Source organism: Kitasatospora sp. NPDC086009 (genome assembly GCF_044540385.1).
Taxonomy (GTDB): Bacteria; Actinomycetota; Actinomycetes; order Streptomycetales; family Streptomycetaceae; genus Kitasatospora.
In genome coordinates this window covers 162,567-210,350 of the sequence record NZ_JBITSA010000013.1, presented here as the reverse complement: position 1 = coordinate 210,350, position 47,784 = coordinate 162,567, and the positions used below count along the sequence as shown (strand labels likewise).

General features: G+C 75.2%; 41 protein-coding genes and 1 pseudogene (1 of these 42 cut by a window edge). 21 read left to right on the top strand and 21 right to left on the bottom strand.

The window, feature by feature from the left end:
* Window positions 1-247: 247 nt before the first annotated feature.
* Window positions 248-547, bottom strand: coding sequence for a WhiB family transcriptional regulator (locus tag ACIF6L_RS27455; protein ID WP_329485741.1), 300 nt, complete (start codon window positions 545-547; stop codon window positions 248-250).
* A gap of 395 nt (window positions 548-942) precedes the next feature.
* A complete protein-coding gene (locus ACIF6L_RS27450; RefSeq protein ID WP_359807522.1) occupies window positions 943-1,752 on the bottom strand; it encodes an SDR family oxidoreductase in 810 nt (269 codons plus the stop codon).
* Between the two features lie 387 nt (window positions 1,753-2,139).
* Between ACIF6L_RS27450 and ACIF6L_RS27445 the strand changes: the two genes are divergently transcribed.
* From ACIF6L_RS27445 to ACIF6L_RS27430, 4 genes are all read left to right on the top strand, one after another.
* Entirely contained in the window at window positions 2,140-4,539 is a 2,400-nt protein-coding gene (locus ACIF6L_RS27445) for an ATP-binding cassette domain-containing protein (protein ID WP_396490133.1), read from the top strand.
* Between the two features lie 151 nt (window positions 4,540-4,690).
* Window positions 4,691-5,065: a helix-turn-helix transcriptional regulator gene (locus tag ACIF6L_RS27440; RefSeq protein WP_329491999.1), complete on the top strand. Its 375-nt coding sequence runs from the start codon at window positions 4,691-4,693 to the stop codon at window positions 5,063-5,065.
* Window positions 5,066-5,075: 10 nt separating this feature from the next.
* Window positions 5,076-5,492, top strand: coding sequence for a VOC family protein (locus ACIF6L_RS27435; RefSeq protein ID WP_329485738.1), 417 nt, complete (start codon window positions 5,076-5,078; stop codon window positions 5,490-5,492).
* Between the two features lie 114 nt (window positions 5,493-5,606).
* A complete protein-coding gene (locus ACIF6L_RS27430) occupies window positions 5,607-6,092 on the top strand; it encodes a hypothetical protein (RefSeq protein ID WP_396490135.1) in 486 nt (161 codons plus the stop codon).
* Window positions 6,093-6,165: 73 nt separating this feature from the next.
* Here ACIF6L_RS27430 and ACIF6L_RS27425 read toward each other — a convergent pair whose 3' ends face one another.
* The 7 genes from ACIF6L_RS27425 to ACIF6L_RS27395 form a co-directional block, all read right to left on the bottom strand.
* Window positions 6,166-7,707 carry a cytochrome P450 gene (locus ACIF6L_RS27425; RefSeq protein ID WP_396490137.1) on the bottom strand — a complete coding sequence of 514 codons (1,542 nt, stop codon included), beginning with the start codon at window positions 7,705-7,707 and terminating at the stop codon, window positions 6,166-6,168.
* Between the two features lie 126 nt (window positions 7,708-7,833).
* Window positions 7,834-8,442 carry an ATP/GTP-binding protein gene (locus ACIF6L_RS27420; protein WP_329485733.1) on the bottom strand — a complete coding sequence of 203 codons (609 nt, stop codon included), beginning with the start codon at window positions 8,440-8,442 and terminating at the stop codon, window positions 7,834-7,836.
* Window positions 8,423-8,782: a DUF742 domain-containing protein gene (locus ACIF6L_RS27415; RefSeq protein WP_359807533.1), complete on the bottom strand. Its 360-nt coding sequence runs from the start codon at window positions 8,780-8,782 to the stop codon at window positions 8,423-8,425. The genes ACIF6L_RS27420 and ACIF6L_RS27415 overlap by 20 nt, the downstream gene beginning before the upstream one ends.
* On the bottom strand, window positions 8,779-9,186 hold the full coding sequence (locus tag ACIF6L_RS27410) for a roadblock/LC7 domain-containing protein (RefSeq protein ID WP_329485730.1): 408 nt from the start codon (window positions 9,184-9,186) through the stop codon (window positions 8,779-8,781). The genes ACIF6L_RS27415 and ACIF6L_RS27410 overlap by 4 nt, the downstream gene beginning before the upstream one ends.
* Window positions 9,183-10,751 carry an ATP-binding protein gene (locus tag ACIF6L_RS27405; RefSeq protein ID WP_329485728.1) on the bottom strand — a complete coding sequence of 523 codons (1,569 nt, stop codon included), beginning with the start codon at window positions 10,749-10,751 and terminating at the stop codon, window positions 9,183-9,185. The genes ACIF6L_RS27410 and ACIF6L_RS27405 overlap by 4 nt, the downstream gene beginning before the upstream one ends.
* A gap of 674 nt (window positions 10,752-11,425) precedes the next feature.
* Window positions 11,426-12,751, bottom strand: coding sequence for a diacylglycerol/lipid kinase family protein (locus tag ACIF6L_RS27400; RefSeq protein ID WP_396490140.1), 1,326 nt, complete (start codon window positions 12,749-12,751; stop codon window positions 11,426-11,428).
* A gap of 173 nt (window positions 12,752-12,924) precedes the next feature.
* On the bottom strand, window positions 12,925-13,251 hold the full coding sequence (locus ACIF6L_RS27395; protein WP_396490142.1) for a carboxymuconolactone decarboxylase family protein: 327 nt from the start codon (window positions 13,249-13,251) through the stop codon (window positions 12,925-12,927).
* A 580-nt stretch (window positions 13,252-13,831) separates the two neighbouring features.
* On the opposite strand from ACIF6L_RS27395, the gene ACIF6L_RS27390 reads away from it, so the two are divergent.
* Complete coding sequence (locus ACIF6L_RS27390; protein WP_396490143.1) at window positions 13,832-14,938, top strand: hypothetical protein; 1,107 nt, start codon at window positions 13,832-13,834, stop codon at window positions 14,936-14,938.
* Between the two features lie 688 nt (window positions 14,939-15,626).
* Window positions 15,627-17,240 (top strand): MFS transporter, encoded by a 1,614-nt coding sequence (locus ACIF6L_RS27385; RefSeq protein WP_396490144.1) that lies wholly within the window; start codon window positions 15,627-15,629, stop codon window positions 17,238-17,240.
* Window positions 17,241-17,281: 41 nt separating this feature from the next.
* Here ACIF6L_RS27385 and ACIF6L_RS27380 read toward each other — a convergent pair whose 3' ends face one another.
* Window positions 17,282-17,557 (bottom strand): hypothetical protein, encoded by a 276-nt coding sequence (locus ACIF6L_RS27380; RefSeq protein WP_396490146.1) that lies wholly within the window; start codon window positions 17,555-17,557, stop codon window positions 17,282-17,284.
* A 532-nt stretch (window positions 17,558-18,089) separates the two neighbouring features.
* The gene (locus ACIF6L_RS27375) at window positions 18,090-19,079 is read right to left on the bottom strand and encodes a DUF5937 family protein (RefSeq protein WP_396490148.1); all 990 of its coding nucleotides are present in this window, start codon (window positions 19,077-19,079) and stop codon (window positions 18,090-18,092) included.
* Window positions 19,080-19,150: 71 nt separating this feature from the next.
* Here ACIF6L_RS27375 and ACIF6L_RS27370 point away from each other — a divergent pair, with 71 nt between their 5' ends.
* Window positions 19,151-20,023 carry an oxidoreductase gene (locus tag ACIF6L_RS27370; protein ID WP_396490150.1) on the top strand — a complete coding sequence of 291 codons (873 nt, stop codon included), beginning with the start codon at window positions 19,151-19,153 and terminating at the stop codon, window positions 20,021-20,023.
* Between the two features lie 24 nt (window positions 20,024-20,047).
* Here ACIF6L_RS27370 and ACIF6L_RS27365 read toward each other — a convergent pair whose 3' ends face one another.
* Complete coding sequence (locus ACIF6L_RS27365) at window positions 20,048-20,302, bottom strand: hypothetical protein (RefSeq protein WP_329485719.1); 255 nt, start codon at window positions 20,300-20,302, stop codon at window positions 20,048-20,050.
* A gap of 157 nt (window positions 20,303-20,459) precedes the next feature.
* Here ACIF6L_RS27365 and ACIF6L_RS27360 point away from each other — a divergent pair, with 157 nt between their 5' ends.
* Window positions 20,460-20,660 (top strand): hypothetical protein, encoded by a 201-nt coding sequence (locus tag ACIF6L_RS27360; RefSeq protein WP_329485718.1) that lies wholly within the window; start codon window positions 20,460-20,462, stop codon window positions 20,658-20,660.
* A gap of 105 nt (window positions 20,661-20,765) precedes the next feature.
* Here the strand turns inward: ACIF6L_RS27360 and ACIF6L_RS27355 are convergent, their stop codons facing one another.
* Entirely contained in the window at window positions 20,766-21,398 is a 633-nt protein-coding gene (locus tag ACIF6L_RS27355; protein WP_396490152.1) for a hypothetical protein, read from the bottom strand.
* A gap of 101 nt (window positions 21,399-21,499) precedes the next feature.
* Window positions 21,500-22,393 (bottom strand): helix-turn-helix domain-containing protein, encoded by an 894-nt coding sequence (locus ACIF6L_RS27350; protein ID WP_396490153.1) that lies wholly within the window; start codon window positions 22,391-22,393, stop codon window positions 21,500-21,502.
* Window positions 22,394-22,470: 77 nt separating this feature from the next.
* Here ACIF6L_RS27350 and ACIF6L_RS27345 point away from each other — a divergent pair, with 77 nt between their 5' ends.
* The 4 genes from ACIF6L_RS27345 to ACIF6L_RS27330 all read left to right on the top strand — a co-directional run bounded on the left by ACIF6L_RS27345 (window position 22,471) and on the right by ACIF6L_RS27330 (window position 25,123).
* On the top strand, window positions 22,471-22,899 hold the full coding sequence (locus ACIF6L_RS27345; RefSeq protein WP_359837849.1) for a VOC family protein: 429 nt from the start codon (window positions 22,471-22,473) through the stop codon (window positions 22,897-22,899).
* Window positions 22,900-23,051: 152 nt separating this feature from the next.
* Window positions 23,052-23,534 (top strand): GreA/GreB family elongation factor, encoded by a 483-nt coding sequence (locus ACIF6L_RS27340; RefSeq protein WP_329485714.1) that lies wholly within the window; start codon window positions 23,052-23,054, stop codon window positions 23,532-23,534.
* Window positions 23,535-23,628: 94 nt separating this feature from the next.
* On the top strand, window positions 23,629-24,570 hold the full coding sequence (locus ACIF6L_RS27335) for an NAD-dependent epimerase/dehydratase family protein (RefSeq protein ID WP_396490155.1): 942 nt from the start codon (window positions 23,629-23,631) through the stop codon (window positions 24,568-24,570).
* Between the two features lie 202 nt (window positions 24,571-24,772).
* Entirely contained in the window at window positions 24,773-25,123 is a 351-nt protein-coding gene (locus ACIF6L_RS27330; RefSeq protein WP_359807563.1) for a hypothetical protein, read from the top strand.
* A gap of 19 nt (window positions 25,124-25,142) precedes the next feature.
* On the opposite strand, the gene ACIF6L_RS27325 is transcribed toward ACIF6L_RS27330, so the two are convergent.
* From ACIF6L_RS27325 to ACIF6L_RS27315, 3 genes are read right to left on the bottom strand one after another with little or no spacing between them, the layout of a single operon-like run.
* On the bottom strand, window positions 25,143-26,141 hold the full coding sequence (locus ACIF6L_RS27325) for a hypothetical protein (protein ID WP_396490157.1): 999 nt from the start codon (window positions 26,139-26,141) through the stop codon (window positions 25,143-25,145).
* Window positions 26,141-28,270 (bottom strand): DUF6571 family protein, encoded by a 2,130-nt coding sequence (locus ACIF6L_RS27320; RefSeq protein WP_359807567.1) that lies wholly within the window; start codon window positions 28,268-28,270, stop codon window positions 26,141-26,143. The genes ACIF6L_RS27325 and ACIF6L_RS27320 overlap by 1 nt, the downstream gene beginning before the upstream one ends.
* Window positions 28,271-28,272: 2 nt before the next feature.
* Window positions 28,273-28,539, bottom strand: coding sequence for a hypothetical protein (locus tag ACIF6L_RS27315; RefSeq protein ID WP_329485709.1), 267 nt, complete (start codon window positions 28,537-28,539; stop codon window positions 28,273-28,275).
* Between the two features lie 579 nt (window positions 28,540-29,118).
* Between ACIF6L_RS27315 and ACIF6L_RS27310 the strand changes: the two genes are divergently transcribed.
* The gene (locus tag ACIF6L_RS27310; protein ID WP_396490159.1) at window positions 29,119-30,330 is read left to right on the top strand and encodes a serine hydrolase domain-containing protein; all 1,212 of its coding nucleotides are present in this window, start codon (window positions 29,119-29,121) and stop codon (window positions 30,328-30,330) included.
* Between the two features lie 162 nt (window positions 30,331-30,492).
* Here ACIF6L_RS27310 and ACIF6L_RS27305 read toward each other — a convergent pair whose 3' ends face one another.
* Window positions 30,493-30,909 (bottom strand): helix-turn-helix domain-containing protein, encoded by a 417-nt coding sequence (locus tag ACIF6L_RS27305; RefSeq protein ID WP_359807570.1) that lies wholly within the window; start codon window positions 30,907-30,909, stop codon window positions 30,493-30,495.
* Window positions 30,910-31,051: 142 nt separating this feature from the next.
* Here ACIF6L_RS27305 and ACIF6L_RS27300 point away from each other — a divergent pair, with 142 nt between their 5' ends.
* The 4 genes from ACIF6L_RS27300 (at window position 31,052) to ACIF6L_RS27285 (ending at window position 35,250) form a co-directional block, all read left to right on the top strand.
* Window positions 31,052-31,513 carry an STAS domain-containing protein gene (locus ACIF6L_RS27300; protein ID WP_396490161.1) on the top strand — a complete coding sequence of 154 codons (462 nt, stop codon included), beginning with the start codon at window positions 31,052-31,054 and terminating at the stop codon, window positions 31,511-31,513.
* Window positions 31,514-31,625: 112 nt separating this feature from the next.
* The gene (locus ACIF6L_RS27295) at window positions 31,626-32,177 is read left to right on the top strand and encodes a (2Fe-2S)-binding protein (protein ID WP_396490163.1); all 552 of its coding nucleotides are present in this window, start codon (window positions 31,626-31,628) and stop codon (window positions 32,175-32,177) included.
* Window positions 32,174-33,169 (top strand): FAD binding domain-containing protein, encoded by a 996-nt coding sequence (locus ACIF6L_RS27290; RefSeq protein ID WP_396490165.1) that lies wholly within the window; start codon window positions 32,174-32,176, stop codon window positions 33,167-33,169. The genes ACIF6L_RS27295 and ACIF6L_RS27290 overlap by 4 nt, the downstream gene beginning before the upstream one ends.
* Entirely contained in the window at window positions 33,166-35,250 is a 2,085-nt protein-coding gene (locus ACIF6L_RS27285; protein ID WP_396490167.1) for a xanthine dehydrogenase family protein molybdopterin-binding subunit, read from the top strand. Before ACIF6L_RS27290 ends, ACIF6L_RS27285 begins: the two co-directional genes overlap by 4 nt.
* 72 nt (window positions 35,251-35,322) lie before the next feature.
* Here the strand turns inward: ACIF6L_RS27285 and ACIF6L_RS27280 are convergent, their stop codons facing one another.
* The 3 genes from ACIF6L_RS27280 to ACIF6L_RS27270 all read right to left on the bottom strand — a co-directional run bounded on the left by ACIF6L_RS27280 (window position 35,323) and on the right by ACIF6L_RS27270 (window position 39,814).
* The gene (locus ACIF6L_RS27280) at window positions 35,323-36,825 is read right to left on the bottom strand and encodes a SulP family inorganic anion transporter (RefSeq protein WP_359807583.1); all 1,503 of its coding nucleotides are present in this window, start codon (window positions 36,823-36,825) and stop codon (window positions 35,323-35,325) included.
* A 409-nt stretch (window positions 36,826-37,234) separates the two neighbouring features.
* Window positions 37,235-37,537: a hypothetical protein gene (locus tag ACIF6L_RS27275; protein WP_352287878.1), complete on the bottom strand. Its 303-nt coding sequence runs from the start codon at window positions 37,535-37,537 to the stop codon at window positions 37,235-37,237.
* Window positions 37,538-37,570: 33 nt separating this feature from the next.
* Window positions 37,571-39,814: an FUSC family protein gene (locus tag ACIF6L_RS27270; protein WP_396490168.1), complete on the bottom strand. Its 2,244-nt coding sequence runs from the start codon at window positions 39,812-39,814 to the stop codon at window positions 37,571-37,573.
* Window positions 39,815-40,221: 407 nt separating this feature from the next.
* On the opposite strand from ACIF6L_RS27270, the gene ACIF6L_RS27265 reads away from it, so the two are divergent.
* From ACIF6L_RS27265 to pip, 4 genes and pseudogenes are all read left to right on the top strand, one after another.
* Window positions 40,222-44,472, top strand: coding sequence for a molybdopterin-dependent oxidoreductase (locus ACIF6L_RS27265; RefSeq protein WP_396490403.1), 4,251 nt, complete (start codon window positions 40,222-40,224; stop codon window positions 44,470-44,472).
* Between the two features lie 387 nt (window positions 44,473-44,859).
* Window positions 44,860-45,120 (top strand): annotated as a pseudogene (locus ACIF6L_RS27260) (hypothetical protein); the annotation flags it as partial.
* 168 nt (window positions 45,121-45,288) lie between these two features.
* Window positions 45,289-47,172 carry a phosphatase PAP2 family protein gene (locus ACIF6L_RS27255; protein WP_396490170.1) on the top strand — a complete coding sequence of 628 codons (1,884 nt, stop codon included), beginning with the start codon at window positions 45,289-45,291 and terminating at the stop codon, window positions 47,170-47,172.
* 114 nt (window positions 47,173-47,286) lie between these two features.
* Window positions 47,287-47,784, top strand: partial view of a prolyl aminopeptidase gene (gene pip / locus ACIF6L_RS27250; RefSeq protein WP_396490171.1) — the 5' portion only. 462 nt of this gene lie beyond the right edge of the window; 498 of the gene's 960 nt are visible here — the first part of the coding sequence; its start codon is at window positions 47,287-47,289; its stop codon lies off the right edge, out of view.

Genomic DNA, 47,784 nt, shown 5'->3' with positions numbered 1-47,784 from the left:
GGCGCGGCCCCCCCCCCCCCGGGCGCCCGGGGGGGCGGGGGGCCCCCGGGGCCGCGGGGGGGGGGGGGGGGCGGCCCCCCGCCCCCCCACCGCCGCCCGCGTGTGCGGGGCTGCCGGTGCCCGGCCGGCCGGGCTCGGGGATCGGTCCCGGCTCCAGGGCTGCGGAGCCGTCCGGCGGTGCGACCGACCCCGGGAGGTCAGGAAGCCCCGGACGTCAGGCGTCCGGGAACGTAGGAAGCCCGGGACGTCAGGCGGCCGGGCGGACGACAGTCCGGTCGTGGACGAAGAGGGCGTGGCGCTCCTCGGCGCCCAGCCCGCCCCAGACGCCGAACGGCTCACGCGCGGCGAGGGCGTGGCGGCGGCACTCGATCCGCACCGGGCAGTCACCGCAGAGGGCCTTGGCCGCTTCCTCGGCCTCGCCGTGGCCCGCGTCGGCGGCGCCCACGCGCTGGAAGAGGCGCCTGCCGTCGGTGCTCCGGCACGCGGCGTGCTGCGGCCGGTTCCAACGGTGCTCCGGTGTGCCGGGCAGGTGGGAGATGTCGCTCACGCTACGGCTCCTTGTCGACGACGAACGGGCGCGGTGCGTGCCTCGTCTGACCCGGATCGGTCGTTTCATGCCTGCCGTCCCGGGCCGGGTTCGCCGCCGGTGCCCCGTCGCGCCAGGAACCGGACCGGCCGGAGCGGCCCGGGCGGCCACCGCCGCCCGCACCGGACGGAGCAGGCCGCCGCCCGGCTGCGGCGCGGCGAGGTCGCCGAGCCCCGTCCGGATCGTGTCGTCCGGGTCCGGGGCCCCGGGAGGGCGAGCAGAGCGGGAGGGTGGCGTGCCGCAGCCGCAGCAGGGCGGGCAGCGGGCCCCGTGCCCGGACGGCGGGTTCGACAGGGCGTGCGGAGCGCCGACCAGCCGGCCGACCGGCTCGCGCGGCCGGACGAGCCCGGGCGGTGTCAGGCGCCGTGCCGCGGCTCCAGCCGGAAGTCGAAGGCCGTGGTGCCCGGGTCGAGGGCGGTGACCCCGCCGTCCACGGTGAGGACCGCGCCGTTGACGTAGCTCGCCGCCGGGGACAGCAGCCAGCCGATCGCCGCGGCCACCTCCTCGGGCTCGCCCGGCCGGCCGGTCGGCGTCAGCCGGGTCGCCTCCCGGTACGCCGCGTCGGTGTCGGCCAGCCCCTCCTCGTCCGCGAAGCGGGCCATCCGGCGGTCGGCCATCTCCGTGCGCACCCAGCTGGGGCAGACGGTGTTGGCCCGCAGCCCGCGGTGGCCGTAGTCGACGGCGAGCGAGCGGCAGAGCTGCAGCAGCGCGGCCTTCGAGGTGGCGTAGGCCGCGTTTCCCACCCCGTTGCGCAGGGCGGAGACCGAGGAGACCGCCACCACGGATCCCCGCGACCGCAGCAGGTGGGGCAGGGCGGCCCGCAGTACGAGGAAGGGACCGGTGAGGTTGGTGCGCATCACCAGCTCCCAGTCGTCCAGGGTGACGTCGCCGACCGAACCGCCCCGGCCGACACCGGCGTTGAGCACCACCCCGTCCAGCCGGCCGAAGGCGGAGACGGTCTCCTCCACCAAGGCGTGCACCTCGTCCGGGTCGGTGGTGTCCGACACCCGGGCGAGCGCGCCGGTCTCCCGGGCCACCCGCTCCAGCGGTTCGGACCGCCGCCCGGAGACCACCACCCGGCAGCCCTCGGCCCGCAGCAGCCGGGCGGTGGCCGCCCCGATGCCGGTACCGCCGCCGGTCACGATGACAACGCGCTGATCGGACATGGGTGGGCGCCTCCGCCGGGATCGATGCTCCGTGAACCATCGGATCCTATGCTCACGCCGTGTCAGCTCCCGTCGTGCCGGAGGCCCTGACCCAGGACCGCGATCGAAGGCCGCGACCGGCGACCGGGGACCGCGACCGGGACCGCGACCGGAGGCGACCGCGCGGCCGCCGGGCGGGCACCCGGACCGATCAGGATCCGAGAAGCCGCGACCGCCCGCTCGTGCCTAGCCTGGTTCCGCGACCCCGCGGGCGACACGGCCGGATCGGCGAGGTCCGCCGGCCCGGCCGGGGACACGAGAGTGTCGGTGGGACCTGGTTGGATCGAGCCGGTGCCGCCGAGACAGCCCGCGAGGGCGGCCCGCACGACGGATGGAGAGACGACAGGCATGGCCAAGAGGACAGACGCGCAGCCGACTGCGCCGCACGCTGCCGACAGCCACGACGTGATCCGCGTGCACGGCGCGCGGGTGAACAACCTCAAGGACGTCAGCGTCGAGATCCCGAAGCGCCGGCTGACGGTGCTCACCGGTGTCTCCGGCTCGGGCAAGAGCTCCCTGGTGTTCGGCACGATCGCGGCGGAGTCGCAGCGGCTGATCAACGAGACCTACAGCGCCTTCGTCCAGGGCTTCATGCCGACGCTGGCGCGGCCCGAGGTCGACGTCCTCGAAGGGCTGACCACCGCGATCATCGTCGACCAGCAGCGGATGGGCAGCGACCCCCGCTCCACGGTCGGCACCGCCACCGACGCCAACGCGATGCTGCGCATCCTCTTCAGCCGGCTGGGCCAGCCGCACATCGGCCCGCCGAGCGCCTACGCCTTCAACGTGCCCTCCGTCCGGGCCAGCGGGGCCATCACCGTCGAGCGCGGCGACAAGAAGACGGTGAAGGCGACCTTCCAGCGCACCGGCGGCATGTGCCCGCGCTGCGAGGGCCGGGGCAGCGTCTCCGACATCGACCTCACCCAGCTCTACGACGACTCCAAGTCGCTCGCCGAGGGCGCGTTCACCATCCCCGGGTGGAAGTCGGACAGCTTCTGGACGGTGCGGGTCTACGCCGAGTCCGGTTTCCTCGACCCGAACAAGCCGATCCGGAAGTTCACCAAGAAGGAGATGCAGGACTTCCTCTACCGGGAGCCGACCAAGGTGAAGGTCGAGGGGGTGAACCTCACCTACGAGGGCCTGATCCCCAAGATCCAGAAGTCCTTCCTGTCCAAGGACAAGGAATCGCTGCAGCCGCACATCCGGGCGTTCGTGGAGCGGGCGGTCACCTTCACCACCTGCCCCGAGTGCGAGGGCACCCGGCTCAGCGAGGGCGCCCGGTCGTCGAAGATCGGGCGGATCAGCATCGCCGAGGCCTGCGCGATGCAGATCAGCGACCTGGCCGTCTGGGTCGGCGGCCTCACGGAGCCGTCGGTGGCGCCCCTGCTCACCGCGCTGAAGCAGACCCTCGACTCGTTCGTGGAGATCGGTCTGGGTTACCTCGCGCTGGACCGGGCGTCCGGCACGCTGTCCGGCGGCGAGGCCCAGCGGGTCAAGATGATCCGTCACCTCGGCTCCTCGCTCACCGACACCACCTACGTCTTCGACGAGCCCACCGCGGGGCTGCACCCGCACGACATCCAGCGGATGAACGACCTGCTGCTGCGGCTGCGGGACAAGGGCAACACGGTGCTCGTGGTGGAGCACAAGCCGGAGACGATCGTGATCGCCGACCACATCGTCGACCTCGGCCCGGGCGCCGGCACGGCGGGCGGCACCGTCTGCTTCGAGGGCACCGTCGAGGGGCTGCGGGCCAGCGGCACCGTCACCGGCCGCCACTTCGACGACCGGGCCGCCGTCAAGGAGGAGGTGCGCAAGCCCACCGGCGTGCTGGAGGTCCGGGGCGCGACGGCCAACAACCTGCGCGACGTCGACGTCGACATCCCGCTCGGGGTGCTGGCCGTGGTCACCGGAGTCGCCGGCTCCGGCAAGAGCTCGCTCGTGCACGGCTCGCTGGTCAAGGGCCCGCTGGGCGCCGAGCAGGGCGTGGTCTCGGTCGACCAGAGCCCGATCCGCGGCTCGCGGCGCAGCAACCCCGCGACGTACACCGGGCTGCTCGACCCGATCCGCAAGGTGTTCGCCAAGGCCAACGCGGTGAAGCCGGCCCTGTTCAGCGCCAACTCCGAGGGTGCCTGCCCGACCTGCAACGGCGCCGGGGTCGTCTTCACCGACCTCGCGATGATGGCCGGCGTCGCCAGCACCTGCGAGGAGTGCGAGGGCAAGCGGTTCCAGGCGGCGGTGCTGGAGTACCGGCTCGGCGGCCGCGACATCAGCGAGGTGCTCGCGATGTCGGTGACGGAGGCGGAGGAGTTCTTCGGCGCCGGTGAGGCGCGCACCCCGGCGGCGCACGCCGTCCTCGGCCGGCTGGCCGACGTCGGGCTCGGCTACCTCAGCCTCGGCCAGCCGCTCACCACCCTCTCCGGCGGCGAGCGGCAGCGGCTCAAGCTGGCCACCCACATGGCCGACAAGGGCGGCGTCTACGTCCTCGACGAGCCGACCGCCGGTCTCCACCTCGCCGACGTCGAACAGCTGCTCGGCCTGCTCGACCGGCTCGTCGACGCCGGCAAGTCGGTCATCGTCGTCGAGCACCACCAGGCGGTCATGGCCCACGCCGACTGGATCATCGACCTCGGCCCCGGCGCCGGCCACAACGGCGGCCGGATCGTCTTCGAGGGCACCCCGGCCGAGCTGGTGGCCGCCCGCTCGACGCTGACCGGCGAGCACCTCGCCACCTACGTCGGAGCCTGACCCCCCGCCCCCGCCCGCACGGACCCTGGCGTCCGCGCGTGCGGGCGGTGGGGTCCGCGCCCGGCCCCGGTCCGGGGCGCTGTGGGAGACTGGCCGGGTGAAGCGGCAAGAGCTCGACGACCTCGTCCGGCTGCGGCGGGCCCGGGACCGGATGGACCGCGACTACGCCGAGCCATTGGACGTCGCCGCCCTGGCCCGGGATGCCCTGATGTCCTCGGGCCACTTCTCCCGCAGCTTCCGCGCCGCCTTCGGCGAGACGCCCTACAGCTACCTGATGACCCGCCGCATCGAGCGGGCCAAGGCGCTGCTGCGCCGCGGCGACCTCACGGTGACCGAGGTGTGCTTCGCGGTCGGCTGTACGTCGCTCGGCTCGTTCAGCACCCGCTTCACCGAGCTGGTCGGCGAGAACCCGAGCAGCTACCGGGCCCGGGACCACGAGGACGGCGCCGCCGTCCCGGCCTGCATCGCCAAGATCCACACGCGGCCGGTCAGGAACGGAGAAGCGGGCGCCGCCCCCCGGTCGTAGCCTGGGCGGCATGGACATCAGGCTCTCGCAGTGCTTCATCGCCGTCGACGACCACGACAAGGCGATCGCCTTCTACCGCGACGTGCTCGGCCTGGAGGTGCGCAACGACGTCGGGTTCGAGGGGATGCGCTGGGTGACCGTCGGCGCGCCCTCGCAGCCGGACGTGAACATCGTGCTCGAACCGCCGCTCGCCGACCCGAACGCCTCGTCGGCGGACCGGCAGGCCATGGCGGAGCTGATGGCCAAGGGGCTGCTGCGCGGTGTCATCTTCGCGACGGACGACTGCGACGCCGCCTTCGAGCGGGTCAGCGCGGCCGGCGGGGAGGTGTTGCAGGAGCCGATGGACCAGCCCTACGGCGTCCGCGACTGCGGGTTCCGCGATCCGGCCGGCAACCTGGTGCGGTTCACCCAGGCCCTCGCGAGGTGACTCCCGGCGGACGCGCCCGGTGGGCGCCGGCCCCGTCCCGGACGGGAGGTCACCGGCCGCACCCGGCCGGTCCGTTCGGCTCGGAGCGCCGCGTGCGGGCGGGCGGTGGGCCGGATGTCCGATGAGGCGGGCACGGGCCCGCAGCGGGCGCCGATGGTGTGGGCGCTGGCGATCCGCGAGACGGCCGACGGGCCGCCGCTCGCCGAGGTGATCGTGGAGGTCGGCGCCGCGCTGCACGGCGAACTCGTCGAGAACCTGGTGGACAGCGGGTTCACGCTGGCGGCGGGGGACCCGCCGGACACCACCGGGGTGCTGGAGGTGCGCGGCCCGCTGCTGGCCAGGCTGGTCCTGGTCGGCGGGCGGCAGGTGTGGGAGCCCGCCTCCCCGGTCGAGGTCTCGCCCGGCTGGGAGTCGGCGGCCGAGGAGCGCGGCCGGGCCGTCGTGCTCGTGGTGCCGCCGGGAACGTGGCCGCCCGGTCTGATGTCCCTGGAGCCGCGGGAGCGCATCGAGGTCTTCACCCGGAGCCTGGAGGAGGCACGGGTGGCCGGGCGGGTGCTGCACGGCACGGCCGCCGTCGACCTGGACGAGGCCGAGGCCTGAGCCGGACCGGGGAGCGGGGCCCGGCTCCGGGCTTCCGGCTCTGAGCCGGGACCCGCTCAGGGACCGGAGCGGCTCAGGGCCGGAACCACCGGGTCAGCGCGTCCCACCAGGAGCGCCGCGGCCGGGGCACGGTGACGGCGGCGGCGAGCGCGTCCTCGGCGACGGCCGGACCGGCCGGCTCGACCCCGACGGCCTGCGACGCGGTGGCCTGTGCCCCGACGGCCTGCGGCGTGGCGGGCGGCGGCGTGGAGGGAACGCTGCGCGGCGGCGGCAGCGTGCCGGTCGGGGCCCGCCGCTCGCCCTCGGGCGTCCTCGGAGTGAACTCGACGGGCAGGGCGGACAGGTGGCGCGAGATCCAGGCCGACGTCCAGCTCAGCTCCTCCTCCTCGACCGCGAGGCGGAGGTCCGGCAGGCGGGTGAGCAGGATGTCGATCCCCGTCTCGGCGATGGCCCGGCCGATGTCCTGGCCGGGGCACTCGTGCGGACCGGCGCCGAAGGCCAGGTGGGAGCGGTTCCCGTGGAGGGGCGTGGCCAGGTCGGGGCGGATGGCCGGGTCGGAGTTGCCGGCCGCGAGGCCGAGCAGGAGCATGTCGCCGGCCTTGATCTGCTGCCCGCCGAGTTCGGTGTCGCCGGTCGCCCAGCGGCCCGCGACCAGCGACATCGGCGCCGCGTCCCAGAGCACCTGGTCCAGGGCGTCGGCCAGGGTCATGTGGCCGCCGGACAGGTGGGTGCGGAACCGCTGGTCGGTGAGGACCATCTTGAGGGTGTCCGCGATCAGGTTGACGGTCGTCTCGTTCGCGGCGAGCAGGACGACCCGCAGGTGTTCGAGGACCTCGTCGTCGGTGAGCCCGGCCTCGTGCTGCATCAGCCGGGACACCAGGTCGGGGCCGGGGGAGACCCGCTTGCGCTCCATCATCCGGCGCAGCGTCGCGACGACGTAGTCGTTGCTCGCGATGGCCGTCTCGGTGCCCTTCATCAGGTCGCGGGCGGCGGAGACCAGGTGCGGGCCGTACTCCTCCGGCATGCCGACCAGTTGGGTCATCACGAGCATCGGCAGGTGCTCGGCGAACTGGGTGACCAGCTCGGCCCGGCCGGTGGGGCCGAACTCCTGGACGAGCTGGTCGGTGAAGCGGGTGACGTGTCGCCGCACCCCGCGCCGGTCGAAGCTGTTCAGCCCGTCGGTGACGGCGCCGCGCAGGCGCTTGTGCTCCTCGCCGTCGGCGAACACGCAGAGCGGCTGCCAGGCGATCACCGGCATCAGCGGTGAGTCCGGGGAGACCAGCCCGTCCTGGAAGGCCGACCAGCGGCGGGAGTCCCGGGAGAACCGGGAGGGCGTGCGCATCGCGATGAGGTTCGCGGAGTGGCCGACGATCAGCCAGGCCGGGAGGTCGCCGTGCAGCAGGACCGGCGCCACCTCACCGTGTTCGGCGCGCAGCTTCTCGTACAGGCCCGCCGGGTCGGCCTCGGCCTCGGGCCCGTAGAGCCGCCGGAGGCCGCCGGCGCCCAGGCCGCCGGCGCCCAGGCCGCCGGTACCGGAACCGCCGGTGGCGAGGCCGTGCGCGGGGCAGCCGGGCGGCGGGGTGGGCAGGGCGTCCTCAGGGAACGGGGGGGTCACGGTGTCTCCGGGGTCGGGGCGGGGCGGCCACTCGGAGGCGGCCGTCGCGGGCGGGGGGAGTGTGAAGGGCGGCAGGGGGCACGGCCCGGGCACCGGCCGGGGAGCGCGGTGGCCGGGCCGTGCCCCCTAGGGCGCCGGGCGGTCGTACAGGTAGCGCATCAGGGCGAGGAGCACGTCACGGCTGGACTCGCGGGTGCGGGCGTCGCAGTCCACGATTGGCACCTCGGGCGGCAGGTCGAGCGCCGCCCGCAGCTCCTCGACCGGGTAACTCGGCGACTCGGGGAAGGTGTTGGCCGCGACGACGAACGGCACGCCGCGGTCCTCCAGCCGTCCGATGACCTCGAAGCTGACTTCGAGCCGACGGGTGTCGACGAGCACGACCGCGCCGAGCGCACCCTCGAACAGGCCGTTCCAGAGGAACCAGAACCGCTCCTGCCCGGGGGTGCCGAACACGTACAGCACCAGTTCCTCGTTGATGCTGATCCGGCCGAAGTCCATCGCGACCGTGGTCGAGGTCTTGCGCTCGATCCCGGCCGTGTCGTCGACGTCGGCTCCGGCCTGCGTCATCGTCTCCTCGGTCGTCAGCGGACGGATCTCGCTCACGGAGCCGACCAGGGTCGTCTTGCCGACCCCGAAGCCCCCCACGATCACCACCTTGACCGCCGTGGTGGCCGAGGCCGGCAGGAGGTCCGCGCGCTGCGGGCCCAGGGCCGTCTCAGAGTCTCTGAAGTCCATGTATCACCGCCTCCAGCAGGGCGCGTTCGGGAAGGACGGCCTGGGGGACCCGCATCCGGGCCTCGATCAGCTCCTCGGCGAGGAGGTCCGCCAGGAGGACGGTGACCGCGCTCATCGGCAGTCGCAGATAGGCGGAGATCTCGGCCACCGACAGGGGCGAGCCGCAGATCCGCAGGATCGCCGCGTGCTCCGGCTGCATCGAGGGAGTCGGCTGCGCCCGGGAGACGATCAGGGTGACCAGGTCGAACGTGGTCTGCTCGGCCGGTCCGCCGCGGCCGCGCGTGATCACGTAGAGGCGTTCGGCTTCTCCGTCGTCCCAGTCCTGGTCGGTCGCACTCACGCGACCTGCCCGCCGTTGCGCGCCGGTGTGGTGAGGTGCTCGCCGATCCGGGCGACCAGGTCGCGCATCCGCTGGCCCATCAGCCCGGCGTCGACGCCCTCGTCGGCCAGCACGGCGAGGTAGGCGCGGGCGCCGGCCGCCATCAGGTAGAAGAAGCCGCCGCCCATCTCGATCACGACCAGCCGCATCCGGCCGTCGCTGTGCGGGAACTCGTGCCCGACCGCGGCGGCGAGGCTCTGCAGGCCGGCGCAGGCGGCGGCGAGCCGGTCGGCGGTGTCGTTGTCGGTGCCGTGCTGGGCCATCCGCAGACCGTCGGCGGAGAGGACGACGACGTGCCGGGTGTACGGGACGCTCTCCGCCAGATCCTTGAGCATCCAGTCCATGTTGCTCCGCTGCTGAATCACTGCTCGCTCTTCCCTGACGACTCTTCGCTGGTGGGGCCGGCCGTGTCGGTGGACGGCGTGTGGCCGTTCACCCCCTCGGTGAACGCGGCCAGCCACATACCGGGCTGGGCCGGCGCCTGAGCCGGGGCCGGCGCGGGCTCCGGGGCCCGGGGGGCCGGGGCGATCCGGGGGGATTCGGCCGCGCCCCGTCGGTAGGGCGCGGCGTGGCGGCGGCGCTGGGGCAGGCCGTTCGCGGTCCGCTCGGTCACCACCGGCACGTCGTCGCCGACCGGGAACGGCTGCGAGGCGGTGGCGACGGTCCGCGAACCCCAGGGCCGCGAGACGGACACCGGACGCGTCCGCTCCGAGGGCCGGGGCGCGGTGTCCGGCGCCGGCAGGGGGTTCGCGGCGGCACCGATGCCGTGGGCCCGGCCGGTGGCGGGGGCGGTGGTGATCAGCTCCTGCGGCACGATCAGCACCGCGCGCACCCCGCCGTAGGCGGAGGGCCGCAGCGAGATCTGGAACCCGTAGGCCTGCGCGAGCCGTCCGACCACGGCCAGGCCGAGCCGGGGGGTCTCCCCGAGGTCGTTGAGGTCGATGCCGGCCTGCGCCTCCAGGAGCATCCGCTCGGCGCGGGCCCGGCCCTCCTCGCTCAGGCTGAGGCCGCCGTCCTCGATCTCGATCGCTATGCCGGTCTGCACCTCGACGGCGGTCAGGTGCACGCTGGTCTGCGGCGGGGAGTAGCGGGTGGCGTTGTCGAGCAGCTCGGCGACCGCGTGGATGAGCGGCTCGACGGCCGGTCCGACCACGGCGACCTGGGAGACCGGGTGCAGTTCCACCCGGCGGTAGTCGAGGATGCGCGACATGCCACCGCGCAGCACGCTGTACAGCGGGACCGCCCTGCGCCACTGGCGACCGGGGCGGGCGCCGCCGAGGACGGCGATGCTGTCGGCGAGGCGGCCGATCAGGGCGTTGCCGTGGTCCAGGCGCAGCAGGTCCTCGAAGACCGCCGGGTCGTTGCCGTGCCGGTCCTCCATCTGGCGCAGTTCCTGGGCCTGCCGGTGCACGATCGCCTGAACGCGGCGGGCGATGTTGACGAAGGCCCGCTGGGTGGCCTCGCGCATGCCCTCCTCGGTGTCGACGATCTCCAGGATGCTGCGCAGCACCGCCAGCCGGGCGGCGTGGAACTGCGGGCCGGTGCCGGTGTCCTGGGGCTCGTACGACCGCACGATCTCGTCGGTCGAGGTGCCGCGCCGGAGCCGGGCGATCGCCTCGGGCATGGTCGTCTGGGCGAGCCGGAGGGTCTCGGCCTCCTGCCGGGCCAGCCGGCGGCGCAGCTCGTTCTCCTGGAGGGCGAACCGTTCGCGCAGGGCGGCGAGGGCGCGGCCCCGGCGGGCCGTCTCGGCCGCCACCACCGCCACCGCCGCGGTGCCCACCGCTCCGGACCAGAGGACCCCCGCGCGGGCGCCGGTGGAGACCACCAGCGCGGCGACGACAGCGGCGCCCGCCGTCACGACCGTGGGCACCAGCCACACGAGAACGGGAGCCGGGCGTCGGCCTCCGGGTGACGATCCAGCACGAAGCATCAGCATCCTCAAGCGCTCGAAGGAGTGGGGAGAGTGGGCGGGGGCCGGCTCCGGCGGCGCCGGACCGTGGGCGGACCGGCGCCCGCACCCGGCCGGGCGGCCCCGGCGCGAAGGGTGCGCGCCGGGACCCGGCCCGGGGTCGGGACAACCGGAACTCCGGGACATTCCTGACGAAAGATCAGTAACAGTGTTTTATAGCCGATTCGGTGTGGCTCTGTCGCACGTTCCGCGGAACCCGGACGCCGGCGAGATCGGGCCGGCCGGCTGAGCACAGGCACCAGACTTGCCCTGTCCCGGGCCCGCCGTACCGTGGCCGGGGCGGGGTTCGCTCATGTGAGGGGTATCCCCGGGAAATCCCCCCGCAGCGTGGCGAGTTCGTGCTAAGCCGAGGTCTGCGACGGGCCTTCGACGGGCCTGCGACGGGCCGTGCGGAGGGACTTCGGCAGGTGATGTGCGGTGGATGCCGGCCCCGGTGAACCGTCAAGGCCGTTCCCCCGAAGCGGCGTTCCCCGGACGGTCCGGGCGGACCGGCGTACGCCGCCGGTGATCGGAGGCGCGCCGGTCCGGTGGGCCCGGCGTGACCGGAACCCGCGCAGGGCGGTCGAAGTCCGCGACCGGCGCGCGGGTGGTCCGACGCGCCCCACCGTCGCGCGCCCCCGTCTCCAGGCGCCCCGTCACCCCGACGGGGGCCGGCGGCCCAGGGCGAGGGCCGCGACCTCGCGCCAGTCCATGGCGGGCCGGGCCGGCGGGGCCCCCGGGCGGTCGCGCGGCACCAGCACCCGCAGCGCACCGGGCCGGACGGCGCAGGTGACCGGGGTCGGGAGCCGCAGCGCCTCCCCGTCCACGGCGACCGAGATCCGCCCGGCATCGGCGTCGACCACCACCCGGGGCGCGGTCAGGACGCGCAGGCCCGCCGCCCGGCTGCCCCGCAGCGCCACGGCGGCGGCCTGCGACGCGTTGCCCACCCGGATCCCCACCACCCCCAGCGTCGCCCGGTCCAGCCGCGGCCGGCGGTTGCCCACCACGGTCGGCTCGGGAGCCGTGTACGGGTTGTTGCTGACCAGCAGCGCCTGCTGTCCCGTCAGCCGGGTGCCGTCCGCCAGCACCGCCTCCAGGGCGTGCCCGGAGTGGCCGAGGAGGAGGTCGGGGAGGGCGCTGAGGGCCGAGCCGGCCTTGGCGTCGCGGTACTGCGGGGTCTGCACGATCTCGGCGTAGGCGCCGAACGAGGCCGTGTTGACGAAGGCCCGGCCGCCCACGGTGCCCAGGTCGACCCGCAGCTCCACCCCGTCGGTCAGCGCGTTCAGGCAGCGGGCCGGGTCGTCGCGGTCCAGGCCGAGGTCCATGGCGAAGTGGTTGCGCGTCCCCGCCGAGATCACCAGGAACGGCAGGTCGTGCTCGGCGGCGACCTCGGCCACCGTGGCCTGGGTGCCGTCGCCGCCGGCCACGCCGAGCAGGTCCGCGCCCTCCGCGACGGCCCGGCGGGCGAGTTCGGCGACGTCCACGCGGGTCGCGGTGTCCAGCAGGACGACCCGGGCGCCCAGGGCCTCGGCCCGCTCCACCAGGGCGAACCGGTCGACCTTGCCGCCGCCGGACCTCGGGTTCATGATCAGCACGGGGTGCCGGGGGAGTGCGCGGGCCACCGCCCGCATGCCGTGGAAGGGCCGGGCCGTGCGCAACGCCGACCGCGCGAACGCCGCGGCGACCGCCCACAGGGCGAGCGCGGCCAGCGCCACCGGCCAGAGCCCGGCCCGGGCATAGCCCACCACGACGGCCGCGGGCGCCGCGACCACGAGCAGGGCGCCCGCCAGCCGGACGACCCCGTGGTGGGAGACCACCCACCACGTCCCGGCCGCCGTGAGCGCCAGCCCGGCCAGCCCGACGGCGAGCACCAGGATGCCGCCGGCGCCGACCGTGCCCACCAGCACGGCCACCGCGCCCAGCACACAGGCCAGGGCCGCCCGGGCGGACCAGCGGGCATTCAGGAGGGAACGGGACGCCATGCTGCGCGTCTCCTCGGTCTTCGCCCGGCACCGGGCACGACGCTCGCGGCGCGCCCGGGCGCGGGGCATCCGGTCACCGGGTGCCCGGACGCTGTCGACCGGCCACCCGGTTCGGGTGGTCGCGGCTGGGCGCCGGCCTCGCGGCACGCCGCCCGCCGGTGGAGGGAAGGGTGTCAGCCGCCCGCCGCGATGTCGGTCTCGGCCACCGCGATGGCCATGCCGAGGGCCTCCGCGATGTGCCCGGCCGCCGACATCACGCGGGCGGTGCCCACGATCGGCGCGATGGCGACCAGCACGTCCTGGAGCTGTGCGGCCGTCAGCTCGGCTCCGTCGGCGGCGCCGATGTGGACCAGGTAGGACATCGGCGGTGCGTCCATCGCGACGAGCGCCGCGATCCGGGTGAGGAGGAAGTCGTCCATCGGCAGGCCGCACCGCTCGACCGAGTCGAGCGTCATGGCGGCCAGGGTGTCGAGCACGGGGGTTTCGGACGCGCTGGTCATACCGGGCCATCTCCTTCGCCGGGAGGGGCCGGCACGTCGTCTCCGGGAGCAGCGGACCGCTCGCCTTGCCGTGCCCCCGTACCCCGACCATAGGCCGGATGGGTGGCGGTCGCACTCCGCGACGGGCGGGGCGTCCGGGGCCGGGCGCGCCGGCCCGCCGTACGGGCCCCGCCCGCCCGCCCCACCGGGCCGGGTTCCGGTCACCGCCGCGGCGCCGGCGGCGCGGTACGGCTGGGGCGGCCGACCGGCCGTGAGGTCCCGGGTGCCGGTGGCCACCGGCCGGTGGGGGCGGAGCGTCCGGCGGGCGCCGCCGGGGCGGGTGGGGCGGTCCGGCGAACGGCCGACAACCGCCCTCCGGGACATGCCAGAGGCCTGGGCCTGCGGCCGGTGCGCTCCTACGATGTGAGGCGCCGTCGGCCTGACCCCGACAGCGTCGGCCGACGTCGGACACCACCGGGCTCTCCGGGCACCGGTGCGTCCCGTCGGCCACGCCCCGCCCCGGGGACCGGGAGCGGGCTCGTAGCGCAGGCTGCACCGACGCAGGCCGCACACCCCTCCTCACCACCCAGGGAGTACGCCCATGCATGCCCGCACTGTCGCACCGTCGTTCAGACCCGTCCGCGCCGTCCTGCTCGTTCTGACCATGCTGGCCGCCGTGGTGGCGGTCGCCCTGCCGACGGCCGGCCCCGCCCGGGCCGCCGTGCCGGACCGCTGGGGCTTCGCGTTCCTCGACAACCCGACCCCGCCCGCCGGGTACGTTCCCGACCCCACCCGGCAGTGGGGCAGCTGGCCCTCCCCGGCGAGCAACCCCGTCAAGGTCGACCAGCTCGCGGTCGGCTCGTACCTCGTGCACTTCCCGTTCATCGCCGGCCCGGGCGGCATCGCCCACGCCACCGCCGTCGGCCGTACCGGCAACTGGTGCCAGATCAAGGGCTGGTCCACGGCGGGCACCGGGCAGGACGTCGCGGTGGACTGCTACCGGCCGGGCGGCGCCCCCGACAACACGCTGTTCACCGTGCTCTACACCACCAGCAGCGGGACCCCGTCGCCGGCCGGCGGCTCCTACGGCTACACCTTCTCGGACATCTCGGGGGCGGTGCTCGCGCAGTACAACTCCGCCGGCGCGGTCAACACGGTGAGTCACGGCTCGACCGGGATCTGGAAGGCCTGGCTGCCCGGTCTGGGCCTGTCCACCGCTGCCGGGAACATCGAGGTCACCGCGGTCGACGCGGTCCAGGGCGCGCGCTGCAAGGTGGCCGACTGGGCGCCGGCGGCGTCCGGTCAGACCGTGGTGGTCAGCTGCTTCAACGCGGCGGGCGCGCCGTACGACACCCGGTGGACGCTGAGCTACTCCCTCAAGCGCGCCCTGCACGGGCCGGCGTTCCCGCCGAAGTCGTTCGGCTACCTCTGGTTCAACGGCGGGGTCCCCGCGGCGACGAACTTCAACTCCAGCGGCGCGACCAACACGCTGGCCGGTTCGGTCCCGTTCACCATCACACTGCCCGGGGTGGCCGTCCCCTCGGACACCGCGCACGCCACGGCGTACGGCCCCGGCCCGGGCTGGTGCGGGCTGGCCCTGCCGTGGGCCCGCAGCGCCGGCACGGTGAAGCTCTACACGATCTGCTTCAACGCCGCCGGATCGCCGGTGTCGGCGCCGTTCCTCACCGCCTACACCTCGGCGTTCTGACCGCCGGGGGCCGGCCCCGGTGGTCGGGGCCGGCCCCCGGCAGTCCCGGACCACTCCCCGCCCGCGCGGTTCCGCCCGTTCCGCCCGCTCGCCCGGGCCGGGCGCGGCCGTACCCGTGATGCCACGGCGCGCCCCAGGGGTGTGAGCAACTGATCTGATGAACAGTCAAAAACACTCTGGACAGTGGAGGTTCGACTCGGGACGTCGGCCGCTCCGGTGTGCGGGCCGACGCGCGGAGGCCGCGCCGGGCCCGGGCGGCCGGCGCGGCCGCCGCGCTCACCGATCCCCCTCCCGTACGCGCTCCGGAGGCCCGTCGCGGCCCGATGTGCCACGGTGGAATCCGGGGTCAGCGCACCCCGTCGGGAGAGGAGTGGCCATGTCGTCGAAGCGACGTCGCAAGAAGAAGGCACGAGCCAAGCGCGGGGCCAATCACGGCCGTCGGCCCCAGTGCTGAGCACTTCCTGAGCGGCCACCGGTGGCCCGGCGAGGGGCCGCCGGTGGTCTCGCGCCGTCTCCGCCACCGAGCCGCGGGTACGCGGCCACCGCGGGGAACGCCGTGCGGGACCGGTCGCAGGGGGGTGTCGACCGTGGGATCGGCGGCTCGCCGCCCGCCGGGCGCCGAGCCCGGAGGGCCCGAAGAGCTCACCGGAGGACCGGGAGGCCCCGGAGGAACGGAAGGACGCGACGGATGGGTACACCGCGGCCCGGCCGCACCGCGAAGGAGTCCGCGCCGGTCGCGGCGAGCCAGTCGCTGACGCTCGCGGCCATGCTCTTCGCGGTCTCGATGACCTTCATCGACCAGACGATCGTCTCGATCGCCGCGCCCGACATCATTCGCGAACTGGGCCTGTCGGCCGTCGGGATGCAGTGGGTGGTCAACGCCTACCTGCTCTCCCTCGCGGCCTTCTTCGCCCTCGGCGGCCGGCTGGCGGACGTCCTCGGCCACAAACGGATGATGCTGATCGGGACGCTCACCTTCGTGATCGCCTCGGCGCTCTGCGGCGCGGTGCCCTCCGGCGGTGCCGCCGAGACCTGGCTGATCTGCTTCCGGGCGGTGCAGGGCCTCGGCGCGGCGCTGATGTTCCCGGCGGCGCTGGCCGTGGTGGTGGAGGTGTTCCCGGTCGAGCGGCGCGGCCGGGCGCTGGCGCTGTTCTTCGGGGTCGCGGGCGGTCTGACCGCGATCGGCCCGATCCTCGGCGGCTGGCTGACCAGCTGGACCTGGCGGGCGATCTTCTGGGTCAACGTGCCGGTCGCGGTCGTCGCGGTGGTCCTGACCGTACTCGCCGGCATCCGCAACCACCCCCGCCGCGAGCCGGTCGACTGGCCGGGCGCCGCGCTGGTGGCCGTCGGGATGGGTCTGAGCGTGCTCGGCCTCCAGCAGGCGGCGGCCTGGGGCTGGGGCAGCTGGGCGACCTGGCTGTGCATCGTCGGCGGGCTGGTCGTCCTGGTGGTGTTCGTCGCGCTGGAGCTGCGCACCGAGCACCCGCTGATCAAGATGCGGGTCTTCGCCGACCGGGCCTTCGCGGCGGACAACGCCGTGCTCTTCTTCGCGATGATCGCCTTCGTCCCGGTGTTCTTCTTCGCCTCCGTCTACGCGCAGGTGGCGCTGGACCAGACGCCCAACGAGGCGGGTCTCTACCTGCTGGTCTTCTTCGCCGGGTTCGCCCCCGGCTCGCAGATCGGCGGGCGGATGCTGGACCGGCGCGGCGCGCGCCCGCCGATGCTGCTGGGCACGGCGGTGTCCGCGGTCGGCTTCGCGCTCTGGGCCTCGAAGATCACCGATCTGTCGCTCGGCGCGCAGTGGCCGTACATCGTCCTGGCGGGCGCGGGGATCGGGCTGCTGCTGACCCCCGCCTCGACGGACGCCGTCAACCGCTCGATCAACGCCTCGTACGGCGAGGTCACCGGGATCACCCAGACGGTGCGCAACTACTCCGCGAGCCTGGGCCTGGCGGTGCTGGGCACCGTCCTGCTGCACAGCACCACCAGGAACGTGCGGAGCACGCTGGTCGCCAACGGCGTCCCGGTGGACGCCGCGCCCGGCGTCGCCGACACCGTCACCAAGGGCATCACCGGCCACGGCTCGGGCTCGCAGGCGCCGAACGGCGTCGGCGCCACGCTGCTGGACGCGATCCGGCAGGACTTCGCCGAGGCGAACGGGCCCGTGCTCTACGGCATGGCGGCCGCGCTCGCGGTCGCCTTCGTCTGCGCGCTGCTGCACCCCGGCACCCGGGTCACCGCGGACCCCGCGCCGGTCGTGGACACCGCCGCCGTCTCCGAGGGCGGCACCGGCCCGGCCTGACACCGCGCGGGCGCGGGCGCGGTGTCGGGCCGGGGGCCCGGCTACGGGTTGAGCGGCGACCAGAGCCAGGCGCCGTCCACCCGCACGTACAGCCGCTTCGACGCGGTGTCCACGGCGAGCGTCCCGTCGGCCGGCGGCCGGGTGAAGCTCGCGTCGCCGACCGGGCCGGCGACCAGGCGCAGCGGCGGGTTCGGCGCGTGCTTCGTCGGGAGGGTGCCGCCGGACTGGCTGACGCCGGCACCGGCCTGGGTGGTGCTCCCGTAGGTGTTCTCGACCCGGAACTCGCCCGAACTGGAGCTCTCGTAGTACACGACCACGTCGCGCAGGACGGCGACCGTGCCGGGGCCGGAGTAGAGGTCGACCCCGGAATTGACGGTGGGGACCGGGCCGTTGGCGATCAGGACGTTCTCCAGGGCGCCGGCGATGCCGGCCCAGGCGATGATGTTCTGCGGGGTGGCGTAGCCGGGCGCGAAGTTCCCCGCGTAGGCGTAGATGTCCTGGGCGTAGACGTGCTTGCAGGAGGCGTCGACCCTCAGGTGCGGGCCGCCCTGCAGCTGGGAGGTCTCGAACTTGCAGTCCGTGAGGTAGATCCCGTTCGGGTCGTGGTCGCCGCGCCGGCCGGTCCGGCGCCGGCGACCGCCGCCACGCCGGTCAGCCCGGCGACGGCTCCGGCGAGCAGCGCCCGCCGCCGGGTCGCCGCTCCCGTCGGAATTCCCGCATCCCCGTCGTGCTCACTCTGTTCCCCCTCGGTACTGCCGTTCGCGGCGGCCCCCGGTCGCCCGGTCGCCCGGTCGCCCGCCAAGATCGCAGGACGGGTGACGACCGGTCAAGCCCCCTCGGCCGGCGCCCTCAGGGCCGGGGTGCCGCCAGCACGGCTTCGGCGACGGAGGTACGGGCGTAGAGCACCGAGCGGCCGGCCCGGTGGGCGCTGACCAGGCCGGCGTCGCGCAGTGCGGTGAGGTACTGCGACACCCCGGCCGGGGAGAGCCCGGTGCGGCGGGCTAGTTCGGTGGTGGACGCCGGAGAGTCCAGTTCGGTCAGCAGCCTGGTCCGGGAGCGGCCGAGGACGGCGGCCAGGGCGTTCGCCGCCGGGGCCGGCCGGGACTCCCACAGGGCGCCGATGCCGCGGGCCGGATAGGCGAGTTGGGGCGGCTCCGGCGGCATCAGCCGGGTGAGCAGGTGCGGCCCGGTGAACGCCGAGGGGATCAGCAGCAGCCCGTCGCCGGCGCCCTGCCGGGACAGCGTCCGCCGCCGGCGGGCGATCCGCAGCGCGTTGTCGTCCCAACTCGCCGAGGGGTGGAGTTCGTTGAGGAGTCGCCCGGTGCCGTGCTCGGCGACCTGGCGGGCCCGGTGGAAGACATCGGCGTCGAGCACCGCCCGGATCCGCGCCCAGTAGGGGGCCAGGGCGAGCTCCCAGTACGTCTCGATCTCCTCCGCCAGCCGCTCCAGCTGGGCCGGCGGGGAGGCCTGGAGGGCCCGCAGCCGGGGGCCGGGGGAGCCCTGTTCACCCCGCAGGCGTTCGAGGTCCTGGTGCACCCGGGACGGGGGCGTGGCGCGGATCCCGGCCAGCTCCCGCGCCAGGGTGGGCGCGGGCCCGGCGGGCGCCGGGTTGAGGAAGTCGGCGACGTAGCCGGCGCGCGGCACCAGCTCGGCGAGCAGCCCCCGGTCCAGGCCCGCGGCGGTGACCCGCGGCCGGACCTGCTGGATCCACGGCTGGTGCACGGGGTGCGTGGCGCCGGAGGCCAGCAGCCGGTAGCTGGTGCCCACCTCCCACATCGGCGAGACGGCGAACCGCACCAGGGCCAGGTCGGCGGCCGAGAACGCCAGTTCCGCGTGCACGCGGCCTCCTCAGGATTCGGACATCCCTTAATCGTTGGCGGCCCAGTGTACGGCCCGGAGATCATCCGGGCATGACCTCAGAGACGACCGCCCCGGCCGCGGCGGGCAGTTGGAAGATCGGTGGGCTGGCCCTCACCCGGCTCGGCTACGGCGCGATGCAGCTGGCGGGCCCGAAGGTGTGGGGGCCGCCCCGGGACCGGGACGCCGCCCTCGCCGTCCTGCGCGCCGCCGTCGAGGCCGGGATCACGCACCTCGACACCAGCGACTACTACGGCCCGCACGTGGTCAACGACCTGATCCGGGAGGCTCTCCACCCGTACCCGGAGTACCTGTGCATCGCCACCAAGGTCGGCGCCCGCCGCACCCCGGACCGGGCCTGGCCCGCCGCCCTGTCCCGCGACGAGCTGGTCCGGGCCGTCCACGACAACCTCCGGCGGCTGGACGTACCGGCGCTGCACCTGGTCAATCTGCGGATGACCGACACCCGGGCCGCCGCCGACCTCGCCGGGCCGTTCGCCGTCCTCGCCGAACTGCGCGAGCAGGGCCTGATCCGCCACCTCGGGGTCAGCAACGTCAGCGCCGAGCAGGTCCGGGCGGCTCGCGACATCGCCCCGGTGGCCTGTGTGCAGAACCACTACAACGTCGCCCTGCGCGGGGACGACGACCTGGTCGACCGGTGCGCCGAGCAGGGCATCGCCTACGTGCCCTACTACCCGCTGGGCGGCTTCCGCCCGCTCCAGGCCGACGCCCTGGAGGACGTCGCCCGTGACCTGGGCGTCACGGCCCGGCAGGTGGCGCTGGCCTGGTTGCTGCGGCGCTCCCCGAACATCCTGCTCATCCCCGGGACCTCCTCGGTGGCGCACCTGCGCGAGAACATCGCGGCGGCCTCGGTCGAGCTGCCCGACCGGGCGCTGCGCGTCCTGGACGCCGTCGGCACCCGCTGAGCGGCCCCCGGTCGCCGGGCGGGCTCACCGGCCGGGCGCGATGTCCGCCAGGGCGGCGAGCAGGCGGCTGTGGACGGCGGCGGCGACCTCGCGGGTGACCGGATCCGGGTCGTCCAGGCGGTCGGCGATCAGTTCGGCGGCGGCCGCGACCACCGGCACCGGCAGCGAGGTCTCGCGCAGGTGCAGGAGCTGGGCGGCGGCCCGTTCACTGGCCGTGGTGGCCCGTGACTGCGGGATCAGTGAGGTGAGGCCACGGGGTTGCTGGTGTGCGCTGCTCATCCCGTCATTGTCCGGGTTCCGGCGCGCTCCCGGTGCCACCCCCGCGCGGGCCGAGCGCGCGGCCGGTTCCACCATCTGGCCCCGCGTACCCCGTACGGCTGTCCGTTTTCGCCCTCCAGGCGCCAGGATGGAGGCAGTGAACGAACTAGGAGGCGGTATGAACGACCGACCCGATTCGATTCAGTGGCCCGGCGAGGTCACGCCGGACGCCCTGCTGCACACCGGCGCCGGCGGTGAGGTCACCCCCGAGGACCTGGTGCTGGCCTCCGGGCGCGACATCACCCCGGAGACCCTCGCGTGGGCGGAGCGGAAGCTGGCGGCGGAGGGCCCCGCCGCCCTGGACAAGCTGCTTCCCTGAGCGCCTCCGCTCCGCGGACCCGCTGCCGGGGCCGTTCGGACCGGTGCCACCGCGGCGCCGGTCCGAACGGCCGCTCCGGTGCGACCGGGGGTGTGCGGAGCGCCGTCAGAGGCGGTGGACGGCGCACGGAGAGTACTCGAACGGCGTCCTGAAGCCCGGCACCTGCCGGAGCTCCGCCGTCCACCGGTTGTCGACCACCCCGCGCCGCAGCAGGAAGAGCCGGTTGGCGCGGCGCTTCAGCAGGCCGCGGTAGCGGTCCACCGCGTCCGTGCCGTTGACGGCGAGCTCGCGGACGAACTCCTCCAGGTAGCAGGTGGCGCAGCCGGGGCCCGGCCGGTGCCGGTGGCGCGGCACTCCGGCCGCCTCCAGGCCCCGGACCACGACCGTGCCGTCCGGGCCCACGCCGACCAGGAAGGCCTCCGGTCCGGTCTCCGTCCCGCAGATCTCCAGCAGCCTCTCCCGGAAGCGTGCCGGGTCGACCCGGACCAGCGGTTTCTCGAACAGCAGCCTCAGCAGCGAGATCACGTGCGACAGCAGGGTGGCGCCCGCGGTGGTCCAGCAGACGGCCGGCAGCCACCACGGACCGGCCGTCCGGCCGAGCGCGATGCCGACGGCCGACCAGCAGTACGCGGCGAGCGAGTCCGCGACCACGGCGTCGCCGCGGAACCACACGCGCAGGACGGACCACATCGCGAGGAGCGGAACGGCCACCGTGCAGGCGGTGTGCAAGAGGCCCATGGCGCTGTTCCCTCCACCGTAAATCCCTTGGGGGGTGTTCCACCCGCGGCGGCGGCCGAACCCGCGCGAACGAGCCGGGATCGCCGGACACCATGCTCTGCCTACAGACTGGTTGACGCCGCGTCAGTCGGGTCGGCGCACGCCGCGAGCCGGGCGAGCAGGGCGGCTCCGGTGGCGTCGGCCGGGTGCTGGGTGAGCAGCAGCACCCCGGTGTCGGCCGCCGGCCGCAGCAGCGAGAAGGTCAGCCGCAGCACCCGGTCCGGGCGCCCGGTGTCCACCACCTCGACCGTGCTCGGCCGGAAGTCCGCGACGGCGCGGCACTGCCACCAGTGCGCGGCGTCCGGCCGCAGCGCGTGCAGCCGGCGGACGATCTCCGCGGACCGGAGGTCGTCGGGGACGTGGGCGGTGGCGGCCCGGAACTGCTCGTAGAGGCCGCGCAGCAGCGCCTGTCCGCCGGGGCCGTTCCCGTCGGCGGGGCCGGCCGTGATCCGGTGGCGTCCGGGTGGGCCCGCGGCGAGGTGCAGCAGCAGATTGCGCTCCTCGGCCGGGGCCTCCTCCAGGGGCCCCCACAGGCGCCGGTGGGCCGCGTTGGCGGCGAGGACGTCGAAGCGCTCGTCCAGTACCAGCGCCGGGGTGGCGTGCCAGCTGTCGACGAGCGCCAGCGTGTCCGGGCCGGGGACGGCCGCCGCCCACTGCCCGGCGCGCGGGGGAGGGGGGAGGAACCCGGCCAGCGCCAGGGCGTGCCGGTGGGCGACCGGATCCATCCGCAGCGCCCGGCAGACGGCGTCGACCACCTGTCGCGAGGTGCTCACCCGGCCCTGTTCGAGCCAGGTGTACCAGGCCACGCTGACCCCGGCGAGGGTGGCGACCTCCTCGCGGCGCAGCCCGGGGGAGCGGCGCCGGCCGCCGGCGCCGAGGCCGACGTCCTGCGGGGCGATCGACGCCCGGGCCGCGCGCAGATGGGCACCGAGCTCTCGGCGTAGCGACTCGTCCATGGGCTGATCCTATGAGTGCGACTCACCCCATGAACGGTGGGCTGCCACCACCGCCCGGGACGGGCGAGGCTGACGGTATGACAGCTGAGCAGCGGACGCCCCGGGTGTGGCGCCGGCAGAACGACTCCTCCCACCTCGCCGAGCCCCGTGTCCTGATCCGGGTCTTCCTCGAACCGGACGGCCTGGACGGCGCCGTCGCCTTCTACGAGCGGCTGCAGGCGGTGACGGCCGACTCCGGCTTCGACTTCGGCGCCCTGCGGCTGGCGACCGTCGGCGCGTTCCTGCTGATCGCGGGCGAGGAGGGCGAGTTGGCGCCGTACCGGGACACCAGCGGCACGCTGCTGGTGGACGACGTCCGCCCCTACTACGAGCGGCTGCTCGCCGAGGGGGCGGAGATCGTCGTCCCGCTCCGGGACGTTCCCACCGGCGCCGGGTTCAACGTCCGCCACCCCGACGGCACGGTGGTCGAGTACGTCCACCACCGCCCCACCACGGCCGGCGACTGACCGGCCCCGGGGGGTGACCGGCCGGACACGGGGCCGGTCGGTCACCCTGCCGGGAGCGCCGCCGGGGCGACCGGCCCGAACGGTCCTTGCTATGCTCGGAAATACCCGCTTCAGGGCGATTTGTTCTGTCCCGCCACACCACGGGAGCAGGAATGACCGGTGTCCCCGAGCCCATCAGCCCCGAGGCCCGTGAGGCCCTCGAACAGGAGCTCGCGCAGCTGCGGATCGAACGCGACGCCGTCGCGGCGACCCTGAAAGGCACCGGCACCGATACCGCCGGCGATCTGGCCGACCAGGCCGACGAGTTGCAGCGCGTCACCGAGACCGCCCGGCTGGACGCCCGGATCGCCGGGATCACCGCGCGACTGAGCGAGGCGGCGACGGCCCCCGCCGCTCCGCCCGGTGTCATCGGGGTGGGCAGCACCGTGACCCTCCGGTTCGCCGACGGCGGCGAGGAGACGTTCCAGATCGGCGAGCTCGCCAACGAGTTCGAGCAGACCCTGGTGACCTACGACAGCCCGCTCGGCCATGCGCTGCTCGGCCGCCGCACCGGGGAAGCCGTCTCCTACGACACGCCTGCGGGCCCGGCCACCGCCGAGGTGCTGGCGATCGACGCGCCGCCCGGCCCGGCCTGAGCCGGTCCCCCAGGGGCGCCGGGCGGCCAACTCCGGGCCCCGGAGCGCGGACCGACGGCCGAAAGGATCCGTGCGGTCGCGCTAGTGTGCGTGGGTGAGCCTTCATGTCGTTATGGGATTCGGGCCCGCCGGGGCGGCCACCGCCAGGCTGCTGGCCGAGCAGGGGCATACCGTACGGGTGGTCACCAGGTCGGGCCGCAGCCCGGAACCGGGGATCGAGCACGTCGCGGCGGACGCGGCCGACAGCGCCCGGCTGACCGAGCTGTCGAAGGGCGCGGCCGCGATCCACAGTTGCGCCGCGCCGCCGTACCACCACTGGGTGCGGGACTGGCCGCCGCTGGCCTCCTCGGCCTGCGCGGCGGCCGAGGCGAGCGGCGCCGTGCTGGTCATGCTCGGGAACCTCTACGGCTACGGCCCGGTGGCGGGCCCGCTGACCGAGCGGCTGCCGCTCGCGGCCACCGGGCCCAAGGGCCGGGTGCGCGCCGCGCTGTGGGAGCAGGCGCGCCGACTGCACGAGCAGGGCCGGATCCGGGCGGTCGAGGTGCGGGCCTCGGACTTCTTCGGGCCCGGCGTGACCGACGGCGGGCACCTGGCCGGGCGGGTCGTGCCGCGCGTGCTGCGCGGCAAGCCGGTCTCCACGCTGGGGGATCCGGACGCCCCGCACAGCTGGAGCTACCTGCCCGACGTGGCCCGGGCGCTGGTCGAGGTCGCGGGCGAGGAACGCGCCTGGGGACGGGCCTGGCACGTCCCGACGGCGCCCGCGCGGTCCGCCCGGGAGATGGTCGACCGCCTCGCCGCCGGGGCGGGAACGGGGCCGGTCGCGGTGCGCAGGCTGGCGCCGGCCGTGCTGGGGGTGGCGGCACTCTTCTCCCCGCTGCTCCGGGAGCTGAAGGAGACCCGCTACCAGTTCGACCGCCCGTTCGTCGTCGACGCGAGCGCCTACGAGGCCGAGTTCGCGGTGCGGGCCACCCCCGTCGACGAGCAGGTCGCGGCGACGCTGCGGTGGTGGCGGGACCGGGTCGCCACCTCGGGCTGAGCCGCCACGGGCTGAGCCGCCGCGGGTCGGGCGCTGCCCGGGGCGGGCCGGACCCCTCCCACGGCCCAACGCCGCCGGCCGCGTGCGCGGCCCGCCGTCCCCCGTACCGCCAGGGGAACGGACACCCGGTCCCGGTGGGCCGGACCGCGCCGCCGGGCGTCCTCGGCGGGCGACCGGGCGCCGCCGGACGTAGGTTGCGGTCATGACCAGTGACGAAACGACGATCCCGGCCGTGGGGGTGCGGGGGCTGGACGAGGTGTTCGAGGCGATCGAGGAGGCCAACCAATCGCCGCAACCGTGGACCGGTTTCGAACACGGAGTACTCGGCGCCTACCGCTGGGCCGCCGGCGCCCAGCCCGGCGCCCCGGTGACCGCGGCGGCCCCGCTCGGCGCCGCCGGAGGGCCGTGCCGGGCACAGCTCCTGGCCGAATGCCAGGCCGCGGCCGTCCGGGTGAGCGAGCCGCTGCGGGACGACGCCGACTACGCCCTCGGCGCCTACCAGGCGCTCGCCTGGCTCTGCGGCCACGAGGAACAGCGCCCCCGGCCGGCCTAGGCGGTCGGGGCGGCGCCGGTCAGGCCTCCTGCTTGAGCTGTCCGGCCGCGGCGCCCCGTTCGCGGTCGGTGGACGCGCGGGCCCGGTCCCGGAGCGCGGGCAGACCGATCCGGGCCCCGTCCTGGTGGGTGGCGTCGGCCCAGAGGCCCAGGAGACCGTTGGCCTGGTCGTCGAGGCGGGCGAACCGCTCCCGCGCGGTGGGCGCGGGCTCCGCGAGTCGACCCAGCCAGGTCCGGGCGAGGTACTCGGCAGGGGCGTCGCCGAACGCGGGTGGCGCCCCGGCGGGGGCCAGGCCCTGGAGCACCCCCTCCTGCCAGGCGGTCCGGGCGGCGCCGGAGCGCCCGCGCAGGACGTCGTCGGCGATCCCGTCGAAGACCCCGGCGGGTGCGGCGGCGCGGGCCAGCGGGTCCTCGATCGCGGCCGGCGACGGGTCGGCCGGGACGGCGGCCAGGCCCGCCGCGCCCTGCCGCAGGTCCGCCCCGCGCAGGCCGGCGTAGGCCGCCGGGCTCTCGGCGAGGCCGCGCAGGACCTCGATCAACTGGTCCTCGCGGACGGCGAAGTGCACCCCCCGGTCGTCCTGCCAGGCGTCGTCCTCCGGGCCGTCGTGCGCCATCGCGGTGTTGCTGACGCCGGTGAGCACCGTGTGCGTGTCGGCCGCGTAGTCGGCGAGGGCCTCGGCGAGCGGGCCGCGCACGTCCGGGTGCACCCGGTGGCCGGCGGAGTCGGCGACGGCCAGCACGACCGTGCGCATCGCGTGGGCCTGCCCGAGCGTGTGGGCGCCGGGCCGCGTCCCGACGGTGGCGCGGCGGAGCCCGGCGGCGAGTTCGCCGCACGGCAGGTCGGACCGCCAGGTGTCACCGAGGACGGTCCGGACGCGGGCGTCCGTGCGCAGGCCCGCGCAGTCCCGGTCGGGGTCGTCGCGCCCGAGCGTCCACCAGAGCCCGGTGCCGACCGCGGCCGCCACCACCAGGGCGGTGGCGGCGGCCGCGGTGCGGCGGGCCCCGGGCGTGGCTGCCATCAGGCGTTGCCCCGGCCGAGGTAGCGGCCGGCGACGTCGTTGCTGCGGTTGCGGCTGTTGAGCATGTCGTCCTGGAGGGAGTTGACGGTCGGGCCGTCCGGGTCCATGCCGCGGTCCCTGGCCCAGATGCCGACCATGTCGGACATCTGGCGGTTGGCACCGAGGTAGGTGTCCGACACCTTCGCGTTGGCCTCGCTGTTGTTGCGGTCCTTCTCCTCCAGGCTGACCTCGTACGTCCAGGTGTCGACCAGGCGCTGGGCGGCGTCGCCGAGCGGTGCGATCGGGGTGATCGGGGCGCCGATGGTGTGGTAGAGGACCTTGGCCTTCCAGTCCGCCTGGGCGTTCTTGTCGTCGCGCATGTCCAGGTCCGCGTCGGCGCGGATCGCGTCGAAGACCCCGAGCGCCGCCGCGCCCTTGCCCATCGGGTCCTTCATCTGGGCCTCGGTGGGGTTGGGCCCGATGGCGGCGAGCTCCTGGTCGATCCGGCCCGTCTCGGCGCGGTGCAGGGTGCCGTAGGCGGCCGGATCGTCGGAGAGGCCGCGCATGAACCGGACCAGGCTGTCCTGTCCGACGGCCATCCGGGTGGTGTCGCCGTCCTTCCACACCGAGTCGTGGCCGGTGTGGCCGTTGTAGACGTCGTTGCGGCCGTTGAGCAGCTCGTGGGTGTCGCCGACGTAGTCGGCGAGGGCGTTGGCGAGCGGCCGGCGCAGGGTGTCCTTGATCTTGTCGCCGCCGTGGCCCTCGTCCATGGTGACGATGGTGTCGTGCATGACGCGAGCCTGGGCCTCGGTGTGCTTGCCGTCGTGCGCGGTACCGGCCCGCTCGCCGGTGGCGGCGGCCTCGACGGCGGCGGCCAGGCCGCTCTGGGAGAGCGGGTCGGGCATCTTCATCTCGCCGGTGTAGCCGGTGAGGTAGCCCTGCGGCCAGTCCCGGTCCTTCAGCAGGTAGTGCAGCCGCTGGTTGGAGCCGTCCGCGCCCGGGTCCAGGAAGGAGGTCGCGGCCTCGGGCTGACGGCCCATGACGCCGAGCAGCTCGTCCAGCGGGTCGGCGCCGAGCGAGGTGCCGTCGTGCGACGCCCGGTAGCTCCACAGGCCCGGCTGCTTCTTCTCGGCGGCGATGATGTCGTCGCCGAGGTCGGTGAGGAAGGGTGTGGAGTACTTCGCGTCGCCCTTGCCCATCAGGGTGCCGAGGATCTGGTACCCGTAGACCGGCTCGGTGTTGGAGCCGAAGTTCCTGGTGCCGTTCTCCCGCAGGCCGGCCCGCCACTTCCGGTAGAACTCGGTGTTCGGGTCCTGGGTGGCGGAGGCGACGGCCCGGGTGAGGTCGGTCTGCAGACCGGGGTAGCTGCCCTTCTTCCCGTCGTCCTTGCCCGGGTCGTTGAGCTTCTCCGCGAGCTTCAGGGTGCCGTCGGGGCCGAGCGTGTCCAGCAGTGTCCGGGAGAACTCGGGGCTGTCCGCGTTGGCCTTCATCAGGTTCGCCAGCTGGGCCCGCTCGTCGCCGTTCAGACTGTCGATCCGGGTGGCGAGGTCGGCGGCGCGCCGCGCGTCGGCCTGGTCGCCGCCGCCCAGCGCCGAGCCGTTGAAGGAGTTGTCGAAGCTGCCGGCCTTCGAGGCGCTGCGCAGGGCGCGGGCGGCGCGCTGGTCGGCGTCGGTGGCCCGTTGGAGGCCGGCCTCGATGGCCTGCGTCCACTTGCCCGCGGCCTCCTGGTAGGCCCGCTGGGTGTCGGCGTCGTGGTGGAGGTCGTTGAGCGTGCCCGGGTCGAGCGTGCTGGGATCGAGCACGGCGACGCCGGTGCCGGTGACCTTGAAGCCGGCCTTGACCGCGCCGTCCGCGGCGTCGCGGACCTGCTTCTGCGCGGCCTCGAAGTCCGCCCGCGCGTCGTCGAGCAGTGAGGCCATCGCCTTCGCCTCGACCTGGGCGGCCACGATCTGCCCCTTGGTCGCCATCAGTTGGAAGTCGGCCAGACCGGCCGTGCCGCCCGTCCACAGGCCGTCGCGGGTCACCGAGAGCACGTCGCGGTCGAAGCTGCCCTCCATGGTGTGGAACCGGTCGGCCATCGCCCGCCACTGCGTCGCGGCGGTGGACAGCGTGCCGGGGTTCGCGTGGAGGACGTCCTCGTATCCGAGCATGGTCACTTCACCTTGAGCAGGTCGGCGATGGACTGGTTGGTGGTGTGGTAGTTGAGCGTCGTCTGCTCCATCGCGGAGCTGTTCCGGTGCAGCCGCGCGGTCAACTGCTCGACCTGCTCGTGCCATTCGGCCAGTGCCGCGCGCAGCGCACCGGCGGTGTCCCAGCCCTGGTGCGCGGCGGCCGCCGCGTTGGTCGACTCGTCCGCCAGCGCGCCGATGGTGGGGCAGTCCAGGGCCATGCCGTTCAAGGCCGACTGCGAACCCTTCATCGCCTGACTGTTCACGCTGAACTGACCACTACCTGCCGGTGTGCTCATGCCGACCGCCCCCGTTCGACTCGTCGCCTCACGCGCCCGGTGGGGGGACGGCGAGCGGTTCCGCGGCTCCCGGCGGCCTGGCCGCCGGGTGCGCTGAGCGTCACCGGGCTTGCGTTCGACCCCACTTGGCGCTTCGTCGGCGCGATCGTACTCCCCTCGGCGAGTCCGCTCCCGGAGCGGAGGGGGCGGACCGGGGGCGCCGGGGTGGGACCGGGGTGCGGCCGGTGGCCCGCCCGGCCGGCGGACGGTCGTCGCGGCAGGTCAGGGGGGTGGTGTCCGGCCCGGAGGCGCTCGCGTAAGGATTTCGTCAGGATTTCCGGCGGCGGTGTGCGGCGCCGCCGGGCCCGGCCCGCCCGGTGGGCCCCGGGGCTCCGGGCGGGCCCGGCCCGGTGAGCTGAGGGGACCGAGCGTGGCGGTGGTCCGTACGGATGGACTCGCCGGGGGGTGGGCGGCGGGCGCGCGGGGCAGGGCCACGGGGGTGGTGACCTTGGCCTCGCAGCGTCCGCCCACTTTCGGAGGAGACCCCCACCCATGCGCCGTGTGCCCGCACGCAGACTGGCCACCGCCCTGCTCGCCCTCGCCACCCTCGCGCCCGTCACCCTCTCGGTGTCCCCGGTCCAGGCCGCCCCGGTGGCGGTGGCCGCCACCGCCGCCGACCGGTCCGCCGACGGCCGGCCGCCGCACGGGCTGGACCCCGCGCTCGCGGCCCGCCTCGACGAGGCGATCGAGTGCACGCGCCTGGAGGCGGGCATCCCCGGGGTGATCGTCGGGCTCTGGCTGCCCGGCCGGGGCACCTACGTCCGCTCGTCCGGGGTCGCCGACACCGTGACCGGCGCGCCGATGCGGACCGACTTCAACATGCGGATCGGCAGCGAGACGAAGACCTTCACCGCCACCGCCGTCCTGGAACTGGTCGACGACGGCCTGGTCGGGCTGGACACCCCGATCGCCGCCTACCTGGACGGCGTCCCGGACGGCGAGCACATCACCGTCCGGCAGATGCTGGAGATGCGCAGCGGCCTGTTCTCCTACACGGCCGACCCGGCCTTCCAGCAGGCGCTGCTCAGCGACCCGACCCGGTCGTTCACCCCGCAGGAGGTGCTGGCCTACGCCTTCACCCACCAGAACGTCTTCGCCCCGGGCGCGGCGTTCCAGTACTCCAACACCAACTACGTCCTGCTCGGCCTGCTGGTGGAGAAGCTCGCCGGGATGCCGCTCAAGGACTTCGTCCACCAGCGGGTCACCGGGCCGGCCCACCTGGACCACACCTTCCTCCCGACCGGCGCGGAGTTCCCGCAGCCGCACGCGCACGGCTACACGAACCAGACGCTGAGCGGCGACGTCGCCGACACCACGGACTGGAACCCGAGCTGGGGCTGGGCGGCCGGTGCGATGATCTCCGACCTGCACGACCTGCGCCGCTGGGCCAAGGTGGTCGCCACCGGCACCCTGCTGTCCCCGGCCACCCAGGCGCAGCGGGAGAAGTTCATCACCGTCCCCGGCTTCGACGGCGCCGGGTACGGCCTGGGGCTCTTCCGGACGCACGGCTGGGTCGGGCACAACGGCTCGCTGCCGGGCTACGAGAGCGTGACGATGTACCTGCCGGAGCAGGAGGCCACCATGGTGCTCCTGATCAACACCGACATCCTGCACGACGGCTTCGAGCCGAGCACCCTGCTGGCCAGGGCGATCACCTCGATCATCACCCCGGACCACGTCTACGAGCTGCCGGCCGAGGGCTGACGGTCCCCGCCGCGCCGCGGGCCGGCCGGGCCTCCGGGCCCGCCGGCTCCGGCCGGCCTCCAGGCCGAGGAAGAAGGGCGATCGACGCGCTCAGGGCCACCTGGGTGGGCGGCGTTGAGCGGATGCTCGCGCACATCCCGGCGGACTGACCGACCCACCCGGTCAGGACACCTGGCGGCCGGCGTGCCGGTCGGACCGCTGCGGGGCGTGTCGGCGCCCGTCGCCGTCCTGCTCCCCGGCCCCGGAGGGTTCCGCCGCCCCCTGCCCCGGGGCGCCGTCGTGGTGGGCCCGGGCCAGCAGGTCGAGGAGTTCGGCCACGCTCAGCCCGGACTCCGCCGGGTGCCGGAGCCAGGTGCCGGCGGCGATCCGGTAGAGGTTGCGGCGCCCGGTCCGGGACCGGGTGAGATAGCCGGCCTGCTCCAGGTCGGTCACAATGGCCTGGACGGCGCGTTCGGTCAGCTGGACCTCCAGCGCGACATCGCGCAGCCGAACCCCGGGGTCGCGGGCGATCGCGGCGAGCACCCGGGCGTGGTTGGTCACGAACGTCCAGCCCGTTCGCGCTGATCCTTCCAGGGCCATACCCCCATCCTAGGAGTGCCGATTCCCTTCTTGCCACAGGCGAATCGGCGTTCGGGCATCGGTTGACGAGCGAAGCGATGGGTCCCACCCTTGAAGGGCCCACCCTTGAAGGGTCCGCCTGCGTCGCCCGGAGGAGGAGGCCATGGTCGAAGACCCGTACCGAAGGAGCACCGACGCCGCGCCGGCCTCGCCGGCGGCGGCGGTGAACGGCGGCCGCCCGCTCGGACAGCGGCTCGCCCACGGCCTGTGGATGCACTGGGAGACCGCGCGGAACGGGGACCGGGTCCTGGTGCGGGTGACCGGGGAGATCGACCTCGATGCCGCCGGGCCGCTCGACGAGGCGCTCGAACGGGCCCTGGACGCCAGCGGCAGCGGCCTGGACGTCGACCTGTCCGGCGTCTCCTTCTGCAACAGCACCGGCCTCAACACCCTGCTGGACCTGCGGGTGACCGCCCACCACGGGGGGCGCGACGTGGTCCTCATCGCGGCCAGCGAGGTGGTGCGGCGGCTCCTCGTGCTGACCGACACCCTCGACCTGTTCGTGTCCGCACCGGCCCCCGACGGCGGAGGCGGCCGCCCGGAGGGCGACCTCGCACCGCCGTGACCACCGGCGGAGCCGGTGACCACCGGCGCGCCCGCCGGGGCGGTGTACGGCGAAGCGGTTGTCGGGCGGGTCGGGGGGTGTCCGGCGGGGCCCCGCGTGGAATGCGTGGGCCATGGATGCCACCGACACCCTCGCGACGAGCAGCGGGATCGCCCTGATCGTCAACGATCGGCCGCACACCCTCACGGTCGACCACCGCGCCACCCTCCTGGACGTGCTGCGCGACCGGCTCGGTCTGACCGGTGCGAAACAGGGCTGCGACCACGGCCAGTGCGGTGCCTGCACCGTGCTGCTGGACGGACGGCGGGTCAACAGCTGCCTGCTGCCGGCCGTCGCCCAGGACGGCCGCGCGGTCACCACCGTCGAGGGCCTGGCCGGCCCGGACGGCCCGCACCCGCTCCAGCGGGCGTTCCTCGAACAGGACGCCTTCCAGTGCGGCTTCTGCACGCCGGGCCAGCTCTGCTCGGCGGCCGGCGTCCTCGCGGAGACCGCCGGTGACCCCGCTCCGACCGACGAGGCGACGCTACGCGAACTGCTGAGCGGCAACATCTGCCGCTGCGGCGCCTACCCGGCCATCGTCCGGGCCGTCCGGCAGGCCCAGGCCGAGGGCCGGGGCGCGTCGGCCACCGGGGCCGGGGCGGGGAACGAGGAGGGTCCGGCATGAAGCCCCACGGCTACACCCGGCCCACCGAGGTGGCCGCCGCCGTCGCCCTGCTGGCCGGGCGTCCGGACGCGAAGGCCCTGGCCGGCGGCACCAATCTGGTCGACCTGATGAAGCTCGGCGTCGAACGGCCCGGGCTGCTCGTCGACATCGCCCGCCTACCGCTCGACCGCGTCGAGGAGACACCGCAGGGCGGCCTGCTGATCGGCGCCAACGTGCGCAACAGCGACCTCGCCGACCACCCACTGGTCCGCGAGCGCCACCCGGTGGTGTCCCGGGCCGTCCTGGCCGGGGCCAGCGGTCAGCTCCGCAACGCCGCCACCACCGGCGGCAACCTGCTCCAGCGCACCCGCTGCCTCTACTTCCAGGACGTCTCCAAGCCGTGCAACAAGCGGCTGCCCGGCTCCGGCTGCCCGGCCCGCACCGGCGTCCACCGCGACCTCGGCGTCCTCGGCACCTCCGAGCACTGCGTGGCGACCCATCCCTCCGACCTCGCGGTGGCGCTCGTCGCCGTCGACGCCGTCCTGCACCTGACCGGACCCGCCGGGGACCGGACCATGCCGCTGACCGCCTTCCACCGCCTGCCGGGCTCGACCCCGGACCGCGAGACCGAACTCGGGCCCGCCGAACTCGTCACCGCCGTCGAGCTGCCGCCGCCCCCGGCCGGGGCGCGCTCGGTCTACCGCAAGGTCCGCGAACGGGCCTCCTTCGCCTTCGCGACGTGCTCGCTCGCCGCCCTCCTGACCCTGCGCGACGGCCGGGTCGAGACCGTACGGCTCGCCTTCGGCGCCCTCGCCCCCCGGCCGTGGCGGGCTCTCACCGCGGAGGCCGCGCTGCTCGGCGAGCCGTTCACGGAGGCCGCCGTCGGAGCCGCCATGGATGCCGAACTGGCCGCCGCCCGCCCGCTGCCCGACAACGGGTTCAAGGTGGCGCTGGCCCGCCGGCTCGCCGTCCGCGAACTCGGCCTGCTCGCCACCGGTCAGGAGCAGCGATGACCAGCGACCTCGCCCGACCGGAGGGCCTGGACAAGGTCACCGGAGCCGCCCGCTACGCCGGCGACCACCACCCCGACGGGCTGCTCCACGCCTGGCCGGTCCCCACCACCGTCGCCCGCGGCGACATCACCGCCGTCGACACCGCCGCCGCCCTGGCGATCCCCGGGGTCGTCGCGGTGCTCAGCCACCGCGACGCACCCGTGCTCACCCTGCCCGCGGACGGCGACCCGACGCTGGCCGTGCTGCAGTCCCCCCGGGTCGCGCACCGCGGCGAGGTGGCCGCCCTGGTCGTCGCCGAAACCCCGCAGGACGCCCGGGCGGGAGCCGAGGCCGTCCGGATCGGCTACGCCGCCGAACCGCACGACGTCGTGCTCACCGACGACCACCCCGGCCTCTACACGCCGGAGAAGGCCAACGGCGGCCACCCCGCCGTCCGCACCCACGGCGACTTCGACCACGCCTACCAGCAGGCCGACGTCCGGATCGACCGCACCTACCGCATCGGCCCGCTGCACAACCACCCGATGGAGCCGCACACCGCCACCGCCCGGTGGGCCGACGGCCGGCTCACCGTGCACGACTCCAGCCAGGGGGGCAACAACGTCCAGGAGACCCTGGCCGCACTGTTCGGGGTGGCGCCGCAGGACGTCCTGGTGATCAGCGAGCATGTCGGCGGCGGCTTCGGCAGCAAGGGCACCACCAGGCCGCACGTCGTCCTGGCGGCGATGGCCGCCCGGCACGTCGGCCGTCCCGTCCGGCTCGCCCTGCCCCGGGCCCAGCTGCCCGCCCTCACCGGCCACCGCTCGCCGACGGTGCACCGGCTGCGCCTGGGAGCCGACGACGGCGGCCGGCTCGCCGCCCTGGCGCACGAGGTGGTCACCCGTTCCTCGACGGTGCGCGAGTTCGTCGAGCAGGCCGCCGTGCCGGCCCGCGTGATGTACGCGGCGCCGCACAGCAGGACGTCGCACCGGGTGGTCCGCCAGGACGTGCCCACCCCCTCCTGGATGCGGGCCCCGGGCGAGACGCCGGGCATGTTCGCCCTGGAATGCGCGATGGACGAGCTCGCCGAGGCCTGCGGGCTGGACCCGGTCGACCTGCGCCTGCGCAACGAACCGGCCGTGGAGCCGGACTCCGGCCGCCCGTTCAGCAGCCGCCACCTGGTGGAGTGCCTGCGGGAGGGTGCGCGCCGGTTCGACTGGGCGGGCGAGCGCGCCCGGGGGCCCCGCCGCGAGGGGGCCTGGCTGCTCGGCTGCGGCGTCGCCGCCTCGACGTACCCCGTGCTGGTGTCGCCCTCCACCGCCGAGGCCGTCGCCCTCCCGGACGGCACCTTCCTGGTGCGCACCAACGCCACCGACATCGGCACCGGCGCCCGGGCGGCCCTCACCGGGATCGCGGCCGAGGCGCTCGGTGTGCCGGCGGACCGGGTCGGCGTCGCGATCGGCCGGACCGACCTGCCCCGGGCTCCGCTCGCCGGAGGGTCGTCGGGCACCGCGTCCTGGGGCTGGGCGGTCCACGAGGCGTGCACCGGGCTGCGCCGCACGCTGGCCGAACGGGGCACCGCGCCGCTGCCCGCCGAGGGGCTGCGCCACCTGGCGGACACCACGGGGGCGGTCAAGGCCGGTCGCGAGTACGCCCGGCACGCCTTCGGCGCCCAGTTCGTCCGGGTCGCGGTCGACGCCGACACCGGAGAGGTGCGGCTGCGCCGGCTGCTCGGGGTCTTCGCGGCCGGGCGGATCCTGAACGAGCGGACCGCCCGGTCGCAGCTGGTGGGCGGGATGATCATGGGTGTCTCGATGGCGCTCCTCGAACACAGCACGATGGACCGGGAGTTCGGAGACCACGCCGAACGTGACCTGGCCGCGTACCACGTGGCCGCGAACGCCGACATCCCGTCCGTGGAGGCCCACTGGATCGACGAGGAGGACGCGCACCTGAACCCCATGGGCTCCAAGGGGATCGGCGAGATCGGCATCGTCGGCACCGCCGCGGCCGTCGCCAACGCCGTCCACCACGCCACCGGGGTCCGGGTGCGGGACCTCCCGGTGCGCCCGGAGCTCCTGCTGGACGCGCTGCCGGGCTGATCGGCGCCGGCACAGCACCGCGCCCGCCCTCCGACGGACCGGAGGGCGGGCGCGGTGGTACCGGTGGCGGCCTCAGTGGCCGGCGAGTTCGCCGCTCAGGCTGCGGTGGATCTCGGCGCTGGGCCGGTTGAGGCCGGTGATCTCGACGGACTTGCCGCGCTGCGCGTACCTGGCCTCGACCGCGTCGAGGGCGGCCACCGAGGAGGCGTCCCAGATGTGCGCCCGGCTCAGATCGATGACCACCCGGTCCGGATCACCCGCGTAGTCGAAGCGGGCGACGAGGTCGTTGCTGGAGGCGAAGAAGAGCTCCCCGGTGACCGAGTAGATCACCTGGCCGCCGTCCGGGTCGGTGACGGCGGTGAGGTCGGCGCGGTGGGCGACGCGCTTGGCGAAGATCACCATGGCGGTGATCGAGCCGGCGACGACGCCGACGGCGAGGTTGGAGGTGGCGACGACCAGGGCGACGGTGATCACCATGACGGCGATCTCGCCGGCCGGCATCCGCCGCAGGGTCTTCGGCGCGACGGAGTGCCAGTCGAAGGTCGCGAAGCAGACCATCACCATCACGGCGACCAGCGCGGCCATCGGGATGCGGGAGACGACCGGGCCGAAGACGATGCACAGCACCATCAGGAAGGCACCGGCCAGGAAGGTGGAGAGCCTGGTCCGGGCGCCGGACACCTTCACGTTGATCATGGTCTGCCCGATCATCGCGCAGCCGCCCATGCCCCCGAAGAAGCCGGTGACGATGTTGGCGACGCCCTGGCCGACCGACTCCCGGGTCTTGTCGGAGCGGGTGTCGGTGATGTCGTCGACGAGCCTGGCGGTCATCAGCGACTCCATCAGCCCCACCAGCGCCATCGCGAGGGCGTACGGAGCGACGACCGCCAGGGTGTGCGGGGTGAACGGCACGTCCGGCAGCCCGGGCACCGGCAGCGAGGACGGCAGGCCGCCCTTGTCGCCGACGGTCGGTACCGCGAGGCCGGCCGCCACGGTGACCACGGTGAGGACGGTGATCGAGACCAGCGGCGCGGGGACGACGGTGGTGACCTTCGGGAAGAACACCATCAGCGCCAGGCCGGCCGCGATCAGCGGATAGACCGGCCACGGCACGTCCGTCATCTCGGGGACCTGGGCCATGAAGACCAGGATCGCCAGCGCGTTGACGAAGCCGACCATCACCGAGCGGGGCACGTACCGGATCAGCTTCGCCACCCCGAGCGCGCCCAGCACGATCTGGAAGACGCCGGCCAGGATCACCGCCGCGACCAGGTAGCCGAAGCCGTGTTCGCGGTTCAGCGGCCCGATCACCAGCGCGACGGCGCCGGTCGCGGCCGAGATCATCGCGCGGCGCCCGCCGACGATCGCGATCGTCACCGCCATGGTGAAGGACGCGAACAGGCCGATCTTGGGGGGTACGCCGGCGATGACCGAGAACGAGATCGCCTCGGGGATGAGCGCGAGCGCGACCACCAGGCCGGCCAGTACCTCGGTGCGCCAGACCTTCGGGTCGGTCAGCCAGTCGGGGCGGGCGGCCCGCAGGCGTGCGGCAGCGGTGGGCGGGGGAGTCTGCAAGACGGCGTGGACCTGTCGTGCTCGGGCGCGACCGGCGGGTGCGCGGGGGACGGACGGGGTGCGGAAGGCCGTGGCCGCGTCCCACGCGTCGCCCGGGGGCGGGTGCTCCGGTGGCCCGGGGCTCCGACCCGTGAGTGCGGTGGCCCCGTGGGGGCGGCCGGGCGGTTCAGGCGTGGAAGCTCACGGCGGGCAGGCGGTGGCGCCGGGTACCCGGGGCTCGCACACGCTTCTTCTCCTGCCGGCGGATCCTCGCGGGGGCGTCATCGGCCCCGGTACGGCGGTCGGCCCGCGCGCCTCGCGCAGGCCGTGGGACGGCGAACGGCCGCCTCCGTGCCGGTGACTCTACCCGAACGCGGCCGCCCGCCCGGTGGCCGGGCGGTGCCCTCGGCGGTGCTCTCGGCGGCGCCGCTCAGGCCGGTCGCCGGATCTCCTGCCGGGTGGCGCCGAAGCCGGTCTCGTGGTCCCAGACGTGGGTGCAGGTGGGGCACTGGAGGTGGAGCACGCTGCCGGTGTTGGAGAGCAGGTAGCGCCAGTGCTCGCGGCAGTTGCGCCGCTCCGCGCAGCCGGCGCACCCGCGGGCGTCGTCGCAGCCCGGACAGGCCGCCCAGGCCCGCCGCCCGACATCGGCCTGCGGGTCGATCGGCAGCGGTCCCGGACGCAGGCGTCGCAGCAGGGCGGCCGGGTGGGTGGTGTCGGGGCGGTTGCGGAACATGGACGTTGAACTTAGGTAAGCCTTGCCTACCTGTCAAGCGTGGCGCTCTGCCGGGGCCGGCGTGCCGCCCGGGGCGGCACGGGCGGAGCCGTGGATCCGGCCGAGGTCGTCCAGCAGCCCGGTGAGCCAGAGCGTGACGTCCACGGTATGCAGTGAGACCGGGTCCTCGGGCGTTCGGGTGGCCGTGACGCGGTCCTCGTGCAGGGCCGCGAGGGCCTCGGCCAGCGTCCGGTCCGCCGCGGCGGATCCGGCCGGGTCGAGCAGCGCCGCGCCCTCGCGGCGGAATGCCGCGGCGACCTGCTCGGCGCGGCCGACCAGGGCCGCCCCGCCGTGCGGGCCGGAGGCCGCGGTGCCCGGCGGGATCCGGGCGAGCAGCGGCTCGGCGCCGCGCACCGTGTGCTGCCCGGTCAGCACGGCGGCCTGCCAGTTCGGGCCCTCCCCGGCCGGCTGGTGGCGCTCGCTGCGGTACTGGGCGTACAGCGCCTCGGTGAGCAGCGTGCTGTGCCGGGCCCGCTGCAGCGCGCCCCGGGCCGGGCCCGACCCGGTGACCACGGCGACGGTCTCGGAGAGCGCGGCGGCGCTGCGGTCCAGCAGCTCGGCGGTACGCCGCCGCAGGTCGTGACCGCCGCCGCGCGGCCAGGCGCAGAGCCCGGCGAGGATGCCGATCGTGGCACCGGTCGCCACGTCGATCAGCCGGGCCTCGGCCAGCCGCCACCCGGCCGGGGCGAGCTGGGTGAAGACCATGGCGACCACGACGGTGAACGTCCCCTGCGCCCAGGCCAGCCCGAGCCCCGGGCTGAAGGCGAACGCGAACAGCATCGCGGGCGGCAGTGCGGCGGCGTAGAAGACGGGGTGCTCGCCGACCGCGATCAGCAGCAGCGCCGTCACGGCGGCGCCGCCGGCGGTGCCGGCCAGGGCGGGGCGCAGCGTGATCCGGGTGTCGGCCGCGCTGGTGCGCATCAGGGTGAGGGTCGCCAGCAGGACCCAGAACCCGTGGGTGAGATCGAGGGCGCCGACCACCAGACGGGCCGCGCCGAGGGCGCCGGCGGTGCGCAGGGCGTTGCGGAAGTACACCGAGCGAGGGGTCAGGTTGCCGCGGATCCGGCGCCACCAGAGCATCGGCGTCGGCTCGTAGGCGTACCAGAACGGGCCGGGGCGCTGGTCGGGCGGGGTGCTGTCGGGCGGCGGCGGTGCCCGGCGGCTGGTGCGGGTGGCGAGGGTGAGGAAGCGGGCGCCCTCGGCGGCGCTCAGGGCGAGGGTGCCGAGCGCCAGCCGGGCGACGGTGGGGCCGGTGGGGCCGTCCGACGCGTCGGTACCGCCGGCCGGTGAGGTGCGGTCGGCGTCGAAGGCGGCGATCCGCGTCTCGACCGGCGCGGCGGACGGGACCGGACCGTCCGGCCGAACCCCCGCCGCGGCCGCGCGCAGCGCACCGGCGGTGGTCGCCACCAGGGCGGCCGCCTCCGGGTAGGGCCCGCCGGTGGCGCCCAGCCGGCGGATCCGCAGCAGTTCGGCTCCGATGAACTGCAGCGTGGTCGCGCAGTGGGTGAGCGCGCGGTCGGCGGCGCCCGGGCCGGCGGGCCGTTCCATCAGCGGGATCCGGGAGAACCGCAGGTCGTCGAGGAGGGCCCGGGCGCGGTCCGCCGCGGTGGCATCGTCCGGCACGGCGCCGGTGGCGGTCGGCGGCGGCCCGCCGAAGTGCGCGGCGGCACGGTCGGCCAGCCCGGCCAGCGCCAGGGCGGCGCTCCGCACGCGGTCGCGGTAGTCCCTCGGTGGCGGCTCCGGCCACAGCAGCCGCTCCGCGGCGGCGAGCAGCAGCAGGCCCGCGGTCACGCCGGCCAGCCGCTGCGGCAGGGTGTCCGGGGCGTAGGGCGGGAAGCACGGCAGGATGTAGAAGAGCTGGAGCCCGTTGGTGAGCCCGACCAGCCGCGGTCCGCCCACCGAGGCGAAGGACACCGCGAAGCCCACGCCCACCATGCCCAGCGCCGCCGTCCAGGCGTGCACGGCCAGCGCGGTGCCCAGGCAGACCAGCGCCCAGGCGAAGGGCAGGGTCAGCAGCAGCGTCCGACCCCGGGCGCGCGCGCCGCCCTCCACCCGGGCCAGTACGCCGACCGCGATCGCCCCGAACAGGGCGTAGGTGGCCGTCACCGGCTGGTCGAAGCCGTAGCGGAAGACGTAGAAGCCCGTGCACGCGGCGGCGGTGACCCGGACCGCGCGGTGCGCCACCGGGGGATCGGGGCGGGGCAGGAGCGGGGACGCCGGCCGGTGGGGCAACCGCATCGCACCTCGCTCCGCCGGTGGGTCGGGACCGGGCCGCCCTCCCCCGGGGCACCTCGTGCGGGAGCGGGCCCCACGGCAGGTCCACCGGCCGCCCGGCGGCGTCGTTACCCCTCCACCCTAGGGCGACCGGCCCGGGCACGCAGGGCCGGGACCGCAGGGGCGCCGCGCCGCCTCGCGGGGCCCTCGTCGCGGACCGCACCCCGGATCGTGCCGGGCGTGGCGTGATCGACGGCTTGGCGGGAGGCATGGCAGCGCGCCGTGGTGCTCACGTCCACCGGGAGGCGCCCGTGCGGTCCGGTTAACCTCGCGAAACAGGCGCTGTGACGAGGCGGTAATGCGCTCTTCCTAGGGTCACGATCGTGGGACCTTCCCACCGCGTGATCCCTGGGGAGGGAGTCTCGGTGACGATGCCGGCTTCGAAGGCGGACAGCGTACGGACGGTCTGCTCGTACTGCGGCGTCGGCTGCGGCGTCGTGCTCGACATCGGCCGGGACGCCGCCACCGGCAGGCGCACCGTCGCCAAGGTTTCGGGGGACAAGAGCCACCCGACGAACGCCGGGCGGCTCTGCACCAAGGGCGCGACCAGTGCCGAGATGATGGCCGCCTCCGGGCGGGCCGCCACCGCGCTGATCCGCGCCGGGCGCGGCGCCGAACCCGTCCCGGTGGACGTCGACGAGGCGATCACGGCGGTGGCCGGGCGGCTTCGGGCGATCCTGGACGAGCACGGCCCCGACGCGCTCGCCCTCTACGTCTCCGGGCAGATGTCCCTGGAGGCGCAGTACCTGGCGAACAAGCTCGCCAAGGGGTTCGTGCGGACCAGCCGGATCGAGTCCAACTCCCGCCTGTGCATGGCCTCCGCGGGCTCCGGCTACAAGCTCTCGCTGGGCGCGGACGGGCCGCCCGGCTCCTACCGGGACTTCGACCAGGCGGACGCGTTCCTGGTCATCGGCGCCAACATGGCCGACTGCCACCCGATCCTGTTCCTGCGGATGATGGACCGGGTCAAGGCGGCCGGGGCGAAGCTGATCGTCGTCGACCCGCGGCGCACCGCCACCGCCGCGAAGGCCGACCTCTTCCTGCAGATCAGGCCGGGCACCGACCTCGCCCTGCTGAACGGACTGCTGCACCTGCTGGTCGAGAACGGGCACACCGACGAGGCGTTCGTCGCGGAGTTCACCGAGGGTTGGGAGGAGATGCCCGACTTCCTGGCGGACTACCCGCCCGCGAAGGTCGCCGAGATCACCGGGATACCCGAGGCGGACATCCGGCAGGCCGCGCGGTGGATCGGCGAGGCGGCGGAGTGGATGAGCTGCTGGACGATGGGCCTCAACCAGTCCACCCACGGCACCTGGAACACCAACGCCCTGATCAACTTGCACCTGGCCACCGGCGCGATCTGCCGCCCGGGCTCCGGTCCGTTCTCGCTCACCGGCCAGCCCAACGCGATGGGCGGCCGCGAGATGGGGTACATGGGCCCAGGCCTGCCCGGCCAGCGCTCCGTCCTGGTGGCGCAGGAGCGGGCCTTCGTCGAGGAGCTCTGGGGTGTCGAGGCCGGCACGCTGCGGACCGAGGCCGGGCGCGGCACGGTGGAGATGTTCGAGCGGATGGCCGCCGGCGAGATCAAGGCCTGCTGGATCATCTGCACCAACCCGGTCGCCTCGGTCGCCAACCGCAAGACCGTCATCGCCGCCCTGGAGGCCGCCGAACTGGTCATCACCCAGGACGTGTTCACGGAGACCGAGACCAACGCCTACGCCGACGTGCTGCTGCCCGCCACGCTCTGGGCCGAGTCCGACGGCGTCATGATCAACTCGGAGCGGAACCTCACCCTGGTCGAGGGCGTGGTCGACCCGCCCGGGCAGGCCCTGCCCGACTGGCAGCTGATCGCCCGGGTCGCCTGCGAGCTGGGCTACGCCGACGCCTTCGGCTACACGAGCGCCGAGGAGGTCTTCGAGGAGCTCAAGCGGGCCTGGAACCCGGCGACCGGCTGGGACCTGCGCGGCGTCAGCTACCCGCGGCTGCGCGGGAGGCCCGTCCAGTGGCCGGCGCCCGCCGCGGACGGCCCCGACCGCAACCCGATCCGGTACCTCAACGACGGCGTCAGCCAGACCCTGCTGGAGCGCGCCGACGGGAGCAGACCCCGACTCGCGTTCCCCACCCCCACCGGCCGCGCCCGGTTCTTCGGCCGCCCGCACCTGCCCGCCGCCGAACTCCCGGACGACGACTACCCGTTCGTCCTCAGCACCGGCCGCCTCCAGCACCAGTGGCACACCCTCACCAAGACCGGCAAGGTGGCCAAGCTCAACAAGCTCGACCCGGGCCCGTTCGTCGAGCTCCACCCCGACGACGCCGCCGCGATGGGCGCCGGGCAGGGCGACCACATCGAGGTCGCCTCCCGCCGCGGCCGCGCCGTGCTGCCCGCCGTCGTCACCGACCGGGTCCGCCCCGGGAACTGCTTCGCGCCGTTCCACTGGAACGACCTCTTCGGCGAGTACCTCGGCATCAACGCCGTCACCAACGACGCCGTCGACCCGGTCTCCTTCCAGCCCGAGTTCAAGGCCTGCGCCGTGGCGCTGCGCGTGGTGCCCGCGCCGACCCCCGAGGAGACCGCGCCCGTGCCGGTGACCGCAGACCCGAGTGCGGGGACGGGGCTGCCGCCCCTCGCCGTGCTGCCCGTGCCGGCGGTGCCCGGGGGCGCGTCCGAAGCCGTCTCCGCCCTGACCGCGCTCTTCGGCCTCGCCGACCTCGCCCCGCCGGTGCTCGCCGAACCGGAGCGCCGCTACCTGTCCGGATACCTCTCCGGGTACGTCGCGGCCGCCGCCACGGCGCCGTCCGGGGCCGTTCCGGTGCTCCCGGCGGGAGCGCCGTTCGCCCCGGCGACGGCGCTCTGGGTGGACGGGGTGCTGGCGGGCATGTTCTCCCGGGGCGCCCCCGGCGCGCCCGGGCCGGCCGGCCCGGCCGCGCCGGTGGGGGCCGGCGCCGAGCCCGCCGCGCCGGCCCGGGAACTGCTCGTCCTGTGGGCCTCGCAGACCGGCAACGCCGAGGAGTTCGCCGCCGCCGCCGCGGCCCGCCTGGCCGGGGCGGGCCGCGCCCCGACCCTGCTCGCGATGGCCGACACCACCCCCCGGCGGCTCACCGCCGGTACCGACGTGCTCGTCGTCACCAGCACCTTCGGCGACGGGGAGGCGCCCGACAACGGCGCCGACTTCTGGCAGGGCCTCACCGCCCCGGACGCCCCGCGCCTGGAGGGCGTGCGCTACGCCGTCCTGGCGTTCGGCGACTCCAGCTACGACGACTTCTGCGGTCACGGCCGCCGGCTGGACGAGCGCTTCGCCGAGCTGGGCGCGACCCGCCTGCACACGCGCACCGACTGCGAGGCCGACGACGACGGGCCCGCCGCGCAGTGGCTCGACCAGGTGACCGGCACGCTCGTGGCGCCGGTGGAGCGGGCGCCGGCGCCCGCTGTTCCCGCCGTGCCCGTGCCCGTGCCCGTGCCCGTGTCCGCCGCGCCCACCACCCCGGCCGCCACACCGGGCGGCTTCACCAGAGCGGCCCCCTTCCCGACCCTGCTGGTCGGCAACCGTCTGCTCAGCCTGCCCGGATCGCAGAAGGAGGTGCGGCAGTTCGCCTTCGACACCCGCGGCGGCGAACTCGCCTACGAGGCCGGCGACGCCCTCGGCGTGTGGCCGGCCAACGGCGCCGGACTGGTCGCCGAATGGCTCGCCCTGACGGGCCTGGACCCCGAGGAGCACGTCCGGCTGGCCGACGGCGACGACCTCCCGCTGGGGGAGGCCCTGCGGACCCGCCTCGACATCGCCCGCCTCACCCCGGACCTGCTCGGGTTCGTCGCCGACCGCACCGGCGACCGCGTCCTGAAGCGGCTGCTGCGCCCCGACAACAAGGGCGAGCTGGCCAAGTGGAGCTGGGGCCGGCAGGCCGCCGACGTGGTCGGCGCCTTCCCCCTGCGCGCCACCGCCGCCGAGTGGGTCGGAGTGCTCAAGCGGCTCCAGCCCCGCCTGTACTCGATCTCCTCCAGCCCCCTGGCCCACCCCGGCGAGGTCCGGCTCACGGTGTCCGTCGTCCGCTACACCAACGACCTCGGCCGCGACCGCGGCGGCGTCTGCTCCACCTACCTCGCCGACTGCGCCGACGACGGCCCGGTGCCGGTGTTCGTGCAGCGCTCCCCGCACTTCCGCCCGCCCACCGGCCCGACCACGCCGATGATCATGGTGGGCCCCGGGACCGGGGTGGCGCCGTTCATCGGATTCCTGGAGGACCGGCAGGCCCGCGGCCACACCGGCCCCAACTGGCTCTTCTTCGGCGAGCAGCGCGAAGCCACCGACTTCTACTACCGGGAGGACCTGGCGGCCTTCCGCGCCGCCGGCCACCTGGACCGCCTGGACGTGGCCTTCTCGCGCGACCAGCGCAACAAGGTCTACGTCCAGGACCGGATGCGCGAGCACGGCCCGCGCCTGTGGCGCTGGCTCCAGGACGGCGCGCACTTCTACGTGTGCGGCGACGCGGGCCGGATGGCCAAGGACGTCGACGTGGCCCTGCGCGAGATCGTCGCCGCCCACGGCGGCCTGGACGAGGAGGCCGCCGCCGCGTACGTCCGGCAGCTCGCGAGCGACAAGCGCTACGTCCGGGACGTCTACTGAGCGGTGGCCGACGCCGCCCGGGGCGGGGCCGGTATGCCCGGGGCAGCGACGGCCCGGTCGGGCTGCCCGGCTTGCTCTTGCGACGCCACGATGAGTTGAGCGGACGCCCGCCGTCGCGGGGTGTGGCAGCCGGGGGCGCCTTCCTCGGCGGCGGCACCCAGCCGTTCTCCGAGCCGCAGCCGCACATCCGGCGGCTGACCGACCTGAGCCGGTCGGCCGGGAGCCGCTACGGGTGACCGCCGGGGGCGACCTGGAGATCGCGGCCACCTGGACGAAGGACAACTCGACGATCCGCCCAGGTCGTTGAAGGGCAACCTGGGCCGCTGCACCGGCTACCGGGCGATCGAGGACTCGGTGCGCGGCGTCAGGCACGGGGAGGAGCCCCGAGCCTTCCGCCGCTACCGGCTGCCCGCCTATGCCGACGTACCGCGCACCGCCAGGCACTTCACCGAGACCTCCGACTCGATCGGCCCGCTCGGCGCCCAGTCGATGAGCGAGAGCCCGTTCAACCCCGTCCCGCCGGCCTTCGCCAGCGCGCTGCGCGACGCCACCGGCATCCGCTTCACCGAGGCACCGTTCCTGCGGGACAAGGTGGGGCAGGCCCTCGCCGAACACCGGGCCGGGAGCCGCCGTCCGCCGCACGGGTGAGCGGTGGGGGGTGGGCCGTCGCCCGCCGTCGGGGCCGCCGCCGCCCGGGCCGTCCCCCACGCGGCGCCGTCCGGCGTGCGGGGCGGCCGCCGACCCCCGAGAGTCGGCAGGAAGGCGACCCGACCGGCGGACCGGCCCGGGGCGCGGCGGCACGACGGGAGGAGCGGGATGGGCGCGAGCAGGCCGGCGCCCGGAGCGCCCACCCCGCACCCCCCGGCCGCCCTCCTCACCACCACCTGCCTGGTGCTCGCCCTCGCCGCGGCCGCGGTCGTCACCTGGACGTCCCTCGGCGACGAGGCCGACGACCGGCCCCTCCTCCCGCTGCTGCTCGGCAGCTGGCCCGCCACCGCGACCCGGGTCGGCCTGGTGCTCACCGCCGTCGCCGCGGTGGCCGTGATCGGCACCCTGGTCGCCCGCCACCCGCCCCCGGACCTGCCCGCCCCGGCCGCCGTCGCCCCGGTCGCGGCCGCCACCCTGCTGATCAGCGCCGAACAGCGGGGCCACCCCGTGGACGCCGTGGTCGGCCTCGCCGGCACCGCCCTGGTGCTGCTCGACGTGCTGCCGCGCGGCCCGAACCGCCGGGCCGGGTTCGCGCTCGGCCTGGCGATCGCGTTCCACCCCGTCCTGGCCCTCTTCGCCGTCGCCCTCCCGCGCCGGCGCGCCGTCCCCGCGTCCGCCGCCCTGACCGCCCTCGCGGTGGCCGCCCTGGTGCAGGGCACCGTCCTGATCGCCGACCCGGACCGCGCCGCCCGCTTCTGGCGCCGCTTCGACGCCCCGGCCGTCACCGGCGACCCGTCCGACCAGACCGCCCTCGGCGTGCTGCTCCGGCTCGGCCTGCACGGCCCGGCGCTGCTGGTCGGCTGGCTGGCGGTCACCGTCACCGCCGTGCTGCTCGCCGTCCGCCGCTCCGGCGGCTACGCGCGGGACGGCCAGCCGCTGCTGGCGGTCGGCGTGCTCGGCTGCGCCACCCTGGTCGCCGCACCGGTGGCCGGGCCGGGCCACCTCGGGTGGCTGCTGCTCGCCGCCACCGGTCGGCTCGGCCGCCGGCCCGAGTCCCGCGCGCTGTGGCCGGTGATCGCGGTCACCGTCGCGCTGCTGCCCAGCACGCTGCTCGACCCGGAGATCGAGCCGGTCAGCGGCCTGCTGCTGCGCAAGGCCCCCACCCTGGTCGCCCTCGCCGCGGCCGCCGCCCTGCCGTTCCTGGCCCGCGACGACCCGCTCTGGCACCTGCGCCGCGCCCCCGGCCCGCCCCTGCGGCGGCGTCCCGCGCTGCCCTGGATCCCCCTGCTGCCGGCTCCGCTGCGGCCGGTCTCCCGCCCGAACCCGGTGCTGGAGCTGCTCTTCGTCCAGGTCGGCTACGGCGTCTACTCCTACATCCGCAACGTCGCGCCCGAGCGCGTCGCCACCGCCACCGGCCACGCCCGCAGCGTCTTCCGGCTGGAACAGCTGCTGCACGTGGACATCGAGCCGGTCGTCAACGCCTGGGCCCTGCGGACCGGTGACTGGCTGCTGGACGCGGCCCAGGGGTACTACAAGGTGCTGCACTTCGTGGTGCCGCTCGGCGTGCTGGTCTGGCTCTACGTCTGGCACCCGGACCGCTACCGCACGGCCCGGACCGTCCTGTTCGCCGCGACCGGCCTGGCGCTGGTCGGCTTCTGGGGCTACCCGCTCGCCCCGCCCCGGCTCGTCCCGGGGCTCAACCTGCGGGAGGACCCGTCCGGCATCCCCGGCGAGGCCCCGCTCGGCGTGCTCACCTCGCTCTCCAACCAGTACGCGGCGATGCCGTCGCTGCACATCGCCTGGTCCTGCTGGTGCGCCCTGGTCGTCATCACCACCGTCGGCCACCGCCGGCTGGCACCCCTGGCGGCGGTCTACCCGCTGCTCACCTTCCTCGTGGTGGTGGCCACCGCCAACCACTGGGTGCTGGACGCCGTCGGCGGCGTCGCCGTCCTGCTCGCCGGCGCCCTCACCCAGTACGCCCTCACCGCCCGACTCCTCACCGACCCCGCCCCGGCGCCCCCGGCCGCCGTCCTGACCCGGGAGGGCGCGTAGCGGGACGGGGCCCCTGGCGGCTCCGCCGAACGTCCTGCCGACGTGCGGCGGAGCCCCAACCGGCCTCTGTCACGGCCTGGTTCGAGCACGACCGCTCCCGTAGGATCGGCGGCCATGGTCGACCTCTACGCTCCCACCCACCCGTACAGCCACGGCTTCCTCGACACCGGGGACGGCAACCGGATCTACTACGAGGAGCTCGGCAACCCCGAAGGCAAGCCCGCCCTCTCCGTCCACGGCGGCCCGGGGGCGGGTACCCCGCGCCGGCCGACACGGGCCTGGGACCCGGAGCGCTACCGGCTCATCCGCTTCGACCAGCGCAACTGCGGCCGCAGCACCCCGCACGCGAGCGACCCGGCGGCGGACATGCGCCTGAACACCACCCGGCACCTCATCGACGACATCGAGCGACTGCGCGAACACCTCGGTGTCGAACGGTGGTTGCTGAGCGGCGCGTCCTGGGGATCCACGCTCGCGCTGGCCTACGCGCAGCGACACCCGGAGCGGATCGCCGGGATCCTCATCCAGGCGGTGACGATGACCCGCCCCGCCGAGACCGACTGGCTCTACCGGGGCGCCGGGCGGTTCCAGCCCGAGGCCTGGGACCGGTTC

Bases quoted from the DNA above. Each gene is read 5' to 3' on its own strand.
- ACIF6L_RS27450 (WP_359807522.1), bottom strand. From the start codon at position 1,752: ATGTCCGATCAGCGCGTTGTCATCGTGACCGGCGGCGGTACCGGCATC.
- ACIF6L_RS27445 (WP_396490133.1), top strand. From the start codon at position 2,140: ATGGCCAAGAGGACAGACGCGCAGCCGACTGCGCCGCACGCTGCCGAC.
- ACIF6L_RS27440 (WP_329491999.1), top strand. From the start codon at position 4,691: ATGGACCGCGACTACGCCGAGCCATTGGACGTCGCCGCCCTGGCCCGG.
- ACIF6L_RS27435 (WP_329485738.1), top strand. From the start codon at position 5,076: ATGGACATCAGGCTCTCGCAGTGCTTCATCGCCGTCGACGACCACGAC.
- ACIF6L_RS27430 (WP_396490135.1), top strand. From the start codon at position 5,607: ATGTCCGATGAGGCGGGCACGGGCCCGCAGCGGGCGCCGATGGTGTGG.
- ACIF6L_RS27420 (WP_329485733.1), bottom strand. From the start codon at position 8,442: ATGGACTTCAGAGACTCTGAGACGGCCCTGGGCCCGCAGCGCGCGGAC.
- ACIF6L_RS27405 (WP_329485728.1), bottom strand. From the start codon at position 10,751: ATGCTTCGTGCTGGATCGTCACCCGGAGGCCGACGCCCGGCTCCCGTT.
- ACIF6L_RS27400 (WP_396490140.1), bottom strand. From the start codon at position 12,751: ATGGCGTCCCGTTCCCTCCTGAATGCCCGCTGGTCCGCCCGGGCGGCC.
- ACIF6L_RS27395 (WP_396490142.1), bottom strand. From the start codon at position 13,251: ATGACCAGCGCGTCCGAAACCCCCGTGCTCGACACCCTGGCCGCCATG.
- ACIF6L_RS27390 (WP_396490143.1), top strand. From the start codon at position 13,832: ATGCATGCCCGCACTGTCGCACCGTCGTTCAGACCCGTCCGCGCCGTC.
- ACIF6L_RS27385 (WP_396490144.1), top strand. From the start codon at position 15,627: ATGGGTACACCGCGGCCCGGCCGCACCGCGAAGGAGTCCGCGCCGGTC.
- ACIF6L_RS27370 (WP_396490150.1), top strand. From the start codon at position 19,151: ATGACCTCAGAGACGACCGCCCCGGCCGCGGCGGGCAGTTGGAAGATC.
- ACIF6L_RS27365 (WP_329485719.1), bottom strand. From the start codon at position 20,302: ATGAGCAGCGCACACCAGCAACCCCGTGGCCTCACCTCACTGATCCCG.
- ACIF6L_RS27360 (WP_329485718.1), top strand. From the start codon at position 20,460: ATGAACGACCGACCCGATTCGATTCAGTGGCCCGGCGAGGTCACGCCG.
- ACIF6L_RS27355 (WP_396490152.1), bottom strand. From the start codon at position 21,398: ATGGGCCTCTTGCACACCGCCTGCACGGTGGCCGTTCCGCTCCTCGCG.
- ACIF6L_RS27350 (WP_396490153.1), bottom strand. From the start codon at position 22,393: ATGGACGAGTCGCTACGCCGAGAGCTCGGTGCCCATCTGCGCGCGGCC.
- ACIF6L_RS27345 (WP_359837849.1), top strand. From the start codon at position 22,471: ATGACAGCTGAGCAGCGGACGCCCCGGGTGTGGCGCCGGCAGAACGAC.
- ACIF6L_RS27340 (WP_329485714.1), top strand. From the start codon at position 23,052: ATGACCGGTGTCCCCGAGCCCATCAGCCCCGAGGCCCGTGAGGCCCTC.
- ACIF6L_RS27330 (WP_359807563.1), top strand. From the start codon at position 24,773: ATGACCAGTGACGAAACGACGATCCCGGCCGTGGGGGTGCGGGGGCTG.
- ACIF6L_RS27325 (WP_396490157.1), bottom strand. From the start codon at position 26,141: ATGGCAGCCACGCCCGGGGCCCGCCGCACCGCGGCCGCCGCCACCGCC.
- ACIF6L_RS27320 (WP_359807567.1), bottom strand. From the start codon at position 28,270: ATGCTCGGATACGAGGACGTCCTCCACGCGAACCCCGGCACGCTGTCC.
- ACIF6L_RS27315 (WP_329485709.1), bottom strand. From the start codon at position 28,539: ATGAAGGGTTCGCAGTCGGCCTTGAACGGCATGGCCCTGGACTGCCCC.
- ACIF6L_RS27310 (WP_396490159.1), top strand. From the start codon at position 29,119: ATGCGCCGTGTGCCCGCACGCAGACTGGCCACCGCCCTGCTCGCCCTC.
- ACIF6L_RS27305 (WP_359807570.1), bottom strand. From the start codon at position 30,909: ATGGCCCTGGAAGGATCAGCGCGAACGGGCTGGACGTTCGTGACCAAC.
- ACIF6L_RS27300 (WP_396490161.1), top strand. From the start codon at position 31,052: ATGGTCGAAGACCCGTACCGAAGGAGCACCGACGCCGCGCCGGCCTCG.
- ACIF6L_RS27295 (WP_396490163.1), top strand. From the start codon at position 31,626: ATGGATGCCACCGACACCCTCGCGACGAGCAGCGGGATCGCCCTGATC.
- ACIF6L_RS27290 (WP_396490165.1), top strand. From the start codon at position 32,174: ATGAAGCCCCACGGCTACACCCGGCCCACCGAGGTGGCCGCCGCCGTC.
- ACIF6L_RS27285 (WP_396490167.1), top strand. From the start codon at position 33,166: ATGACCAGCGACCTCGCCCGACCGGAGGGCCTGGACAAGGTCACCGGA.
- ACIF6L_RS27275 (WP_352287878.1), bottom strand. From the start codon at position 37,537: ATGTTCCGCAACCGCCCCGACACCACCCACCCGGCCGCCCTGCTGCGA.
- ACIF6L_RS27270 (WP_396490168.1), bottom strand. From the start codon at position 39,814: ATGCGGTTGCCCCACCGGCCGGCGTCCCCGCTCCTGCCCCGCCCCGAT.
- ACIF6L_RS27265 (WP_396490403.1), top strand. From the start codon at position 40,222: ATGCCGGCTTCGAAGGCGGACAGCGTACGGACGGTCTGCTCGTACTGC.
- ACIF6L_RS27255 (WP_396490170.1), top strand. From the start codon at position 45,289: ATGGGCGCGAGCAGGCCGGCGCCCGGAGCGCCCACCCCGCACCCCCCG.